Annotated in this window: 70 protein-coding genes (2 of these 70 running past the window's edge); 20 read left to right on the forward strand and 50 right to left on the reverse strand. The window is 56.6% G+C overall.

Going from position 1 to position 53998, the window contains the following annotated elements:
- The 21 genes from rplO to rpsJ form a co-directional block, all read right to left on the reverse strand.
- Positions 1-178, reverse strand: the 5' portion of a protein-coding gene (rplO, locus tag AFK65_RS17875; RefSeq protein WP_004388618.1) for a 50S ribosomal protein L15. 257 nt of this gene lie to the left of the window's left edge; only the first 178 of its 435 coding nucleotides appear in the window; the start codon lies at positions 176-178; its stop codon lies off the left edge, out of view.
- A 3-nt stretch (positions 179-181) separates the two neighbouring features.
- On the reverse strand, positions 182-361 hold the full coding sequence (gene rpmD / locus AFK65_RS17880) for a 50S ribosomal protein L30 (protein ID WP_001140434.1): 180 nt from the start codon (positions 359-361) through the stop codon (positions 182-184).
- Between the two features lie 6 nt (positions 362-367).
- A complete protein-coding gene (gene rpsE, locus AFK65_RS17885; RefSeq protein ID WP_004388617.1) occupies positions 368-868 on the reverse strand; it encodes a 30S ribosomal protein S5 in 501 nt (166 codons plus the stop codon).
- Positions 869-882: 14 nt separating this feature from the next.
- The gene (gene rplR / locus AFK65_RS17890; RefSeq protein WP_000358956.1) at positions 883-1236 is read right to left on the reverse strand and encodes a 50S ribosomal protein L18; all 354 of its coding nucleotides are present in this window, start codon (positions 1234-1236) and stop codon (positions 883-885) included.
- A 9-nt stretch (positions 1237-1245) separates the two neighbouring features.
- The gene (gene rplF, locus AFK65_RS17895) at positions 1246-1779 is read right to left on the reverse strand and encodes a 50S ribosomal protein L6 (protein WP_007702491.1); all 534 of its coding nucleotides are present in this window, start codon (positions 1777-1779) and stop codon (positions 1246-1248) included.
- A 12-nt stretch (positions 1780-1791) separates the two neighbouring features.
- Positions 1792-2184 (reverse strand): 30S ribosomal protein S8, encoded by a 393-nt coding sequence (gene rpsH / locus AFK65_RS17900; RefSeq protein WP_007702493.1) that lies wholly within the window; start codon positions 2182-2184, stop codon positions 1792-1794.
- Between the two features lie 33 nt (positions 2185-2217).
- Positions 2218-2523 carry a 30S ribosomal protein S14 gene (gene rpsN / locus AFK65_RS17905; protein WP_004388614.1) on the reverse strand — a complete coding sequence of 102 codons (306 nt, stop codon included), beginning with the start codon at positions 2521-2523 and terminating at the stop codon, positions 2218-2220.
- 14 nt (positions 2524-2537) lie between these two features.
- The gene (rplE, locus tag AFK65_RS17910) at positions 2538-3077 is read right to left on the reverse strand and encodes a 50S ribosomal protein L5 (RefSeq protein WP_007702494.1); all 540 of its coding nucleotides are present in this window, start codon (positions 3075-3077) and stop codon (positions 2538-2540) included.
- 14 nt (positions 3078-3091) lie between these two features.
- On the reverse strand, positions 3092-3406 hold the full coding sequence (gene rplX / locus AFK65_RS17915) for a 50S ribosomal protein L24 (protein ID WP_007369816.1): 315 nt from the start codon (positions 3404-3406) through the stop codon (positions 3092-3094).
- 10 nt (positions 3407-3416) lie between these two features.
- Positions 3417-3788, reverse strand: coding sequence for a 50S ribosomal protein L14 (rplN, locus tag AFK65_RS17920; protein WP_004388611.1), 372 nt, complete (start codon positions 3786-3788; stop codon positions 3417-3419).
- A gap of 166 nt (positions 3789-3954) precedes the next feature.
- Positions 3955-4209 carry a 30S ribosomal protein S17 gene (gene rpsQ, locus AFK65_RS17925; protein ID WP_000130100.1) on the reverse strand — a complete coding sequence of 85 codons (255 nt, stop codon included), beginning with the start codon at positions 4207-4209 and terminating at the stop codon, positions 3955-3957.
- Entirely contained in the window at positions 4209-4400 is a 192-nt protein-coding gene (gene rpmC, locus AFK65_RS17930) for a 50S ribosomal protein L29 (protein ID WP_004388609.1), read from the reverse strand. The genes rpsQ and rpmC overlap by 1 nt, the downstream gene beginning before the upstream one ends.
- Positions 4400-4810: a 50S ribosomal protein L16 gene (rplP, locus tag AFK65_RS17935; protein ID WP_004388608.1), complete on the reverse strand. Its 411-nt coding sequence runs from the start codon at positions 4808-4810 to the stop codon at positions 4400-4402. The genes rpmC and rplP overlap by 1 nt, the downstream gene beginning before the upstream one ends.
- A gap of 12 nt (positions 4811-4822) precedes the next feature.
- Positions 4823-5524: a 30S ribosomal protein S3 gene (gene rpsC, locus AFK65_RS17940; protein ID WP_004388607.1), complete on the reverse strand. Its 702-nt coding sequence runs from the start codon at positions 5522-5524 to the stop codon at positions 4823-4825.
- Positions 5525-5541: 17 nt separating this feature from the next.
- Entirely contained in the window at positions 5542-5874 is a 333-nt protein-coding gene (rplV, locus tag AFK65_RS17945; protein WP_000447529.1) for a 50S ribosomal protein L22, read from the reverse strand.
- Between the two features lie 13 nt (positions 5875-5887).
- A complete protein-coding gene (rpsS, locus tag AFK65_RS17950; protein ID WP_001138115.1) occupies positions 5888-6166 on the reverse strand; it encodes a 30S ribosomal protein S19 in 279 nt (92 codons plus the stop codon).
- Between the two features lie 16 nt (positions 6167-6182).
- Entirely contained in the window at positions 6183-7004 is an 822-nt protein-coding gene (rplB, locus tag AFK65_RS17955; protein WP_000301864.1) for a 50S ribosomal protein L2, read from the reverse strand.
- Between the two features lie 17 nt (positions 7005-7021).
- Entirely contained in the window at positions 7022-7324 is a 303-nt protein-coding gene (gene rplW, locus AFK65_RS17960) for a 50S ribosomal protein L23 (RefSeq protein WP_004388606.1), read from the reverse strand.
- Positions 7321-7926 (reverse strand): 50S ribosomal protein L4, encoded by a 606-nt coding sequence (rplD, locus tag AFK65_RS17965; protein ID WP_000424395.1) that lies wholly within the window; start codon positions 7924-7926, stop codon positions 7321-7323. Before rplD ends, rplW begins: the two co-directional genes overlap by 4 nt.
- Positions 7927-7936: 10 nt before the next feature.
- Positions 7937-8566 (reverse strand): 50S ribosomal protein L3, encoded by a 630-nt coding sequence (rplC, locus tag AFK65_RS17970; protein WP_007702502.1) that lies wholly within the window; start codon positions 8564-8566, stop codon positions 7937-7939.
- A 32-nt stretch (positions 8567-8598) separates the two neighbouring features.
- The gene (gene rpsJ, locus AFK65_RS17975) at positions 8599-8910 is read right to left on the reverse strand and encodes a 30S ribosomal protein S10 (protein ID WP_001181005.1); all 312 of its coding nucleotides are present in this window, start codon (positions 8908-8910) and stop codon (positions 8599-8601) included.
- A gap of 382 nt (positions 8911-9292) precedes the next feature.
- Here rpsJ and AFK65_RS17980 point away from each other — a divergent pair, with 382 nt between their 5' ends.
- Positions 9293-9760, forward strand: a complete 468-nt coding sequence (locus AFK65_RS17980) for a prepilin peptidase (protein ID WP_007702506.1) — start codon at positions 9293-9295, stop codon at positions 9758-9760.
- A 3-nt stretch (positions 9761-9763) separates the two neighbouring features.
- Here the strand turns inward: AFK65_RS17980 and bfr are convergent, their stop codons facing one another.
- The 11 genes from bfr to fkpA form a co-directional block, all read right to left on the reverse strand.
- The gene (gene bfr, locus AFK65_RS17985) at positions 9764-10240 is read right to left on the reverse strand and encodes a bacterioferritin (protein WP_007702509.1); all 477 of its coding nucleotides are present in this window, start codon (positions 10238-10240) and stop codon (positions 9764-9766) included.
- A 65-nt stretch (positions 10241-10305) separates the two neighbouring features.
- A complete protein-coding gene (gene bfd, locus AFK65_RS17990; protein ID WP_007702510.1) occupies positions 10306-10500 on the reverse strand; it encodes a bacterioferritin-associated ferredoxin in 195 nt (64 codons plus the stop codon).
- A gap of 177 nt (positions 10501-10677) precedes the next feature.
- On the reverse strand, positions 10678-11862 hold the full coding sequence (gene tuf / locus AFK65_RS17995; protein WP_007872666.1) for an elongation factor Tu: 1185 nt from the start codon (positions 11860-11862) through the stop codon (positions 10678-10680).
- A 67-nt stretch (positions 11863-11929) separates the two neighbouring features.
- Complete coding sequence (gene fusA / locus AFK65_RS18000) at positions 11930-14044, reverse strand: elongation factor G (protein WP_015742711.1); 2115 nt, start codon at positions 14042-14044, stop codon at positions 11930-11932.
- Positions 14045-14138: 94 nt separating this feature from the next.
- Positions 14139-14609, reverse strand: a complete 471-nt coding sequence (gene rpsG, locus AFK65_RS18005; RefSeq protein ID WP_001138042.1) for a 30S ribosomal protein S7 — start codon at positions 14607-14609, stop codon at positions 14139-14141.
- A 96-nt stretch (positions 14610-14705) separates the two neighbouring features.
- A complete protein-coding gene (gene rpsL / locus AFK65_RS21380; protein WP_000246815.1) occupies positions 14706-15080 on the reverse strand; it encodes a 30S ribosomal protein S12 in 375 nt (124 codons plus the stop codon).
- Positions 15081-15206: 126 nt separating this feature from the next.
- A complete protein-coding gene (gene tusB / locus AFK65_RS18015; RefSeq protein WP_007702514.1) occupies positions 15207-15494 on the reverse strand; it encodes a sulfurtransferase complex subunit TusB in 288 nt (95 codons plus the stop codon).
- 8 nt (positions 15495-15502) lie between these two features.
- Positions 15503-15862 carry a sulfurtransferase complex subunit TusC gene (gene tusC / locus AFK65_RS18020; RefSeq protein WP_007702520.1) on the reverse strand — a complete coding sequence of 120 codons (360 nt, stop codon included), beginning with the start codon at positions 15860-15862 and terminating at the stop codon, positions 15503-15505.
- Entirely contained in the window at positions 15862-16248 is a 387-nt protein-coding gene (tusD, locus tag AFK65_RS18025) for a sulfurtransferase complex subunit TusD (protein WP_007702523.1), read from the reverse strand. The genes tusC and tusD overlap by 1 nt, the downstream gene beginning before the upstream one ends.
- Positions 16248-16970: a helix-turn-helix transcriptional regulator gene (locus AFK65_RS18030; RefSeq protein WP_004386612.1), complete on the reverse strand. Its 723-nt coding sequence runs from the start codon at positions 16968-16970 to the stop codon at positions 16248-16250. The genes tusD and AFK65_RS18030 overlap by 1 nt, the downstream gene beginning before the upstream one ends.
- A 175-nt stretch (positions 16971-17145) precedes the next feature.
- Positions 17146-17976 carry an FKBP-type peptidyl-prolyl cis-trans isomerase gene (gene fkpA / locus AFK65_RS18035; protein ID WP_007702529.1) on the reverse strand — a complete coding sequence of 277 codons (831 nt, stop codon included), beginning with the start codon at positions 17974-17976 and terminating at the stop codon, positions 17146-17148.
- Between the two features lie 212 nt (positions 17977-18188).
- On the opposite strand from fkpA, the gene AFK65_RS18040 reads away from it, so the two are divergent.
- Positions 18189-18407 carry a SlyX family protein gene (locus tag AFK65_RS18040; RefSeq protein WP_007702532.1) on the forward strand — a complete coding sequence of 73 codons (219 nt, stop codon included), beginning with the start codon at positions 18189-18191 and terminating at the stop codon, positions 18405-18407.
- Positions 18408-18462: 55 nt separating this feature from the next.
- Here the strand turns inward: AFK65_RS18040 and slyD are convergent, their stop codons facing one another.
- The 4 genes from slyD to kefG form a co-directional block, all read right to left on the reverse strand.
- The gene (gene slyD, locus AFK65_RS18045; RefSeq protein WP_007702535.1) at positions 18463-19053 is read right to left on the reverse strand and encodes a peptidylprolyl isomerase; all 591 of its coding nucleotides are present in this window, start codon (positions 19051-19053) and stop codon (positions 18463-18465) included.
- Positions 19054-19147: 94 nt separating this feature from the next.
- Entirely contained in the window at positions 19148-19348 is a 201-nt protein-coding gene (locus AFK65_RS18050) for a YheV family putative zinc ribbon protein (protein ID WP_007702538.1), read from the reverse strand.
- A gap of 11 nt (positions 19349-19359) precedes the next feature.
- On the reverse strand, positions 19360-21165 hold the full coding sequence (gene kefB / locus AFK65_RS18055; RefSeq protein WP_038858771.1) for a glutathione-regulated potassium-efflux system protein KefB: 1806 nt from the start codon (positions 21163-21165) through the stop codon (positions 19360-19362).
- Positions 21165-21719: a glutathione-regulated potassium-efflux system ancillary protein KefG gene (gene kefG / locus AFK65_RS18060; RefSeq protein ID WP_007702547.1), complete on the reverse strand. Its 555-nt coding sequence runs from the start codon at positions 21717-21719 to the stop codon at positions 21165-21167. The genes kefB and kefG overlap by 1 nt, the downstream gene beginning before the upstream one ends.
- Positions 21720-21842: 123 nt before the next feature.
- Here kefG and AFK65_RS18065 point away from each other — a divergent pair, with 123 nt between their 5' ends.
- Entirely contained in the window at positions 21843-23753 is a 1911-nt protein-coding gene (locus AFK65_RS18065; protein WP_007702549.1) for an ABC transporter ATP-binding protein, read from the forward strand.
- 27 nt (positions 23754-23780) lie between these two features.
- On the opposite strand, the gene AFK65_RS18070 is transcribed toward AFK65_RS18065, so the two are convergent.
- Both AFK65_RS18070 and prs read right to left on the reverse strand, forming a co-directional pair.
- The gene (locus tag AFK65_RS18070; RefSeq protein ID WP_038858769.1) at positions 23781-25271 is read right to left on the reverse strand and encodes a nicotinate phosphoribosyltransferase; all 1491 of its coding nucleotides are present in this window, start codon (positions 25269-25271) and stop codon (positions 23781-23783) included.
- An 11-nt stretch (positions 25272-25282) separates the two neighbouring features.
- Positions 25283-26140 (reverse strand): ribose-phosphate diphosphokinase, encoded by an 858-nt coding sequence (gene prs / locus AFK65_RS18075; RefSeq protein ID WP_007702556.1) that lies wholly within the window; start codon positions 26138-26140, stop codon positions 25283-25285.
- A gap of 196 nt (positions 26141-26336) precedes the next feature.
- Between prs and AFK65_RS18080 the strand changes: the two genes are divergently transcribed.
- From AFK65_RS18080 to AFK65_RS18095, 4 genes are all read left to right on the forward strand, one after another.
- Positions 26337-27056, forward strand: coding sequence for an NUDIX hydrolase (locus AFK65_RS18080; protein ID WP_038858767.1), 720 nt, complete (start codon positions 26337-26339; stop codon positions 27054-27056).
- 72 nt (positions 27057-27128) lie between these two features.
- Positions 27129-28145, forward strand: coding sequence for a hydrolase (locus AFK65_RS18085; protein WP_007702559.1), 1017 nt, complete (start codon positions 27129-27131; stop codon positions 28143-28145).
- Positions 28146-28364, forward strand: a complete 219-nt coding sequence (locus AFK65_RS18090; RefSeq protein WP_004386598.1) for a YheU family protein — start codon at positions 28146-28148, stop codon at positions 28362-28364. It begins immediately after the preceding gene.
- A gap of 48 nt (positions 28365-28412) precedes the next feature.
- Positions 28413-29282, forward strand: a complete 870-nt coding sequence (locus AFK65_RS18095) for a phosphoribulokinase (RefSeq protein ID WP_007702561.1) — start codon at positions 28413-28415, stop codon at positions 29280-29282.
- Positions 29283-29329: 47 nt separating this feature from the next.
- Here the strand turns inward: AFK65_RS18095 and AFK65_RS18100 are convergent, their stop codons facing one another.
- Positions 29330-29734 carry an OsmC family protein gene (locus AFK65_RS18100; RefSeq protein ID WP_007702564.1) on the reverse strand — a complete coding sequence of 135 codons (405 nt, stop codon included), beginning with the start codon at positions 29732-29734 and terminating at the stop codon, positions 29330-29332.
- Positions 29735-30044: 310 nt separating this feature from the next.
- Here AFK65_RS18100 and crp point away from each other — a divergent pair, with 310 nt between their 5' ends.
- The gene (gene crp / locus AFK65_RS18105; protein WP_000242758.1) at positions 30045-30677 is read left to right on the forward strand and encodes a cAMP-activated global transcriptional regulator CRP; all 633 of its coding nucleotides are present in this window, start codon (positions 30045-30047) and stop codon (positions 30675-30677) included.
- Between the two features lie 62 nt (positions 30678-30739).
- Positions 30740-32824: a YccS/YhfK family putative transporter gene (locus AFK65_RS18110; RefSeq protein WP_038858764.1), complete on the forward strand. Its 2085-nt coding sequence runs from the start codon at positions 30740-30742 to the stop codon at positions 32822-32824.
- Here the strand turns inward: AFK65_RS18110 and argD are convergent, their stop codons facing one another.
- From argD to ppiA, 5 genes are all read right to left on the reverse strand, one after another.
- The gene (argD, locus tag AFK65_RS18115; protein ID WP_038858761.1) at positions 32825-34045 is read right to left on the reverse strand and encodes a bifunctional acetylornithine/succinyldiaminopimelate transaminase; all 1221 of its coding nucleotides are present in this window, start codon (positions 34043-34045) and stop codon (positions 32825-32827) included.
- Between the two features lie 86 nt (positions 34046-34131).
- Positions 34132-34695: an aminodeoxychorismate synthase component 2 gene (gene pabA / locus AFK65_RS18120; protein ID WP_007702577.1), complete on the reverse strand. Its 564-nt coding sequence runs from the start codon at positions 34693-34695 to the stop codon at positions 34132-34134.
- A gap of 30 nt (positions 34696-34725) precedes the next feature.
- Positions 34726-35328 carry a putative adenosine monophosphate-protein transferase Fic gene (locus AFK65_RS18125; RefSeq protein ID WP_007702579.1) on the reverse strand — a complete coding sequence of 201 codons (603 nt, stop codon included), beginning with the start codon at positions 35326-35328 and terminating at the stop codon, positions 34726-34728.
- On the reverse strand, positions 35318-35488 hold the full coding sequence (locus AFK65_RS21385; protein ID WP_007702581.1) for a YhfG family protein: 171 nt from the start codon (positions 35486-35488) through the stop codon (positions 35318-35320). The genes AFK65_RS18125 and AFK65_RS21385 overlap by 11 nt, the downstream gene beginning before the upstream one ends.
- 107 nt (positions 35489-35595) lie before the next feature.
- Positions 35596-36168 (reverse strand): peptidylprolyl isomerase A, encoded by a 573-nt coding sequence (gene ppiA / locus AFK65_RS18130; RefSeq protein WP_007702586.1) that lies wholly within the window; start codon positions 36166-36168, stop codon positions 35596-35598.
- Between the two features lie 275 nt (positions 36169-36443).
- On the opposite strand from ppiA, the gene tsgA reads away from it, so the two are divergent.
- From tsgA to AFK65_RS21390, 11 genes are all read left to right on the forward strand, one after another.
- Positions 36444-37631, forward strand: a complete 1188-nt coding sequence (gene tsgA / locus AFK65_RS18135) for an MFS transporter TsgA (RefSeq protein ID WP_007702595.1) — start codon at positions 36444-36446, stop codon at positions 37629-37631.
- Positions 37632-37946: 315 nt separating this feature from the next.
- Positions 37947-40493, forward strand: a complete 2547-nt coding sequence (nirB, locus tag AFK65_RS18140; RefSeq protein ID WP_038858759.1) for a nitrite reductase large subunit NirB — start codon at positions 37947-37949, stop codon at positions 40491-40493.
- Positions 40490-40816: a nitrite reductase small subunit NirD gene (gene nirD, locus AFK65_RS18145; RefSeq protein ID WP_007702604.1), complete on the forward strand. Its 327-nt coding sequence runs from the start codon at positions 40490-40492 to the stop codon at positions 40814-40816. Before nirB ends, nirD begins: the two co-directional genes overlap by 4 nt.
- Positions 40817-41106: 290 nt before the next feature.
- The gene (gene nirC / locus AFK65_RS18150; protein WP_038858758.1) at positions 41107-41910 is read left to right on the forward strand and encodes a nitrite transporter NirC; all 804 of its coding nucleotides are present in this window, start codon (positions 41107-41109) and stop codon (positions 41908-41910) included.
- A 21-nt stretch (positions 41911-41931) separates the two neighbouring features.
- Entirely contained in the window at positions 41932-43305 is a 1374-nt protein-coding gene (cysG, locus tag AFK65_RS18155) for a siroheme synthase CysG (protein WP_007702607.1), read from the forward strand.
- A 284-nt stretch (positions 43306-43589) separates the two neighbouring features.
- Positions 43590-44930, forward strand: coding sequence for a fructoselysine/psicoselysine transporter FrlA (gene frlA / locus AFK65_RS18160; protein WP_038858756.1), 1341 nt, complete (start codon positions 43590-43592; stop codon positions 44928-44930).
- 21 nt (positions 44931-44951) lie between these two features.
- The gene (frlB, locus tag AFK65_RS18165; RefSeq protein ID WP_007702631.1) at positions 44952-45974 is read left to right on the forward strand and encodes a fructoselysine 6-phosphate deglycase; all 1023 of its coding nucleotides are present in this window, start codon (positions 44952-44954) and stop codon (positions 45972-45974) included.
- A gap of 51 nt (positions 45975-46025) precedes the next feature.
- Positions 46026-46856 (forward strand): fructoselysine 3-epimerase, encoded by an 831-nt coding sequence (frlC, locus tag AFK65_RS18170; RefSeq protein WP_007702634.1) that lies wholly within the window; start codon positions 46026-46028, stop codon positions 46854-46856.
- A complete protein-coding gene (frlD, locus tag AFK65_RS18175) occupies positions 46853-47638 on the forward strand; it encodes a fructoselysine 6-kinase (RefSeq protein WP_038858753.1) in 786 nt (261 codons plus the stop codon). Before frlC ends, frlD begins: the two co-directional genes overlap by 4 nt.
- 101 nt (positions 47639-47739) lie before the next feature.
- Entirely contained in the window at positions 47740-48471 is a 732-nt protein-coding gene (locus tag AFK65_RS18180; protein ID WP_007702639.1) for a GntR family transcriptional regulator, read from the forward strand.
- Positions 48472-48623: 152 nt separating this feature from the next.
- The gene (locus AFK65_RS21390; RefSeq protein WP_007702641.1) at positions 48624-48794 is read left to right on the forward strand and encodes a YhfL family protein; all 171 of its coding nucleotides are present in this window, start codon (positions 48624-48626) and stop codon (positions 48792-48794) included.
- An 84-nt stretch (positions 48795-48878) separates the two neighbouring features.
- On the opposite strand, the gene trpS is transcribed toward AFK65_RS21390, so the two are convergent.
- From trpS to aroB, 6 genes are all read right to left on the reverse strand, one after another.
- Positions 48879-49883: a tryptophan--tRNA ligase gene (trpS, locus tag AFK65_RS18185; RefSeq protein ID WP_007702643.1), complete on the reverse strand. Its 1005-nt coding sequence runs from the start codon at positions 49881-49883 to the stop codon at positions 48879-48881.
- Positions 49876-50634 (reverse strand): phosphoglycolate phosphatase, encoded by a 759-nt coding sequence (gene gph, locus AFK65_RS18190; RefSeq protein ID WP_007702647.1) that lies wholly within the window; start codon positions 50632-50634, stop codon positions 49876-49878. Before gph ends, trpS begins: the two co-directional genes overlap by 8 nt.
- A complete protein-coding gene (gene rpe / locus AFK65_RS18195; protein WP_038858751.1) occupies positions 50627-51304 on the reverse strand; it encodes a ribulose-phosphate 3-epimerase in 678 nt (225 codons plus the stop codon). The genes gph and rpe overlap by 8 nt, the downstream gene beginning before the upstream one ends.
- Positions 51305-51348: 44 nt before the next feature.
- Positions 51349-52167 carry an adenine-specific DNA-methyltransferase gene (gene dam / locus AFK65_RS18200; RefSeq protein WP_007702648.1) on the reverse strand — a complete coding sequence of 273 codons (819 nt, stop codon included), beginning with the start codon at positions 52165-52167 and terminating at the stop codon, positions 51349-51351.
- A 68-nt stretch (positions 52168-52235) separates the two neighbouring features.
- Positions 52236-53549 (reverse strand): cell division protein DamX, encoded by a 1314-nt coding sequence (gene damX, locus AFK65_RS18205; protein WP_038858749.1) that lies wholly within the window; start codon positions 53547-53549, stop codon positions 52236-52238.
- 89 nt (positions 53550-53638) lie between these two features.
- On the reverse strand, positions 53639-53998 hold the end of the coding sequence (gene aroB, locus AFK65_RS18210; RefSeq protein WP_032804992.1) for a 3-dehydroquinate synthase. 729 nt of this gene lie beyond the right edge of the window; 360 of the gene's 1089 nt are visible here — the last part of the coding sequence; its start codon lies off the right edge, out of view; the stop codon is at positions 53639-53641.

The following is a 53998-nucleotide window of genomic DNA, read 5'->3' on the forward strand; positions in this document are numbered from 1 at the left end:
GACGGTACAGAGGCATCTGACCACCCTCGAAACCGCGACGTACGCCACCGCCAGAACGAGACTTCTGACCTTTGTGACCACGACCACCGGTTTTACCGAGGCCAGAACCGATACCACGACCCAGGCGTTTACCCGCCTTTTTGGAGCCTTCGGCCGGAGACAGAGTATTTAAACGCATCTCTTACTCCTCAACTTTAACCATGAAGGAAACCGCGTTGACCATACCGCGAACAGCAGGAGTATCCTCGCGCTCAACGGTGTGACCAATACGACGCAGACCCAGGCCAAGCAGCGTTGCCTTGTGTTTCGGCAGACGACCGATTGCACTGCGGGTTTGAGTGATTTTAATAGTCTTTGCCATGGTCAATTACCCCAGAATTTCTTCAACGGATTTACCACGCTTGGCAGCGACCATTTCCGGGGATTTCATGTTGGCCAGGCCATCAATAGTCGCACGAACCACGTTGATCGGGTTGGTGGAACCATAGGCTTTAGCCAGAACGTTATGAACCCCAGCGACTTCCAGAACGGCGCGCATTGCACCACCGGCGATGATACCGGTACCTTCGGAAGCCGGCTGCATGAATACACGAGAACCCGTGTGAGCACCTTTAACCGGGTGCTGCAGGGTGCCGTGGTTCAGCGCGACGTTAATCATATTGCGACGAGCTTTTTCCATCGCTTTCTGGATCGCTGCCGGAACTTCGCGTGCTTTACCGTAACCAAAACCAACGCGGCCGTTGCCATCACCAACTACAGTCAGAGCGGTGAAGCTAAAAATACGACCACCTTTTACGGTTTTAGATACGCGGTTTACCGCGATCAGCTTTTCCTGCAGTTCGCCAGCTTGTTTTTCGATGTGAGCCATCTTACACCTCTACCTTAGAACTGAAGGCCAGCTTCACGGGCAGCATCTGCCAGTGCCTGGACACGACCATGATATTGGAAACCAGAGCGGTCAAAGGAAACATCTTTGATGCCTTTTTCCAGAGCGCGCTCAGCAACAGCTTTACCAACTGCAGCAGCGGCGTCTTTGTTTCCAGTGTACTTCAGTTGCTCAGCGATAGCTTTTTCTACAGTAGAAGCAGCTACCAGAACTTCAGAACCGTTCGGGGCGATTACCTGTGCGTAAATATGACGCGGGGTACGATGTACCACCAGGCGGGTCGCACCAAGCTCTTTGAGCTTGCGACGTGCGCGGGTCGCACGACGGATACGAGCAGATTTCTTATCCATAGTGTTACCTTACTTCTTCTTAGCCTCTTTGGTACGCACGACTTCGTCGGCGTAACGAACACCCTTGCCTTTGTAAGGCTCAGGACGACGGTAGGCGCGCAGGTCAGCAGCAACCTGGCCGATCAGCTGTTTATCAGCGCCTTTCAGCACGATTTCAGTCTGAGACGGACATTCTGCAGTGATACCCGCAGGCAGCTGATGATCAACAGGATGAGAGAAACCCAGAGCCAGGTTTACTACGTTCCCTTTGATCGCTGCACGATAACCTACACCAACCAGCTGCAGCTTCTTAGTGAAGCCTTCGGTAACACCGATAACCATTGAATTCAGCAGGGCACGCGCGGTACCAGCCTGAGCCCAACCGTCTGCGTAACCATCACGCGGACCGAAAGTCAGAGCATTATCTGCATGTTTAACTTCAACAGCATCGTTGAGAGTACGAGTCAGCTCGCCGTTTTTACCTTTGATCGTGATAACCTGACCGTTGAGTTTTACATCAACGCCGGCAGGAATAACGACCGGTGCTTTAGCAACACGAGACATTGTTTCCTCCGATTAGGCTACGTAGCAGATAATTTCGCCACCAAGACCAGCCTGGCGCGCTGCACGATCAGTCATAACACCTTTAGAGGTAGAAATAACCGCGATACCCAGGCCAGCCATAACTTTTGGCAGCTCATCTTTTTTCTTATAGATGCGCAGACCTGGGCGGCTGACACGCTGAATGCTTTCTACAACAGCTTTACCCTGGAAGTATTTAAGAGTTACTTCCAGTTCCGGCTTGGTGTCGCCTTCAACTTTAAAATCTTCAATAAAACCTTCTTCCTTCAGCACGTTGGCGATTGCCACTTTCAGCTTGGAGGAAGGCATGGTGACCGCAGCTTTGTTCGCGGCCTGACCGTTACGGATACGGGTCAGCATATCCGCGATCGGATCTTGCATGCTCATCTGTCTTTACTCCCGTGATTCAATTGGTGACAATTACCAGCTAGCCTTTTTCAGACCCGGGATTTCACCGCGCATAGCGGCTTCACGGACCTTGATACGGCTCAACCCGAACTTCCGCAGGAAAGCGTGCGGACGACCAGTTTGACGGCAGCGGTTACGCTGACGAGACGGGCTGGAATCACGCGGCAGAGTCTGCAGCTTCAGAACAGCGTTCCAACGATCTTCGTCGGAAGCGTTCACATCAGAAATGATCGCTTTCAGTTCAGCGCGTTTAGCGAAGTATTTTTCAGCTAAAGCTACGCGCTTTACTTCGCGTGCTTTCATTGATTGCTTAGCCATGAAGTAACCCTACCTTACTTGCGGAACGGGAAGTCAAAGGCAGCCAGCAGAGCACGGCCTTCTTCATCAGATTTCGCAGTAGTGGTAATGGTAATATCCAAACCACGAACGCGATCGACTTTGTCATAGTCGATTTCCGGGAAGATGATCTGCTCACGGACACCCATGCTGTAATTGCCACGACCGTCGAAAGACTTAGCGGACAGGCCGCGGAAGTCACGAATACGCGGTACAGCAATAGTGATCAGACGCTCAAAGAACTCCCACATGCGTTCGCCACGCAGAGTTACTTTACAGCCGATCGGATAGCCCTGACGGATTTTGAAGCCTGCAACAGATTTGCGTGCTTTGGTGATCAGCGGTTTTTGACCGGAGATTGCTGCCAGGTCAGCTGCTGCGTTATCCAGCAGTTTCTTGTCAGCGATCGCTTCACCAACACCCATGTTCAGGGTGATCTTCTCGACCCGAGGGACTTGCATGACAGAATTGTAGTTAAACTCAGTCATGAGTTTGTTAACTACTTCGTCTTTGTAGTAATCATGCAGTTTCGCCATCGTACTACTCCAAATTACTTGATAGTTTCGCTGTTAGACTTGAAGAAACGGACTTTTTTGCCGTCTTCGAATCTAAAGCCTACACGGTCAGCCTTGCCGGTTGCCGCATTGAAGATTGCAACGTTAGAAACCTGAATAGCAGCTTCTTTTTCAACGATGCCACCCGGTTGGTTCAGGGCCGGAACCGGCTTCTGATGTTTCTTAACCAGGTTGATACCTTCAACAATGATCTTGCCGGAAGACAGGACATTCTTAACTTTACCGCGCTTACCTTTATCTTTACCGGTTAACACGATAACTTCGTCATCACGACGGATTTTCGCTGCCATGATTCGCTCCTTAGAGTACTTCTGGTGCCAGAGAGATGATTTTCATAAACTTCTCAGAACGAAGTTCACGAGTTACCGGCCCAAAAATACGCGTACCGATAGGCTGCTCGCTGTTGTTGTTCAGAAGAACACAAGCATTGCCATCGAAGCGAACGACAGAACCGTCAGGGCGACGAACACCCTTCTTGGTGCGCACCACTACCGCCTTCAGCACATCACCTTTCTTAACTTTACCGCGCGGAATTGCTTCCTTGATGGTAATTTTGATGATGTCGCCGACGCCTGCGTAGCGACGGTGCGAGCCACCCAGAACCTTGATACACATTACGCGACGCGCGCCGGAGTTGTCGGCGACGTTCAGCATAGTCTGTTCTTGGATCATTTCAGTGCTCCGCTAATGTCAACTACTACTTCGGGACCTAACTTTCAGGTCGTTAAAAATCCCCATAATCGAGGGCGCGGCATTATAACACCGCTCACAGGATATGGGTAGAAAAAATAAACGGCTCATCGCTGAGCCGTTTATTCTGTTAGAGAGCGCTACTCTATTACAGAACCGCTTTCTCTACAACGCGAACCAGCGTCCAGGACTTAGTCTTGGACAGCGGACGGCATTCGCGGATTTCAACCACGTCACCGATACCGCATTCGTTGTTCTCGTCATGTACGTGCAGTTTGGTCGTACGCTTAATGAATTTACCGTAGATCGGGTGTTTCACAAAACGCTCGATGGCAACAACAATGGATTTCTCCATTTTGTCGCTAACAACGCGACCTTGCAGAGTACGGATTTTATCGGTCATTACGCACCCGCCTTCTCAGTCAGTAAAGTCTTAACGCGTGCGACATCACGACGCACTTGCTTCAACAGGTGAGTCTGTTGCAGCTGGCCACTTGCAGCCTGCATACGCAGGTTGAACTGCTCGCGCAGCAGGTTAAGCAGCTCGGTGTTCAGCTCTTCAACACTCTTCTCACGCAGCTCTTTTGCTTTCATTACATCACCGTCTTAGTTACAAAGGTGGTTTTAATCGGCAGTTTCGCTGCTGCCAGCTTGAATGCTTCACGGGCCAGCTCTTCCGGCACACCGTCCATTTCGTACAGGACTTTACCCGGCTGAATCAAGGCAACCCAATACTCCACGTTACCTTTACCTTTACCCATACGCACTTCCAGCGGCTTTTCGGTGATCGGTTTGTCCGGGAATACACGGATCCAGATCTTACCCTGACGCTTAACTGCACGGGTCATTGCACGACGTGCTGCTTCGATCTGACGGGCAGTCAGACGACCACGGCCAACAGCTTTAAGACCGTAAGTGCCGAAGCTAACATCCGTACCCTGCGCCAGACCACGGTTGCGGCCTTTGTGCACTTTACGGAATTTTGTACGCTTTGGTTGTAACATCAGCGACGCTCCTTATTTACGGCCTTTACGCTGCTGCTTTTTCGGTTGAGCAGCCGGTTTTTCCGGTTGTTCAACAGCAGCCATACCACCAAGGATCTCACCTTTGAAGATCCACACTTTAACGCCGATTACACCGTAAGTGGTGTGCGCTTCGGAGGTGTTGTAGTCGATGTCAGCGCGCAGAGTGTGCAGCGGAACGCGACCTTCACGGTACCATTCGGTACGTGCGATCTCAGCGCCGCCCAGACGGCCGCTAACTTCAACTTTGATACCTTTAGCGCCCAGACGCATGGCGTTCTGTACAGCACGCTTCATAGCACGACGGAACATAACACGACGTTCCAGCTGAGAAGTGATGCTGTCAGCAACCAGTTTTGCGTCCAGTTCAGGTTTACGAACTTCGGCGATATTGATCTGTGCAGGCACGCCAGCGATGTCCGCTACGCCCTTACGCAGTTTTTCAACGTCTTCACCTTTCTTACCGATAACGATACCCGGGCGAGCAGTGTGAATAGTCACACGAATGCTCTTAGCCGGACGCTCGATAACGATACGAGATACAGACGCTTTAGCCAGTTCCTTGTTCAGGTACTGACGAACTTTAAAGTCGCTGTCCAGGTTGTCAGCGAATTCTTTGGTGTTCGCGAACCAGGTAGAGTTCCATGGTTTGACAATACCCAGGCGAATACCATTAGGATGTACTTTCTGACCCATTGCTAGTCTCCAGAGTCTCAGCGATCGGACACAACCACAGTGATGTGGCTGGTGCGCTTCAGAATGCGATCTGCACGACCTTTCGCACGCGGCATAATGCGTTTCATGCTCGGGCCTTCGTCTACGAAAATTTTCGTGACTTTCAGATCGTCAATGTCAGCGCCATCGTTGTGTTCAGCGTTAGCAATGGCAGATTCCAGGACTTTCTTAACCAATACAGCCGCTTTCTTATTGGTGTAGGTCAGAATATCCAGAGCCTGCGACACTTTCTTACCGCGAATCAGGTCAGCCACGAGGCGAACCTTCTGAGCAGAAGAACGAGCATGGCGATGTTTAGCGATAGTTTCCATCTCTTCCTCCTACTTATTTCTTCTTGGCTTTTTTATCAGCCGCGTGACCGCGATAAGTACGGGTCGGTGCGAATTCACCCAGTTTGTGACCGACCATTTCGTCGGAAACAAAGACTGGAACGTGCTGACGACCATTATGGACAGCGATGGTCAAACCGATCATGTTTGGAAAGATCGTTGAACGACGGGACCAAGTGCGCAGGGGCTTCTTGTCACCGCTTTCCACCGCTTTCTCTACCTTCTTCAGCAAGTGCAGGTCAATAAAAGGACCTTTCTTGAGAGAACGTGGCATGGCTTATCCTCTAAAATTATTTGCTACGGCGACGTACGATGAATTTATCAGTACGCTTGTTGCTGCGGGTCTTCTTACCTTTGGTCTGAACGCCCCACGGAGTTACCGGGTGCTTACCAAAGTTACGACCTTCACCACCACCATGTGGGTGATCTACCGGGTTCATCGCCGTACCGCGAACGGTCGGACGAACACCACGCCAGCGTGCAGCACCTGCTTTACCCAGAACGCGCAGCATATGCTCAGCGTTACCAACTTCGCCCAGAGTCGCGCGGCAGTCAGCTTCCACTTTACGCATTTCGCCAGAACGCAGACGCAGGGTGACATAAGCACCGTCACGAGCAACGATCTGAACATAGGTACCAGCTGAACGTGCCAGCTGACCGCCTTTACCTGGTTTCATTTCTACGTTGTGAACAGTAGAACCAACCGGGATGTTGCGCATCGGCAGGGTGTTACCTGGTTTGATTGCAGCATCAACGCCAGACTGAATCTGGTCGCCAGCTTTCAGGCCTTTCGGGGCCAGGATGTAACGGCGTTCGCCGTCTTTGTACAGAACCAGCGCGATGTTCGCGGAGCGGTTCGGATCGTACTCAAGACGTTCAACAACTGCCGGGATACCGTCTTTGTTGCGTTTGAAGTCAACAATACGGTAGGCCTGTTTGTGACCACCACCGATGTGACGAGTGGTGATACGGCCATTGTTGTTACGACCACCGGATTTGCTGTTTTTTTCCAGCAACGGAGCAAAAGGTTTGCCCTTGTGCAGCTCAGGGTTAACCACTTTAACAACGTGGCGACGACCCGGAGATGTCGGTTTACATTTAACAACTGCCATTGTATTACTCCTCCGACTTACTCAGCGCCGCCGATGAAGTCCAGATTCTGGCCTTCTTTCAGGGTGACGTAAGCTTTTTTCCAGTCGCTACGACGACCGATACGCTGTCCGTGACGTTTAACTTTCCCTTTAACAACCAGGGTGTTAACGACTTCGACTTCGACTTCAAACAGTTTCTGCACAGCAGCTTTGATTTCTGCTTTAGTCGCGTCTTTAGCAACTTTGAGAACGATGGTGTTGGTTTTTTCCATCGCAGTAGACGCTTTTTCAGAAACGTGCGGTGCGCGCAGCACCTTCAGCAGACGTTCTTCACGAATCATGCCAGCATCTCCTCAACTTGCTTAACAGCATCAGCAGTCATTACGACTTTGTCGAAGGCGATCAGGCTAACCGGGTCGATACCTGTAGCATCGCGTACGTCAACCTTGTGCAGGTTACGTGCGGCCAGGAACAGGTTTTCGTCCAGCTCACCGGTGATGATCAGCACATCTTCCAGAGCCATGTCTTTCAGTTTCTGTGCCAGCAGCTTGGTTTTCGGCGCTTCTACAGAGAACTTCTCGACAACGATCAGACGATCCTGACGTACCAGTTCGGACAGAATGCTTTTCAGCGCGCCGCGGTACATCTTTTTGTTAACTTTTTGACTGTGGTCCTGCGGACGCGCAGCGAAGGTCACGCCACCAGAGCGCCAGATCGGGCTCTTGATAGAACCAGAACGCGCACGGCCGGTGCCTTTCTGGCGCCACGGTTTTTTACCGGAGCCAGTTACTTCAGCACGGGTCTTCTGAGCACGAGTACCCTGACGAGCACCAGCTGCGTAAGCAACTACAACCTGGTGTACCAGCGCTTCGTTGAAATCACGACCGAAGGTAGTTTCGGAAACAGTCAGCGCGCTCTGCGCGTCTTTCAGTACTAATTCCATTGCTATCTCCTCACGCCTTCACAGCTGGTTTAACGATCAGGTCGCTACCGGTTGCACCCGGGACAGCACCTTTAACCAGCAGCAGGTTGCGCTCAGCGTCAACACGTACTACGTCCAGGCTCTGAACAGTTACACGTTCGTTACCCAGCTGACCTGCCATTTTCTTGCCTTTGAACACTTTGCCCGGAGTCTGGTTCTGACCGATAGAACCCGGAACGCGGTGAGACAAGGAGTTACCGTGGGTAGCGTCCTGGGTACGGAAGTTCCAGCGCTTAACGGTACCGGCGAAACCTTTACCTTTAGAGGTGCCAGTTACGTCGACTTTTTTAACTTCAGCAAACAGCTCAACGCTAATGCTCTGACCTACAGTGAATTCTTCGCCATCAGCGAGACGGAATTCCCACAGACCACGGCCAGCTTCTACGCCAGCTTTAGCGAAGTGACCCGCTTCCGGCTTAGTTACGCGGTTAGCTTTTTTAGCACCGGTGGTAACCTGCACAGCGCGGTAGCCGTCGTTAGCCAGGTCTTTAACCTGAGTAACGCGGTTTGCTTCAACTTCGATTACGGTTACTGGGATAGAAACGCCTTCTTCAGTGAAGATGCGGGTCATACCCACTTTTTTACCGACTAAACCAATCATTGTTTCAACCTCTCAATCGCTCAATGACCTGATTAACCCAGGCTGATCTGCACGTCTACACCGGCAGCCAGATCCAGACGCATCAGAGCATCAACGGTTTTCTCGGTTGGCTCAACGATGTCAACCAGACGCTTGTGAGTGCGGATTTCGTACTGATCGCGCGCGTCTTTGTTAACGTGCGGGGAGATCAGAACAGTAAAGCGCTCTTTGCGGGTCGGCAGCGGGATCGGACCACGGACTTGCGCACCAGTGCGCTTAGCAGTCTCGACGATTTCCGCGGTTGATTGATCGATCAGACGATGATCAAACGCTTTCAGGCGGATACGGATTCTTTGGTTCTGCATGAGACCAGAGCTCCAATTATTTTATAGACGAAAATGATTACTCCTCGTACCCATTACGATTGATGGGAGAGTGTAATCGTTCTTACGTAGCTCCCCGATTGGGAGCATTGTTTGATAGCCAAACGGCAGCTATCAGGGTTCATATCGAACCAGCCGTCATTAACGACAGCCCGCGCATTATACGTAAATCTGACGCCGACGCAAGCGCTGATTAGAAATTAAACATTCTTCCGCGCTGCCTCGCATTCTTATGTAACGCCTGTATGCCCTGAATTGTTTTACTGGAAAACCATACGCATTGATGAAAGAAGACGGTTGTACTGCGTTGTGCAAAGCGTATTTTGCGAGTTCTTAAGTGAGGGTACTACTGCAGGGGAGAAAAATGTTAACGATATGGATATTGGGATATGTGCTGCTTAACGCCGTGCTCATGGTAAGGGATATGCGTGATGGTCTGTTACCTGACAGCCTCACCTGTCCCCTCCTCTGGCTAGGCCTTTCTTATCATCTTATTTTTCACCCGCAACGTCTGGCGGATGCTGTTACTGGTGCGCTGGCCGGATACGTTTCATTATGGTTGTTCTACTGGGCCTACCGCTGGCTGCGCGGGCATGAAGGGCTGGGATATGGCGATCTAAAATTTCTGGGGGCGTTGGGCGCCTGGCACGGGTGGCAAATGCTTGGCCTGCTGCTCGTTATCGCGTCTGTACTTGGGCTTATTGCCGCCGTGCTGCTTCACCATACAAACGGAAAGGTTCTTTTACGTAAAACCCCGCTACCTTTTGGGCCGTTCCTGGCGATAGCGGGATTGGTGTGCGGTGGCGCCATGTTCCAGATAGAGAATCTGTGAACGTTAGCTTTGCTCTTTAATCTGGGACTGAATGTAATTCTGCAGACCAATTTTACCGATAAGATCCAGCTCGGTTTCCAGCCAGTCGATATGGTGCTCTTCATCTTCCAGGATTTTGATCATGATATCCCGGCTGACGTAGTCATGAATCGAGTCTGCATAGGCGATCGCTTCACGCAGATCTTTTGCCCCTTCCATCTCAAGCGTGAGATCGGAGCGCAGCATTTCTTCTACATCTTCGCCTATGTGTAACTTGCCCAGATCCTGCAAGTTGGGGATACCTTCAAGGAATAAGATACGCTCGATATAAATATCGGCGTGCTTCATCTCATCAATGGACTCGTGATACTCAACATCGTTGAGGCGCATCAGGCCCCAGTTTTTGAACATTCTCGCATGGAGAAAGTATTGATTGATTGCGACAAGCTCGTTTCCCAATAATTTATTGAGATAATTTATTATCTTGATATCACCTTTCATTTTGTTTCCCTCCGCTTCCACTACATGAAGCGTAGATGGGCTGGCGAGGAAGTCAAAATCTCAGGTTATGCAATTTCCTGGTATTCCGGTATTTGCATGAGCTCGTCTTGCATAATTTCACGCGCCGCACGGACACATTTACCGCACTGATTCCCGATCGGCATAAATTTACGCAACTGCTGGAAGGACTGAGGATGGTGCTGGCGTACCGCCTGCCGTATTTTTTTATCGCTGATGCCATTACACAAACAAACGTACATGATAACTCCCGTTCAGTTTATGCACAGAGTGTAAATGAGAATGGTTATGATTACAACGAGGCCTGAACGGACTTTTATCTGGTAAGAAGCATTTAATGCGTGGAAAAATAGCAGCCAGGCTACTTTCCCTTATAAAACAAAAAGGGCGCCGAAGCGCCCTTTTCAGCTCTTAAGCAATTAGCCCAGAACTTTAGCAACCACGCCCGCGCCAACGGTACGGCCGCCTTCGCGGATTGCGAAACGCAGACCGTCGTCCATCGCGATCGGGTGGATCAGGGTAACAACCATTTTGATGTTGTCGCCCGGCATTACCATCTCTACGCCTTCCGGCAGTTCGATGGTGCCAGTCACGTCAGTCGTACGGAAGTAGAACTGCGGACGGTAGCCTTTGAAGAACGGAGTGTGACGGCCGCCTTCGTCTTTGGACAGAATGTACACTTCAGATTCGAACTTGGTGTGCGGCTTGATGGAGCCCGGCTTGGCCAGTACCTGACCACGTTCGATTTCTTCACGTTTGATACCACGCAGCAGAACACCTACGTTCTCGCCCGCACGGCCTTCGTCCAGCAGTTTGCGGAACATTTCAACGCCGGTACAGGTGGATTTCGCGGTGTCTTTGATACCCACGATTTCAACTTCTTCACCCACCTTGATGATACCGCGCTCTACACGACCGGTAACAACGGTACCACGACCGGAGATGGAGAATACGTCTTCGATCGGCAGCAGGAACGGCTTGTCAATCGCGCGCTCCGGTTCCGGGATGTAGGAATCCAGGTGACCAGCCAGCTCGATGATTTTCGCTTCCCACTCTGCGTCGCCTTCCAGCGCTTTCAGAGCAGAGCCACGAACGATCGGGGTGTCGTCGCCCGGGAAGTCGTACTGAGACAGCAGCTCACGCACTTCCATCTCAACCAGTTCCAGCAGCTCTTCGTCATCAACCATGTCACATTTGTTCAGGAACACGATGATGTACGGAACGCCTACCTGACGACCCAGCAGGATGTGCTCACGGGTCTGCGGCATCGGGCCGTCAGTCGCAGCAACAACCAGGATAGCGCCGTCCATCTGAGCAGCACCGGTGATCATGTTTTTCACATAGTCGGCGTGGCCCGGGCAGTCAACGTGCGCGTAGTGGCGAGTCGGGGTGTCGTATTCAACGTGAGAGGTGTTGATGGTGATACCACGAGCTTTTTCTTCCGGCGCGTTATCAATCTGGTCGAATGCACGAGCAGAACCACCGTAGGTTTTCGCCAGAACGGTAGTGATGGCAGCAGTCAGGGTAGTTTTACCATGGTCAACGTGGCCGATAGTACCGACGTTGACGTGCGGTTTTGTACGTTCAAATTTTTCTTTAGACACGGCTATATTCCTTACTATAGTGCCCCCTCGCCGAGAGGGCACGGGACTTTGGTTTTAACCCTGCGGCTTATTTGCCACGGGCTTCGATAACGGCCTGAGCAACGTTGTTCGGCGCATCATCATACTTCAGGAATTCCATAGTGTATGATGCACGACCTTTGGTCAGAGAACGCAGCTGAGTTGCATATCCGAACATTTCAGACAGCGGAACTTCAGCGTGGATCTTAACGCCAGTTACTTCGGATTCCTGACCACGCAGCATACCGCGACGACGGCTCAAGTCACCGATAACGTCACCAGTGTTCTCTTCCGGAGTTTCTACTTCAACCTTCATGATCGGCTCAAGCAGAACTGGTTTTGCTTTCTTAAAGCCTTCTTTAAAGGCGATAGAAGCTGCCAGTTTAAACGCCAGTTCAGAGGAGTCAACGTCGTGGTAAGAACCGAAATGCAGACGAACACCCATGTCAACAACCGGGTAACCAGCCAGCGGACCAGACTTCAGCTGCTCCTGGATGCCTTTATCAACGGCCGGGATGTATTCGCCAGGAATTACACCGCCTTTGATGTCGTTGATGAACTCGTAGCCTTTCGGGTTTGAGCCCGGCTCCAGCGGGTACATGTCGATAACAACATGACCGTACTGACCGCGACCACCAGACTGCTTGGCGTGTTTACCTTCAACATCGGTAACTTTCGCGCGAATCGCTTCGCGGTAAGCAACCTGAGGTTTACCGACGTTCGCTTCAACGTTGAATTCACGTTTCATACGGTCAACGATGATGTCGAGGTGCAGTTCACCCATACCCGCGATGATGGTCTGGTTAGATTCTTCGTCAGTCCATACGCGGAATGACGGGTCTTCTTTAGCCAGACGGCCCAGAGCCAGACCCATTTTTTCCTGGTCAGCTTTGGTTTTCGGTTCAACCGCGATAGAGATTACCGGCTCAGGGAACTCCATGCGCTCCAGAATAATCGGGTGATCCGGGTTACACAGCGTGTCACCGGTGGTCACGTCTTTCAGACCGATAGCCGCAGCGATGTCGCCTGCGCGAACTTCTTTGATCTCTTCACGTTTGTTAGCGTGCATCTGTACGATACGGCCGAAACGCTCACGTGCGGATTTCACGGAGTTCAGGATGGTATCGCCAGAGTTAACCACGCCAGAGTACACGCGGAAGAACGTCAGGTTACCAACAAACGGGTCGGTAGCGATTTTGAACGCCAGTGCGGAGAACGGCTCTTCATCGCTAGCGTGACGCTCAGCCGGAGTATCTTTACCGTCGTCCAGGATACCGTTGATCGCAGGTACGTCAACCGGGGATGGCAGGTAATCAATTACCGCATCCAGCATCGCCTGTACGCCTTTGTTTTTGAACGCAGAACCGCAGGTTACCAGGATGATTTCGTTGTTCAGAACGCGCTGACGCAGAGCTTTTTTGATCTCTTCTTCAGTCAGTTCTTCACCGCCCAGGTATTTCTCCATCAGCTCTTCAGAAGCTTCAGCAGCGGATTCGATCAGGTTCTGGTGCCATTCGTCAGCCAGGTCCTGCATGTCAGCCGGGATATCTTCGTATTCGAAGGTTACGCCCTGGTCTGCATCGTTCCAGTTGATGGCTTTCATTTTCACCAGGTCAACAACACCGGTGAAACCTTCTTCAGCGCCAATCGCCAGCTGCAGCGGAACCGGGTTCGCGCCCAGACGGGATTTGATCTGACCAACAACTTTCAGGAAGTTCGCGCCCATGCGGTCCATTTTGTTAACGAACGCAATACGCGGAACTTTGTATTTGTTTGCCTGACGCCATACGGTTTCAGACTGCGGCTGAACACCACCAACTGCGCAGTAAACCATTACCGCACCGTCAAGGACACGCATGGAACGTTCTACTTCGATGGTGAAGTCAACGTGCCCCGGGGTGTCGATGATGTTGATACGGTGCGGTTCATACTGCTTAGCCATACCAGACCAGAATGCGGTAGTCGCAGCGGAGGTAATGGTAATACCACGCTCCTGCTCCTGCTCCATCCAGTCCATAGTTGCGGCGCCGTCATGAACTTCACCGATTTTGTGGTTTACACCGGTGTAGAACAGAATACGTTCGGTAGTAGTGGTTTTACCGGCGTCGATGTGCGCACTGATACCGATGTTACGGTAGCGTGCAATAGGTGTTGTACGAGCCATTTGATTCCTCTATTGCCTTAGGCGTTCAGGATAAGTTACCCAGAGCGGGCGGCTTACCTGAAGCGCCCGTCTGGTGACTAACATGCCGCAGGGATTACCAGCGGTAGTGTGCGAACGCCTTGTTGGCTTCTGCCATACGGTGAACGTCTTCACGTTTCTTAACTGCAGTACCTTTGTTGTCTGCAGCATCAGAAAGTTCGTTCGCCAGGCGCAGAGCCATGGATTTATCACCGCGTTTACGAGCAGCTTCAACGATCCAACGCATTGCCAGAGCATTGCGGCGAACCGGACGGACTTCAACCGGAACCTGGTAGGTAGAACCACCAACGCGGCGAGACTTAACTTCTACAGTCGGGCGCACGTTTTCGAGAGCGACTTCGAAAGCTTCCAGTTCAGATTTACCAGAACGCTGAGCCAGGGTCTCCAGCGCGCTGTATACGATTGATTCTGCAGTAGATTTTTTACCATCTACCATCAGGATATTGACAAATTTAGCCAGCAGTTCTGATCCAAACTTCGGATCCGGCAGAATTTTACGCTGACCAATGACGCGACGACGTGGCATGGAAATACTCCGTTGTTAATTCAGGATTGTCCAAAACTCTACGAGTTTAGTTTGACATTAAAGTTAAAACGTTTGGCCTTACTTAACGGAGAACCATTAAGCCTTAGGACGCTTCACGCCATACTTGGAGCGAGCCTGCTTACGGTCTTTAACGCCGGAGCAGTCAAGCGCGCCACGCACGGTGTGGTAACGAACACCCGGAAGGTCTTTAACACGACCGCCACGGATCAGGATCACGGAGTGCTCCTGCAGGTTGTGACCTTCACCACCAATGTAGGAAGTCACTTCAAAACCGTTAGTCAGACGAACACGGCATACTTTACGCAGTGCGGAGTTCGGTTTTTTCGGAGTGGTGGTATATACACGGGTACATACACCACGTTTTTGCGGGCAAGCTTCCAGCGCCGGCACGTTGCTCTTAGCAACTTTGCGAGCGCGAGGTTTGCGAACCAGCTGGTTAACTGTTGCCATTAAATAGCTCCTGGTTTTATAGCTTTTGCTTCGTAAACACGTAATAAATCGCCCTCATATAATATGAGGACGCGGAATTTTAGGGCTGTGCTTTAAGGGTGTCAAGAAATATACAGCGTTTGCACGTTACCAGGCCATCTGGCTTGCGTGCTTGACGGTAAGTTTGACGAACTCATTATAGCTAATCGTGTCGATGCTGCTCGAAATTTGAGCGGAAAGACCTCTGGCCTCCACATCGTTGTGTAAGGCGGCAACCCGGGCGGGCGACGCCAGCAGCGCGGCGAGATAGCGGCTGTCGTTAAGCGCAGCGACCACGCCGTCCTGCATCAGAAGAAGATCGTCGCCAGGAGATACAAGGCGCAGCAGCGCGTGGATGTCGGACTGCCAGGGCGAGCGAGAAAGCGTATACAGCATGGCGTTCCTTAAAAAGTCAGCACGACGTCGTAATCGTTGAGGCGTTCGCGCAGCGCGCCGGCGTCCAGCGCCTCGACATCAATCACAAACGCGTGTTCTTCGCTAAGCCCGCGCTCCCGCAGCGATTCCCGACAGATATAACAGCGCTCAATATCGTATAACGGCAGCACTTTAAACGTAGCGATATAGTCGCGGCTGAGGATTGCCTGAGGATTCTGGCCTGTCAGAATCTGAAAAACGCCGTCGCTGAGAAAAAAGACGCCAATCTCTTCCGTTAACGCGGACATCGCCAGCAGCGCATCGAGTCCCTCACGGCCCGCCGCGGTGCCATGGGGCGCCTGGGTAAAGACAAAAGCCACCTGTTTCATTAAAACTCTACCATTCTGTCACAGGTCAGCGCGGCTTCGGCCAGCGCGCCCAGACCGCTCAGCTGAAACCCCGGCTGAAGGTTCGCGCCAGGGAGCCCCTGCGTTCGCGCTTCATTTTCATCCGTTACGCCGCGTCGCAGCGCGGCCGCCACACAAATGTGCAGCGCGACGCCGTTTTCATCGTGCAACTGTTTCCAGGCGCGCACCAGATCGAACTCATCGCTCGCGGGCGATGTGAGCTGATTAGCGTTATAGACCCCTTCCCGATAAAAAAAGACGCTCTCAAGGCTATGGCCTTCCGCCAGTAACGCTTTCGCAAATTGTAAGGCGCTGCTCGCCTGTTGCGTGCCATAGGCCGGGCCGGTAACCATCAGGGCAAAGCGCATTAACGTTCATGCCCCTGGAAATCGCCGTTTTTAAACTGGCGGATGTACAGGTACACCGTGTGCTTGGAGATATTCAGCCGGTCAGCCACCTGATTAATCGCGTCTTTAATATCAAAAATGCCTTTCTCGTAGAGGTTGAGGACGATCTGACGGTTCTTGGCGTTATTCGAGACGTTGCGGTCCGCGTTAACCTCTTCAATGGTGAACTCCAGCGTCTGGGTCACCAGGTCTTCAACGGACGACGCAAAGTTTACGGAAGACGGCACTTCCTGCGTTTCCGGCGGCACAAAGGTGCTCATAATCTGGGAGAATGGCACATCGAGGTTCATATTGATGCACAGGAGGCCTATCACGCGGTGCTCCCGGTTACGGATGGCGATAGTCACCGATTTCATCAGCACGCCGCTTTTCGCGCGGGTGAAATAACACTTCGACACGCTACTGTCAGCGCCAGTCATATCGTGCAGCATACGCAGCGCCAGGTCGGTAATCGGCGAGCCGATTTTACGCCCCGTATGTTCGCCGTTGGCGATGCGGATGGCCGAGCATTTCAGATCCTGCAGGGAATGCAGCACAATTTCACAGTGGGAGCCGATGAGCATCGCTAACCCGTCCACGACCGCTTCATAGGAGCGTAAAATATCAAAGTCGGTCTGTTCGAAAGGACGCTGATCCAGCAGATCGAGTTCGCTGGCCTCATTGGTTAATAGCGAATTGGACATGAAAACATACCACCCTTTACAGCGAGCCTGTCGTCTCTCAAGGTCTGGGCAGACTCATCATTCAGTTGTTACGTAACTCGCTAAAGTAATACAGCGGGCGCAACACTAGCCAGCTTTTATTATACGTGGCCTGGATAAAAAAAACCGCCGCCCGGAGGCGGCGGTCTGCGAAGCGTTACTTCGCTTTGGCGGCGTCGTCCGCTTTATCGCCTGCGGCGGCCTTCGGCGCGGCGTCTGCTTTCGCCGCCGGATTGATATCCAGCAGCTCTACGTCAAACACCAGAGTGGAGTTAGCCGGAATACCCGGAACGCCGTTTTTGCCGTAAGCCAGCTCAGGCGGGATGACCAGCTTGATTTTGCCGCCTTTCTTGATGTTTTTCAGGCCTTCGGTCCAGCCCGGGATCACACCGTCAAGACGGAAAGAGAGCGGCTCGCCGCGTTTGTAAGAGTTGTCGAACTCCTGACCGTCGATAAGCGTGCCTTTGTAGTTAACCACAACGGTGTCGCTCTCTTTCGGCGCAGCGCCGGTGCCTTCTTTCTCTACTTTATACAGCAGGCCGGTAGAAGAGGTCTTCACGCCTTTCTCTTTGGCGAACTTGTCACGGAAGGCTTTGCCTTTCGTTTCGTTTTCAGTCGCGTCTTTCTCGACTTTCGCCTGAGCGGCGCCTTTCACGCGAGTTTCGAAAGCCTGCAGAGTCTGCTCGATTTCCTGGTCAGAGAGTTTGCTCTTATCGGCAAACGCGTCCTGGACACCAGCGATCAGCTGGTTTTTATCCAGTTTGATGCCCAGTTTCTCTTGCTCTTTCAGGGAGTTTTCCATGTAACGGCCCAGCGAAGCACCCAGCGCGTAAGCCGATTTCTGATCGTCGTTCTGGAATGCGGCTTTGCTGTCAGCGGCAGCAGTATTATTCTGCTGCTGCGCGGCTGGCGCAGCAAAAGTCAGGGGCGCGTTGAACGCCACAGCCATCGTGGTCGCCAGCAACGTTACTTTAAACAGTGATTTCATCCATTATCTCCAGGGTTGGGGCCTCTCACCCCAGGGTTATCTTAAAAACGAAAGTCGTACTATAAAACGTCACAGCGGAAATCAACATAACCACTTTTCCGTTTCGGGCGTTATTTCAGACTTAATTTGTTTAAATAAGTTTCTTTCTGATGAAGCAACCCGGCAGAATCCGGAAAAGTTGCGTAGAATCGCGACGCAAAGGGGGAAACATCATGCAAAACGAATCGACTGAACACCGCATCGCTGAGCTGGAAAGCCGGCTGGCGTTCCAGGAAACCACCATTGAGGACTTAAACGCCGCCATCACAAAGCATGAGCTGGAGCTGGCGAAGATGCGCGAACAGCTCAAAATTATGGTGGAGAAAATCAAAGCCTCGCAGCCGTCAATGATCGCATCGCAGGCGGAAGAAACGCCGCCGCCGCATTACTGACAGGTAAACCGCGGGCAGTAAAAAGGGGCGCCGGAGCGCCCCTTTTTTATCAGGCTTAGTGGCAACCGCAGCCGCCGTTACCGCAACCGCCTTTACCGTGCTCGTGGTCGTGGCTATGGCCGTGACCGCCGCAGCAACCGTCGTGATCGTGGTCATGATCGTGGTCGTGATGATGACCGTTCGCGCCGTGAACGTGGCCATGGGCCAGTTCTTCTTCGGTCGCTTCGCGGATAGCAACAACTTCTACGTTGAAGTTCAGGTTCTGGCCCGCCAGCATGTGGTTGCCGTCAACCACGACATGGTCGTCGCCCACTTCGGTAATTTCTACCGGTACCGGGCCCTGATCGGTTTCCGCCAGGAAACGCATGCCGACCTGCAGCTCATCAACGCCCATGAAGACGTCTTTCGGTACGCGCTGCACCAGGTTTTCATCGTACTGGCCGTAAGCGTCGTTGGCGCCTACGTTCACGTCGAATTTATCGCCAACATCGTGACCTTCCAGCGCAGATTCCAGGCCGGAAATCAGGGAGCCGTGACCATGCAGGTAGTCCAGCGGCGCACTCACCGGAGACTCATCAACCAATACACCGTCTTCTGTACGTACCTGATAGGCCAGGCTGACCACCAGGTCTTTTGCTACTTTCATGATATCTCCTGAGTGAGGAAAAAAGACTGGCGCCGATTGTAGCCCAATTCGGCGCCTGTGTACCCTTTAGCTTAAAGAAACCTGGGGCATCTCGCTAGTCGGGATAAAAAATCCCTATGACTTGCTCATCTTTGCGAACCTTCTCGCGAACTCCTTTATCCGCCTCGCGCATCTGATGCCCGCACTTTACGCACTCGACGATATCGACCTGATTTTCACGCCACATGGCGAGAGAATCCTGCGCCTGGCATTTCGGGCAGACGGCCCCGGCAATAAAACGTTTACGCACAGCCATAGGTTCACCTTCTATTCAAATTCGTCCCAGCCGTCCAGCTGGCGTCGTTCCTGCTGCATCTCGCGATGGAAAATCTCCTCCAGCTCGCGCCGCGCCTCGCGTACACGGGAGATTTGCGCGTTATCGGTATGCACCGGCATCAGTTCGCGCAGCATGCGCATATCAAGGCGCCGGAAATGAAGCTGCGCGCGCTGCGCCTGATGCGGATGCATCCCAAGCGAAATCAGCGTCTTGCGCCCAAGCTCCAGGGCGCTGGAGAACGTCTCGCGTGAAAACTGCTTTACGCCCGCCTGAAGAAGCTCATGCGCTTCAACGCGCCCGCGCGCCCGCGCCAGGATTTCCAGTTGCGGAAAGTGCTGCTGGCAGAGATGCACGATGCGCATCGTGTCTTCCGGGTCGTTGCAGGTCACGACGATAGACTCTGCGGATTCGGCCCCGGCGGCGCGCAGCAGTTCAAGCTCGGTGGCGTCGCCATAGTAAACCTTGTAGCCATATTTACGCATCAGGTTCACCGCGCTGATATCGCGCTCCAGCACCGTAATTCGCATTTTGTTGGCCATCAGCAGGCGGCCAATCACCTGCCCGAAACGTCCGAAGCCGACAATAATCACCTGCGGCTTATCATCTTCCACATAAGGCGTTTCATCGTGCTCGTCCTGAGCGTTGAAGTGACGCGCCAGCAGCCGGTTGATGCCTTTCATCACCAGCGGCGTGGTCATCATCGAAAGCGTCACCGTCACCAGCAGCAGCGCCATCTGGTCATTATGGAAAAGCTTCTGCGACGAGGCGCTGGAGAAGAGCACAAAGGCGAACTCCCCGCCCTGGCTCAACACGCCCGCGAACGGCAACCGTTCGGTGCGCCGCAGGCCCTGAAAACGCCCGAGGCCATACAGCACCGCCATCTTGACGCTCACCAGCACGACCACGCTCATCACGACCCACAGAATATGGGTATAGAGGACGCCCAGGTTCAGCGCCATGCCGACAGAGATAAAAAAGAGCCCCAGCAGCAGGCCTTTAAAGGGCTCAATAGCGATTTCCAGCTCGTGGCGATATTCGCTTTCAGCCAGCAGAATGCCGGCGATAAACGTGCCGAGCGCCATAGAAAGCCCCAGCAAATCCATAAACAGCGCGGAGCCGAGCACCAGCAGCAGCGCGGCGGCGGTAAACACCTCGCGCACGCCGGAACCGGCAATAAACCTAAACACCGGGCGCAGGAGATAACGCCCACCCACCAGCATCACGGCGAACGCCAGCACCTTCATGCCGATTTTCAGCCAGTCAGGATGCTCATCGCCATTGCCCGCCAGCAGAGGCACCATCGCCAGCGCCGGGATCACCGCGAGATCCTGAAACAGCAGCACAGAGAACCCTAGCTGGCCGCCTTCGGTGCGGTTCATGCCTTTATCGCGCATCAGCTGCAACGCCATCGCGGTCGACGACATCGCAAGGCCGATGCCGCCCACCACGGCCGCCTGCCACGCGAAATCGGTCAGCATCAGGAGGCCCGCCAGCACCACGGCGCTTAACAGCACCTGGGCTGCGCCAATGCCGAAAATAGAACGCCGCAGCTTCCAGAGTTTTGACGGATTCAGCTCAAGCCCTATCAGGAACATCAGAAACACGACGCCCAGCTCTGAAAAGTGCAGGATCTCGTCGACGTCGCTGATAAAGCCAAGCCCCCACGGGCCGATGGCGATCCCCGCCAGCAAATAGCCCAGCACCGCGCCGATGCCCAGGCGCGCCGCGATTGGCACCGCCACTACCGCGGCGAAAAGAAACAGAATGCCTGCCAGCAGCAGGTCCGAACCTTCCATCAAAAGCCTCCCGGCGTTAAAGGGTCCGCCAGCCAGCGCTCATACGCGTGGCCGTGAGACGCCAGTTCGGAAAGCGACTGACGCCGCGCCCAGTAAATAATCAGCGGCGTCATCCAGTACATACGGCACATGGCGGCGGTTAGCTCGAAAGGCCGCAGGATGTCGGTCAGGGCATAGCGGTTAAACCCGTCCGGGCGATAAGCCGTCTCCGGCTCGCCGGTGGTAATAACGCAGCGCCAGTATTTGCCGGCAAGCGCATTGCCGCCCACGCCGCTCGCGAAACCGCGGCTCAACACGCGGTCGAACCACTCTTTCAGCAGCGCCGGACAGCTATAGGTGTAAAGCGGGAACTGAAAAACAATCACATCATGATCGCGCAGCAACGCCTGCTCATGGCTGATATCAATAAAGAAATCGGGATAGTGGGCATAGAGGTCATGCACCGTGACATTTGGTAATTGCAGAGCCGGCTTAAGCAAAACCCGGTTGGCCACCGAGTCCTGAGATTCCGGATGGGCATACAGCAGCAAAACTTTCGCTGTCTGTGACATCATTCCCCTCCAGGGCGTCGTCATTGTTACTATTTTGGGCTACCATGGCGGCCCCACGCGGTGCCCAAAGCATCACGTTACATGAATATAATGACAATTTAACATAGTCTGAATCTACGGCGCCTTATGATTGTTTTCTCCTCGTTACAAATTCGTCGCGGCACTCGCGTGCTGCTGGACAACGCCACCGCCACGATCAATCCGGGTCAGAAAGTGGGCCTGGTGGGCAAAAACGGCTGCGGCAAATCCACGCTCCTGTCGCTTCTGAAAAACGAGATTAGCGCCGACGGCGGGAGTTTCACCTACCCCGGCACCTGGCAGCTCGCCTGGGTGAATCAGGAAACGCCCGCGCTCGCGCAGCCCGCGCTGGAATATGTAATTGACGGCGATCGCGAATACCGCGCCTTTGAGCGCGAACTGAACGACGCCACCGAGCGCAACGACGGTCACGCCATCGCCACGGCGCATGGCAAGCTGGACGCCATCGACGCCTGGACCATTCGCTCACGCGCCGCGAGCCTCCTGCACGGGCTGGGCTTCAGCAACGAACAGCTGACGCGTCCGGTGAGCGATTTCTCCGGCGGCTGGCGTATGCGTCTTAACCTCGCGCAGGCGCTGATTTGCCGCTCCGATCTGCTGCTGCTCGACGAACCGACCAACCACCTCGATCTCGATGCGGTCATCTGGCTGGAGAAATGGCTGAAAAGCTATAACGGCACGCTGATCCTTATCTCGCACGACCGCGATTTCCTGGATCCGGTGGTGGACAAAATCATTCATATCGAACAGCAAAATATGTTCGAGTACACCGGCAACTACAGCTCGTTCGAGCGCCAGCGCGCCACGCGTCTCGCCCAGCAGCAGGCGACATACGAAAGCCAGCAGCAGCGCGTCGCGCACCTGCAAAGCTTTATCGATCGCTTTAAAGCGAAAGCGTCCAAAGCGAAGCAGGCGCAGAGCCGCATCAAAATGCTGGAGCGCATGGAGCTGATTGCGCCTGCCCATGTGGACAACCCGTTCCACTTCAGCTTTCGCGCGCCGGAAAGCCTGCCCAACCCGCTGCTTAAAATGGAAAAAGTCAGCGCCGGTTACGGCGAGCGCATCATTCTGAACTCCATCAAGCTCAACCTGGTGCCCGGCTCGCGCATCGGTCTGCTGGGGCGCAACGGCGCAGGCAAATCAACGCTGATTAAACTGCTGGCGGGCGAACTTGCGCCAGTCAGCGGCGATATCGGGCTCGCCAAAGGCATTAAGCTCGGATACTTCGCCCAGCATCAGCTGGAGTTTTTACGCGCCGACGAATCGCCGTTGCAGCATCTGGCGCGCATCGCCCCGCGTGAAACCGAACAGCAGCTGCGCGACTATCTCGGCGGCTTCGGCTTCCAGGGCGATAAAGTCACCGAAGCCACCGAGCGGTTCTCCGGCGGCGAGAAAGCGCGGCTGGTGCTGGCGCTGATCGTCTGGCAGCGCCCTAACCTGCTGCTGCTCGATGAGCCGACCAACCACCTGGATCTCGACATGCGCCAGGCGCTGACTGACGCGCTGATCGAATTCGAAGGCGCGCTGGTGGTGGTCTCGCACGACCGTCACCTGATCCGCTCCACCACCGACGATCTCTATCTGGTGCACGACGGCAAAGTCGAACCGTTCGACGGCGATCTGGACGATTACCAGCAGTGGCTGAGCGACGTGCAGAAGCAGGAGAGCCAGGGCGACGACGCCAGCCGCGAGAAAGACAACGGCAATAGCGCGCAGGCGCGCAAAGATCAGAAGCGCCGCGAGGCGGAGCTGCGCACCCAAACGCAGCCGCTGCGTAAAGAGATAACCCGTCTGGAAAAAGAGATGGAAAAGCTCAACGCCACGCTTGCGGGCGTCGAAGAGAAGCTCGCCGACAGCGCCATTTACGATCCGGCTCGCAAAGCGGAGATGAATGAGTGTCTGCAAACGCAGGCGAAGACCAAAGCGGCGCTGGAAGAGTGCGAAATGGCGTGGCTGGACGCGCAGGAACAACTGGAAGCGATGCTACAAAGCGAGTAGCCGGGCGCGAACGCCCGGCAGGCGGGATTAACGCTGCGCCGCCAGGCGCTGGCGCAGGGTTTCCAGATGCTCCACGCCGTGAAGTTTGCCATCCAGGAAACGGGTTTTCAGTTCACCCTGCTGCTCCTGCTCCAGGGTCTGTTCGTCAAACAATTGATAATCGCCGTTATCGTCACGCTCGACGCGCAGCAGCCCGCGCGCTGAGCGTTTCAGTCCGCTGTCGGTTTTCGGCTCTTTGAAAATCATGCGCCCCACGCCGTTCACTTCGCCGTACGTCGCTTTCATCGCAAAGCCGAACGTGTCGCGGGTGTTGTACTGATACGTAAACGAACCGACGCCGAACACCACGTTTGAGCTGGCGAAGCCTTTCGCCGCCAGACGGCGCAGGATCTCTTCGGCGCGTTCAAGCGTAATAGAATCGCCGTAAATCAGGCCCACATGCGGGTCGAGCACTTTGAAGCCTTTGTCATTGACGGTGCCGCCGAAAATTTCCCACAGCACCTCAACCGAGCCTTTCTCTTCCGGCGTGCGGTCGGCGCGCGTGTCGTCATCGGCACCGGTGCCGCAGAGGATCTCCACCGGGTCGCCGCTGTCCGGGCGGAACACCACGTGGCCTTCACGCGCCATGATCTGCGTTTTCAGCTCACGGGTATATTCCGTGATGACGCGCCAGTAGTCCCAGGTATCCGAGACAATCGAGACAAAGCCGTTCGGGTAGAGATCGCAAATCAGGCGGCGGAACGTCTCGATTTCGCTCTCTTTCTCGCCCATGCACATCACGCTGTGCTCGGTCGCCGGGATGGACGCGGCAATGAAGCACTCCTGGCCCTGGGTGTAGTAATCCCGCGCGTAGAGCATCGACGGAATATTATCGGTGCCTTTAAAGCTCAGCAGGTGGCCGCAGCCCGCCTGCGCGGTATCCTGAAGGCCAGACATGCCGCGAAACGAGAAATCGTGGCACTGAAAATCGAGGTGGCTTACGTCAGAGCAGGTTTTCTCAGCCCAGCGCTCGCAGATAGTCCGGTAGTGGTGCGCGATAGTGGCGTTGGTGGAGGATTTCCACAGCTCCGCCGAGAGCACCGTTTCCAGGTAGTTCACCAGCCAGAAGAATTCCGGAAGGGTATTGGTAATGGTCAGCACCGGCACTTTCATCGCCACTTTGCTGCCTTCATCCAGCGCTTTGATATGCAGCGGCAGGTAACCAAGCTGATGCAGCGCGCAAATGTGATCCGCGCTGACAGCGCCTTTGCCGATGTAGCTGTCCATCACCGCCTGATATTCGTCTACCACTTCCGCCTCAGGGCGCGCGAAGAACTGCGCGTTAAACAGATCGACCAGGAACCATTGCAGGAACCCCTGCAGGCCGAAGAACACCAGCTTGCCGTCCGCGACAGGAGAGTGGAAATGACGGTCGCTGCGCGGCGTAAAGTTGGAATAGACTTTAGTGGTGCCTGCCGGGTACTGCTCGCGGTGCGACACTTTGTAGCCATCAATAGCCAGAATCGGATTCATGTTCATCGCCCTTCTCCTTACGCGTTATAAATTGTATTGATATCAATCATTTCTACCCGTTCCTGCGCCAGTTCAGCGGGCGCGAAGGAGGTGGTTGTATAAAGCTTATCAATGCCGTTATTCAGCAGGTTTTCGACGCCTTTGGAAAACACGCCGTGGGTCACGTAGAGGCTCACGCTGCTTGCCCCGGCGTCACGCAGTACCTGGGCTGAGCCGATAAACGTGCCGCCCGCGTCGCAGAGATCGTCCACAATCAGCACCGCTTTGCCTTTCACGTCGCCGTCCACCAGGCGAAAACCGGTCAGCTCGCCGGTCGCGACGTTGCGCTGTTTGGTCAGAATGGCGAACTCATGAACGCCCGCGGCCTGCGCGACGGCATGGATTTTTTTAAGCGCCCCGGCATCCGGCGCCACCAGCATTAACTCGCCGGCCTTCAGGGCGCGCTCCAGCGTCTTGCTTTGTAGCAGGCAACGCTCCTGCGGGATAGCCACCAGATTTTCAATCGCGGCGGCGGCGGCTTCGCTGTGCGGGTCGAGTACGATCACTTTGTCGAAACCGAGGGTGTTCAGCTGGCGGGCGAAGACCTTCAGCGCGAAGCTGTCGCCCGGCTGCATGTGCCTGTCCTGGCGGGCATACGGCAGCCACGGCAGTTCCAGATGGCTGAAGCGCACATCACAGTGCTGGCGCACCGCGTCGGTCAGTTGCGCCAGCAGCATGAAATCGTCCATCGTTTTCATGGCGGCGGCGCGAATACGCATCAGCGAGGCGACGCGCGGCAGTTCGCCGGTCACTTTCGCCCACACGGCGCCGTCAGGAAAACGCCCGGTCTGTGTTGCAATCTCTTGTCCGTCTACCATCAGTTGCGGCTGCATCATTTTCGCCCCCGGTTAATCAGTTTATGTCCTTGCGACACATTTAATATTGTCCAAGAGACACTAATAAGCAAGCGAAATTTTCGCCGCGCTGGCTAAAAAATAGCATGTCGCTGAAAATTAAAACATTACAGGTTTGCTTTGTTCCGGTGCTCCGGGCTGGTAAACTTGTCTCTGAGACAATTAAACGGAGCGGCGCATGACCACTGAAGCGGAATATCTGGAAAACTACGACCCTGCGCGATTCCCTTCTCCGCTGGTGACCGTCGACAGCGTGCTGTTCACCCTGCATGACCAGGCGCTTTGCGTGCTGCTGGTACAGCGCGCCCGCCAGCCGCAGCAGGGGCGCTGGGCGCTGCCGGGCGGGTTTATCGATATGCAGAAAGATGATTCCACCCACGCGACGGCGCTGCGTAAGCTGACCGAAAAAACCGGCGTGCGCCCGTCATGGCTGGAGCAACTGGAGACGTTTTCCGGCCCGGATCGCGATCCGCGCGGCTGGAGCCTCACCACGGCCTGGTTTGCGCTGATCGCCTGGGTCGACTGCCAGCCGCATATCGCCTCCGTCAGCGATGCGCAGTGGGTGCCGGTGGCGGAGCTTGGCGCTATCGAGCTGGCGTTCGATCACCAGACGATTATCGAGGCCGCCCTGCGCCGCCTGCGCCAGAAGACGATGTATTCGCTCCTGCCGGTCTACTGCCTGCCGGAGTGCTTTACGCTAAGCCAGCTTCAGGAGGCGACGGAAATTATTCTCGGCCAGCCCATCCAGCGTAAGAGCCTCATCCGCCGCTTTGAAGCGTCCGGCATGTTTGAAGAAACCGGCGAGAGCGTCGCCACCGGCGCGCGTAAAGCCAGGCTCTGGCGACGCAAGCCGGATGCCGATATTCACCTTTTCTCGCGCAATTTACTGGCCGAGTGATCCGCACCAAAGCATCAACAAAACGGATAACAACCGGTATAGTAGTTAGCGAACTAATAAAAGACATCAGCCATGGCCGACATTACTCCCGCAGAACTTCCTGCACTGAACACCGATTCTTCACACTTTCAGCCAATGCCGGGAGTCAGCAATCCACACCTGCAAACCATGCTGCCGCGCGTGCTGCGCCGCCGGGTGCAGTTTGAGCCGCACTGGCAGCGTCTGGATCTGCCGGATGGCGATTTTGTCGACCTGGCGTTTAGCGAAAACCCCGATCAGGCGCGTCATAAGCCGCGTCTGGTGGTTTTTCACGGGCTCGAAGGCAGCCTGCACAGCCCTTACGTCCACGGGCTTATCCATGCGGCGAAAGCGCGCGGCTGGCTCGGCGTGGTGATGCATTTTCGCGGCTGTAGCGGCGTGCCGAACAAACTGGGGCGCATTTATCATTCGGGCGAAACCGAAGACGGCACCTTTTTCCTGCGCTGGCTGGATGAACGCTACGGCACCGTGCCGACGGCGGCGGTCGGCTATTCGCTCGGCGGCAATATGCTCGGCTGCCTGATGGCGGAGATCGACGGCCGCTTCCCGCTGACGGCAGGCGTGATTGTGTCCGCGCCGTTTATGCTCGAACACTGCTGCAACCATATGGAAAAAGGCTTTTCGCGCTTTTATCAGTTCTATCTGTTAAACCTGCTGAAAGCCAACGCCACCCGCAAGCTGAAAGCCTGGCCCGGCACGCTGCCGATTGAGCTCGCCCAGCTTAAACGCCTGCGCCGCATCCGCGATTTCGATGATTTGATTACGTCGAAAATCCACGGCTTCAGCGATGCCGTCGATTATTATCGCCAGTGCAGCGCGATGCCGCGTCTCGCCAGCATCACCCGTCCGACGCTGATTATTCACGCTAAAGACGACCCGTTTATGGATCATCACGTCATCCCCGATACCGCCACGTTGCCTGCTAATATTGAATATCAGCTGACAGAGCATGGCGGTCATGTGGGCTTTGTCGGCGGCACGCTGCGCCAGCCTAAAATGTGGCTGGAACAGCGCATTCCTGACTGGTTAACCCCTTATCTGGACCGATAAATGATCATTCCCTGGCAAGAGATCGCGCCCGACACCCTGGAGCGCCTGATTGAAGCCTTCGTCTTGCGCGAAGGCACCGATTATGGTGAACATGAACGCTCGCTTGAGCAAAAGGTCGCCGACGTGCGGCGTCAGTTGCAAAGCGGCGAAGCCGTTCTGGTGTGGTCTGAACTGCACGAAACGGTCAATATCATGCCGCGTTCGCAGTTTCGCGGTTAATGTCGCCAGGCGGAGCCCTGCCCCGCCGCTTCAGGGAGTTGTCTCGCTATGTCTGCCAAACATCCGGTTATCGCCGTCACAGGCTCCAGCGGCGCGGGAACCACCACCACCAGCCTCGCGTTTCGTAAAATTTTCGCCCAGCTGAATCTTCGTGCCGCCGAAGTGGAAGGCGACAGCTTCCACCGCTACACGCGCCCGGAAATGGACATGGCCATCCGCAAAGCGCGCGATCTTGGCCGCCATATCAGTTACTTCGGCCCGGAGGCGAACGATTTCGGCCTGCTGGAGCAAACCTTTGTGGAGTATGGCCTGACCGGCAAAGGGCAGTCGCGCAAATATCTGCACACCTATGACGAAGCGGTGCCGTGGAACCAGGTGCCCGGCACTTTCACGCCGTGGCAGCCGCTGCCGGAGCCGACGGACGTGCTGTTTTACGAAGGGCTGCACGGCGGCGTGGTGACGCCGCAAAACGACGTGGCGAAACATGTCGATCTGCTGGTGGGCGTGGTGCCTATCGTCAACCTGGAGTGGATACAGAAGCTTATCCGCGATACCAGCGAGCGCGGCCATTCACGCGAGGCGGTGATGGATTCCGTGGTGCGCTCAATGGAAGATTACATCAACTACATCACGCCGCAGTTCTCACGCACCCATATTAACTTCCAGCGCGTGCCGACGGTGGACACCTCCAACCCGTTCGCCGCGAAAAGCATTCCGTCGCTTGATGAGAGTTTCGTGGTCATTCACTTCCGCAATCTGGACAATATCGATTACCCGTGGCTGCTGGCGATGCTACAGGGCTCGTTTATTTCACATATCAATACGCTGGTGGTGCCGGGCGGCAAGATGGGGCTGGCGATGGAGCTTATCATGCTGCCGCTGGTGCAGCGGCTGATGGAAGGCAAGCAGATAGCGTGACAGAGTGGCCTGGCGGCGCTTCGCCTGCCGGGCCGCCCGTCGTCAGATTACGCCTCAATCACTTCATACGAATGGGTGATGTTGACCCCTTTGCCGAGCATCAGCGCCACCGAACAGTACTTCTCCGCCGACAGATCCACCGCGCGCGACACTGCCGCGTCCTTAAGGTCTTTACCCGTCACCACAAAGTGCAGATTGATATGCGTGAACAGACGCGGGGCCTCTTCGCGGCGCTCTGACGTCAGTTTCACTTCGCAGTCGATCACGTCGTGACGGCCTTTTTGCAGGATAGAGACCACATCAATCGCGCTACAGCCGCCTGCGGCTATCAGGACCATTTCCATCGGGCTCGGCGCTTTGTCGCCGGAGTTGCCGTCCATCAGGATCTGATGCCCCGAAGCGGACTCGCCAAGGAAGGTTAACCCTTCTACCCATTTCACTCGTGCATGCATGTTAATCGCTCCAGGCTATTCATTTTTCTGACAGATTACGCGCGCGCGTTCCCGGAGGCAATGGAAGCGCGACCTGCGTCAAGCTGAAACGAGACAACAGGAGACACCTGAGAAAAGCTATGCTAAAACAGTCTGGATGCAGCGGCGATACATTGATGTTACGCATGGGTGCAGAGGAGAAGACAATTTATCGGCTGCGATGTCCACGGACAGCCAACTTCCCTGGAAGCGGGAAGATGATGATTGCAAAGCCAGACAGGGGTTACGCGCCCTGTCTTTGGAGCCAGTTTAAAACAGAGGATAACCGCGCATGGTGCTTGGCAAACCGCAAACAGACCCGACTCTTGAATGGTTCTTGTCACATTGCCACATTCATAAGTATCCATCTAAGAGCACGCTGATTCACCAGGGTGAAAAAGCGGAGACGCTGTATTACATCGTTAAAGGCTCAGTGGCAGTGCTGATCAAAGATGAAGAGGGTAAGGAGATGATCCTCTCGTACCTGAATCAGGGAGACTTCATCGGCGAACTGGGTTTGTTCGAGGAAGGTCAGGAACGCAGCGCCTGGGTTCGCGCTAAAACTGCCTGTGAAGTGGCTGAAATCTCTTACAAAAAATTCCGTCAGCTGATCCAGGTTAACCCGGATATTCTGATGCGTCTCTCCTCGCAGATGGCTCGCCGCCTGCAAGTCACCTCCGAGAAAGTGGGTAACCTCGCCTTCCTCGACGTGACCGGCCGTATCGCGCAGACCCTGCTGAACCTGGCCAAACAGCCGGACGCGATGACCCATCCTGACGGGATGCAGATCAAAATCACGCGTCAGGAAATCGGCCAGATCGTCGGCTGTTCTCGCGAAACCGTTGGCCGCATTCTGAAAATGCTCGAAGATCAGAACCTGATCTCCGCCCACGGTAAAACCATCGTGGTTTACGGTACCCGCTAAAAAATCAAAAAACGGCGTGTCGCTTCGGTAACACGCCGTTTTTGTATCTATACTTCTCCCCTATGTGGCGTCGTCTTATCTATCATCCTGAAATCAATTACGCTTTACGGCAAACGCTGATCTTAAGCCTGCCGGTGGCGGTCGGGTTGATGCTGGGCCATCTTCAACAAGGGTTGCTGTTTTCACTCGTCCCCGCCTGCTGCAACATTGCCGGTCTTGATACCCCGCACAAACGCTTTTTTAAACGACTGATCATCGGCGCCTCGCTGTTCGCGCTGAGCAGCCTGGCGGTGCAGCTTCTGCTGTTACAGTCTGTGCCGCTGCCGCTCATTCTGCTGATGCTGGCGCTGCTGCTCGGCGTAACGGCGGAGATCAGCCCGCTGCATGCGCGTCTCCTGCCCGCGTCGCTTATCGCGGCCATCTTCACGCTAAGCCTCGCCGGAAATATGCCCATCTGGGAGCCCATGCTGCTCTATGTCCTCGGCACGCTCTGGTATGGCGCGTTTAACGGGTTCTGGTTCTGGCTGTGGCGCGAGCAGCCGCTGCGTGAATCGTTAAGCCTGATTTATAAAAGTCTCGCCGACTACTGCGAAGCGAAATACAGCCTGCTGACGCGCCACACCGAGCCGGAACAGGCGCTGCCGCCGCTGCTCGTGCATCAGCAAAAAGTGGTGGATCAGATAAGCCAGTGCTATCAGCAGCTACAGATGCTGTCGGCGACCAAACAGAACGGCTACAAGCGCCTGCTGCGCACGTTTCAGGTGGCGCTGGATCTCCAGGAGCACATTTCAGTCTCCCTGCATCAGCCCGCCGAAGTGCAAAAACTGGTGGAGCGCAGCCACGCCGAAGAAGTGCTGCGCTGGACGGCGCAAACCGTCGCCACGCGGCTGCGCACGCTTTCTGACGATATTCTCTATCACCGTTATTCACGCCGCTTCTCAATGGATAAGCAGATTGAGGCGCTGGCGAAAATCGCCCGCCAGCACCCGGACAACCCGGTCGGCCAGTTCTGCGAATACCATTTCAGCCGCATCGCGCGCGTACTGCGCACCCAGCGACCGCTCTACGCCCGTGACCTGATGGAGAGCGGCCAGCGTCGCCTGCCGCTGCTGCCGGCGCTGAAAAGCTATCTGTCGCTGAAATCCGCGGCGCTGCGTACCGCCGCGCGTCTGGGCGTAATGCTGGCGGCGGCGGGCCTGTTAGGCAGCGCGTTCCAGTTGCCGAAGCCGTACTGGATCCTGATGACGGTGCTGTTCGTCACGCAAAACGGCTATGGCGCGACGCGGGTGCGCATCCTGCACCGTGCCGGCGGCACGCTGGCCGGGCTGATTATCGCGGGCATTACGCTGCACCTGAATGTGCCGCAGGGCTATACCCTGCTCGGCATGCTGCTGGTGACGTTAATCAGTTATCTGATAATCCGGCGGCACTACGGCTGGGCGATGATTGGCTTTACCGTCACGGCGGTCTATTCGCTGCAAATCCTGACGCTCAACGGCGAGCAGTACATCGTGGCGCGCCTGATAGACACGCTGTCCGGCTGCCTTATCGCATTCGGCGGCATGGTCTGGCTCTGGCCCCAGTGGCAGAGCGGTCTCCTGCGCCAGAACGCGCATGACGCGCTGGAAGCAGACCAGGAGGCGCTGCGCCTGATCCTGAGCGACGATCCGCAACCCGGCCCGCTGGCGTGGCAGCGGATGCAGGTCAACCAGGCGCACAACGCGCTCTATAACTCGCTCAACCAGGCCATGCAGGAGCCAGGCTTTAACAGCCGTTATCTGGAGGATATGCGCCTGTGGGTGACGCACAGCCAGTTTATCGTCGAGCACATTAACGCGATAACGACGATGGCGCGCGAGCAAACCACGCTGCCGCCGGAGACGGCGGCGCGCTACTTACAGGCCTGTGAGATTGCGCTGCAGCGCTGCCAGCAGCGGCTGGAGCATGACGCGCCGGGCGATACGCAAAACGAGGCGGTACTGGAGGGCGAAGAGGTCTTGCCGGAAGGGGCGCCGGGCGTAATGGAGCATCATCTGCTGCGCATTCTCGATCATCTGCGCACCATGCATACCATCTCTTCCGTGGCGTGGCGTCAGCGCCCGCATCACGGTATCTGGCTCAGACGACGCCTGAGCCAGCCACGCTGATTAACCGTTGACCACGCGCGCGACGGCGCGCGCGAAGCGGGCCATACCTTCGTCGATATCCGCGCGCTCCACCAGCAACGACGGCGCGAGACGCAGCACGTCCGGCCCGGCGTTCAGCACCATCACCCCTTCCGCCGCGGCGGCGTACAGGAGATCGCGCGCGCGTCCGTGGAAGGCGGGCGTCAGCTCGGCACCGATCAACAGGCCCATACCGCGTATATCGCTGAATAAGCCGTATTGCTCGCCAATCTGCGCCAGATGCTGTACGAACTGCTCGCGTTTATGCGCTACGCCGCCCAGCACCTCCGGGGTGTTGATAATATCAAACGCTTCGCCCGCCACCGCGCAGGCGAGCGGGTTGCCGCCGTATGTGGAGCCGTGCGAGCCGACGTGAAACGCCGAGGCGATATCATGGGTGGTGAGCATCGCGCTGACCGGGAAGCCGCCGCCGAGCGCTTTGGCGCTGGTCAGGATGTCCGGCGTCACGCCATAGTGCATATAGGCGAACAGCTTGCCGCTGCGGCCCATGCCGCACTGTACTTCGTCGAACACCAGCAGCGCCTGATGCTCATCGCACAGCTCGCGCAGGCCGCGCAGGAATGCCGGCGTCGCGGCGGTCACACCGCCCTCGCCCTGTACCGGCTCGACCACCACCGCGCAGGTGTGGTCATCCATCACCGCTTTGACCGCATCAAGATCGTTAAACGGCACATGAATGATATCAGCCGGTTTCGGGCCGAAACCGTCGGAGTATTTCGCCTGGCCGCCCACGGAGACGGTAAACAGCGAACGTCCGTGAAAGGCGTTATAAAACGCGATGATTTTAGTTTTATACGGGCTGTGGCGGGTGATGGCGTAGTGGCGGGCGAGCTTAAACGCGGTTTCGTTAGCTTCGGTGCCGGAGTTCATGAACACCACGCGTTCGGCGAAGGTGGCGTCCACCAGCTTCTGGCCCAGGCGCAGCGCAGGCTCGTTGGTGAAGACGTTGCTGGTGTGCCAGAGCGTTTCGCCCTGCGCTTTCAGCGCCTCCACCAGCCGCGGGTGGCAGTGGCCGAGCGCCGTTACCGCGATACCGCCCGCGAAATCGACATACTCTTTGCCCTGCTGATCCCACACACGGCTACCCTTGCCTTTCACCGGAATAAATTCAGCCGGTGCATAAATCGGCAGGATCACGTCATCGAAGGTGGCGCGCGTAATTGCTGTTTTTTCAGTTGCCATTTCATGCCCATCCAGTAAATGTGCCATCGCACATGAAAAGATAAGCACAAAATATGAATAAAAAATCACTAAAAGGCAATAAAAATTCAGCGCGAAAGGAAGTTCGCCAGCAACTGATGGCCCTGTTCGCTGAGAATGCTTTCCGGGTGAAACTGCACGCCTTCCAGCGCAAGGCGGCGATGGCGGATGCCCATGATCTCGCCCGCGTCCGTCCAGGCGGTGATGTCAAACTCCGCCGGCAATGTGGCGCGGTCGATAATCAACGAGTGATAGCGGGTCACGGTCAGCGGGTTATTAAGCCCGGAAAAAACACCCTGATTGTTATGTGAAATGACCGAGGTTTTGCCGTGCATGACCTTTTCAGCCCGCACGACAGACGCGCCGAAGGCCTGCCCAATGGCCTGGTGCCCGAGGCAAACGCCGAGGATCGGCAGGCGACCGGCAAAACGCCGGATCGCCGCCAGTGAAATGCCGGCTTCATTCGGCGTGCAGGGGCCGGGAGAGATCACGAGGCGCGCCGGGGCGAGCGCCTCGATATCGTCGCACGTCAGTTCATCGTTGCGCCTGACCACCACCTCCGCGCCCAGCTCGCTGAAATACTGAAACAGGTTCCAGGTGAAAGAATCGTAGTTGTCGATAAGCAGTAACATGGCGGCTCCGGAAAAAAGAACCGCGACAGTTTACTCGTTTTCCCGCGCGTCGCTCACTACGCTTGCGAAGATTTTCTCAAGCGGCGACAGATCGCCCATCGCGCCCGCCTGGTTGGCGGCGCGCCACGCCTCAACATCCACACCGCGCCAGTCGAGGCTGTACCCCGCATGCAGCGCCAGCTGTTCGAAGAAGACGCGCTGCGCGCGGCCCGTGCCGATACGGAACGGATGCAGCACATTGATTTCGCAGTAGTAGTGCGAGAGGCGCGCGACAAACGCCTCGGGCTCCAGACCGATGAGATAGTCCTCATCTTCCAGCGCCTGCATCAGCGCGTTGCCCTCTTTCTCCAGATATTCGAAATGCGCGAAGCGGGTTTCGCCCTGATAGATATCCACCTCACGCAGTTCGCCCGCCCAGTCGTAGAGATCCTGGAAAAGCTGGCGGTGAATGGCGCACAGGTGCGGCAGCCCGCGCTGTACCGGGCCGAGTTCCAGCGTCGCCGCGCGCAGCGAGGTGAGTTCGCGCTCGGCATGTTGCAGATCCTGCGCGGCATGAATGTTCAGCCGGTTGCGCAGCACATCGCTGCCGGACCAGAAGTAAGGGTCGCGCCCGTCGCCGAATTTATCGCTCATAGTGCCCCCTCAGCTCTTCAATGCGCGCCAGCGCTTCTTCGCGGGATAAGGTCACCAGAGGCACCTCAATGCCTTCCAGCCGGTTGCTGGCCTGGAAGTTTTGATTCTTCTGCGCGTCCCACAGCCGGGACTTTTGTTTATCGGTGAGTTTTCTGGACATTTTGCCTCCCTGAACGTAACCCCGTGTGCCACAAGTATAAGCAGCAATGGGCCGGTTTGCCGGGAGGAGACGCGACGCGGGCCATACAGCCCGCGTGCGCAAGAAGATTACGGCAGGACTTTCGCGGAGAGGATCACAACCGGTTTGGACGGCACATTCTGGTACGGGCCGACGTCGTGGGTCTGCACTTGGGCGATTTTATCCGCCACGTCCATGCCTTTAACCACTTTACCGAAAACGGCGTAGCCGAAGTCGCGCTGGCCGTGGTTCAGGAAGGCGTTATCCGCCACGTTGATAAAGAACTGGCTGGTGGCGCTGTCTTTATCGGCGGTGCGCGCCATCGCAATGGTGCCGCGCGCGTTAGGCAGGCCGTTATCCGCCTCGTTTTTCACCGGCGCGTTGGTCGGTTTCTGCTGCATATCCGCCGTGAAGCCGCCGCCCTGCACCATAAAGCCCGGGATCACGCGGTGGAAAATCGTGTTGTTGTAAAAACCGCTGTTGACGTAATCAACGAAGTTTTTCACCGATGCCGGCGCTTTCTGGCTGTTCAGCTCCAGCTCAATATTTCCCGCAGAGGTCGTCAGCAGAACATGCGGGTCGCCTTTTGCCGCCAGCGCGGCAGGAGAAAGGGCAGAAAGAGCAAATACAGCCGCAACAGCCGCCAGAGTGGATTTGAGCATGAAGAATTCCTTACGAAGCAGAAAAAAGCGAGTGGGTCGATTCTAAATAGCGATCGCAAGACGTGCCAGAGATTTACCTGGTTTTACGTACCAGCGCGCAGCGAAAAGGCGCTCATCGGATCTGATGTGGAAAATTATGTGAGCCCCGTCATATAAACCATGTCGTTTTACACAGCATGTGATCAATGAATGTTTTATTGGATCACAATACCACCTAGAATGCCTGGGTTCCCGGCGCCGTCAACGCGCTTTACACTTCTATTCACAGGCCAGTCATGACTAACAGCAATCGTATTAAGCTCACATGGATCAGCTTTTTTTCCTACGCCCTTACCGGCGCGTTGGTGATCGTCACCGGGATGGTGATGGGTAATATCGCAGAGTATTTCAAACTGCCCGTATCCAGCATGAGCAACACCTTCACATTCCTGAACGCCGGGATTTTGATCTCTATCTTTTTAAACGCCTGGCTGATGGAAATCGTGCCGCTGAAAACCCAGCTGCGCTTTGGTTTTGTGTTGATGGTGCTCGCCGTGGTGGCGCTGATGTTCAGCCAGAGCCTGACGCTCTTCTCCGCCGCGATGTTTGTGCTTGGCCTGGTGAGCGGGATCACGATGTCGATCGGGACATTCCTCATTACCCATATGTATGAAGGCCGTCAGCGCGGCTCGCGCCTGCTGTTTACCGACTCCTTCTTCAGCATGGCCGGGATGATCTTCCCGATGGTCGCCGCCTTCCTGCTGGCGCGCAGCATTGAGTGGTACTGGGTCTACGCCTGCATCGGTCTGGTCTATGTCGCGATTTTCATCCTGACGTTCGGCTGCGATTTCCCGGTGCTCGGCAAACATGCCCCGCAGGAGAACCAGCCGGTCGCGAAAGAGAAATGGGGCGTGGGCGTGCTGTTTCTCTCCATCGCCGCGCTTTGCTACATTCTGGGCCAGCTCGGCTTTATCGGCTGGGTGCCGGAATACGCCACCAAAGGCCTCGGCATGAACCTGAACGACGCCGGTACGCTGGTGAGCAACTTCTGGATGTCTTACATGGTCGGCATGTGGGTCTTCAGCTTCGTGCTGCGCTTCTTTGATTTGCAGCGCATCCTGACCGTGCTGGCAGGTCTCGCGACGGTGCTGATGTACTTCTTCATCACCAGCAAGCCGGAACATATGGCGTGGTTCATTCTGGCGCTGGGCTTCTTCTCCAGCGCGATTTACACCACCATTATTACGCTCGGCTCGCAGCAGACCAAAGTCTCCTCGCCGAAACTGGTTAACTTCATCCTGACCTGCGGCACCGTCGGCACCATGCTGACCTTTATCGTGACCGGCCCGATTGTGGCGAATCACGGCCCGCAGGCGGCGCTGTTTACCGCCAACGGCCTCTACGCCGTCGTATTCGTGATGTGCTTCGCGCTGGGCTTTGTCAGCCGTCATCGCCAGCACGCGAAAGCCGCGGCAGCGCACTAAGTTTTGCCTGTCCCTTCCCGGCCGGGAAGGGACATTTTCTCTTATCTTTTCCCCGCCGTTTTCCCCTCATAATTGCCCTTTATTGCCGCGCGTTACCGCGTTCACACCGTAAACGGTTCTGGTGAAGATTCACTCCACCGTGGTTCAAAAAACAGACGCCTGCGAAACCCTAATCAATTCCTGCACTTAGAAAATCCTACAAAAATCAAGGAAATACCCATTAAGGGGTATATAAAGATGTAATTGATTTACATCAATAAGCGGGGGTGCTGAATCGTTAAGGTAGGCGGTAATAGAAAAGAAATCGAGGCAAAAATGAGCAAAGTCAGACTCGCAATTATCGGTAACGGCATGGTTGGTCACCGCTTTATCGAAGACCTTCTCGATAAAGCCGATCCAGGCCAGTTCGACATCACCGTTTTCTGTGAGGAGCCGCGCATCGCCTATGACCGCGTGCACCTCTCCTCTTACTTCTCCCACCACACGGCTGAAGAGCTGTCGCTGGTCCGCGAAGGCTACTACGACAAGCACGGCGTGAAAGTGCTGGTGGGCGAGCGTGCGATCACCATTAACCGCCAGGAGAAAGTGATTCACTCCAGCGCCGGGCGCACGGTCTTCTATGACAAACTGATCATGGCGACGGGCTCCTACCCGTGGATCCCGCCGATTAAAGGCTCCGAAACCCAGGACTGCTTCGTTTACCGCACCATCGAAGATCTGAACGCGATTGAAGCCTGCGCGCGTCGCAGCAAACGCGGCGCGGTCGTCGGCGGCGGTCTGCTCGGTCTGGAAGCCGCGGGCGCGCTGAAAAACTTAGGCGTCGAAACCCACGTCATCGAATTCGCGCCGATGCTGATGGCGGAACAGCTCGACCAGATGGGCGGCGAGCAGCTGCGCCGTAAAATTGAAAGCATGGGCGTGCGAGTTCACACCAGCAAAAACACCCAGGAGATTGTCCAGCTGGGCACTGAAGCGCGTAAAACCATGCGCTTTGCCGACGGCAGCGAGCTGGAAGTCGACTTCATCGTCTTCTCCACCGGTATCCGCCCGCGCGACAAACTGGCGAAACAGTGCGATCTCGAGATTGCGCCGCGCGGCGGCATCATGATTAACGACCAGTGCCAGACCTCCGACCCGGATATCTACGCCATCGGCGAATGCGCCAGCTGGAACAGCCGCGTCTATGGCCTCGTCGCGCCTGGCTACAAAATGGCGCAGGTGGCGGTTGACCACATTCTCGGCAACGCGGGCAACCAGTTTGAAGGCGCGGATCTCAGCGCCAAGCTGAAACTGCTGGGCGTTGACGTCGGCGGCATCGGCGACGCGCATGGCCGCACGCCGAAATCACGCAGCTATGTGTTCCTCGACGAAAGCAAAGAGATCTACAAACGCCTTATCGTCAGCGAAGACAACAAAACGCTGCTCGGCGCGGTACTGGTGGGCGACACCAGCGATTACGGCAACCTGCTGCAACTGGTGCTGAACGGTATTGAGCTGCCGGAAAACCCGGATTCGCTGATCCTCCCGGCGCACGCAGGCCAGGGCAAACCGTCTATCGGCGTCGATAAACTGCCGGACAGCGCGCAGATTTGCTCCTGCTTCGACGTGACCAAAGGGGCGCTGATCGCCGCCATCAACAAAGGTTGTCATACCGTCGCGGCGCTGAAAGCTGAAACCAAAGCCGGTACCGGCTGCGGCGGCTGTATCCCGCTGGTCACTCAGGTGCTGAACGCCGAACTGGCGAAACAGGGTATCGAAGTGAACAACAACCTGTGCGAGCACTTCGCGTTCTCCCGCCAGGAGCTGTATCACCTCATTCGTGTCGAAGGCATTAAATCGTTCGAGGAACTGCTGGCGAAATATGGCAAAGGCTACGGCTGCGAAGTCTGTAAGCCGACCGTCGGCTCGCTGCTGGCGTCCTGCTGGAATGAGTACATTCTCAAACCGCAGCACACGCCGCTGCAGGATACCAACGACAACTTCCTGGCGAACATCCAGAAAGACGGCACCTACTCCGTGATCCCGCGCTCCGCCGGCGGCGAGATCACGCCGGAAGGGCTGATGGAAGTGGGCCGTATCGCCCGCGAATTTAACCTCTACACCAAAATCACCGGCTCTCAGCGCATTGGTCTTTTCGGCGCGCAGAAAGACGATCTGCCGGAAATCTGGCGTCAGCTGATTGCCGCGGGCTTCGAAACCGGCCACGCCTACGCTAAAGCGCTGCGCATGGCGAAAACCTGCGTCGGCAGCACCTGGTGCCGTTACGGCGTCGGCGACAGCGTGGGCTTCGGCGTCGAGCTGGAAAACCGCTATAAAGGCATCCGCACGCCGCACAAAATGAAATTCGGCGTCTCCGGCTGTACGCGTGAATGCGCCGAAGCGCAGGGTAAAGACGTCGGTATTATCGCCACCGAAAAAGGCTGGAACCTCTATGTCTGCGGCAACGGCGGCATGAAACCGCGTCATGCGGACTTGCTGGCGGCGGATCTCGATAAAGAGACCCTGGTGCGCTATCTCGACCGCTTCATGATGTTCTACATCCGCACCGCCGACAAACTGACCCGTACCGCGCCGTGGCTGGACAACATGGAAGGCGGCATCGACTACCTGAAACGCGTCATCATCGACGACAAGCTGGGCCTGAACAGCCAGCTGGAAGCCGAAATGACCCGTCTGCGCGAGGCGGTGATTTGCGAGTGGACCGAAACGGTCAACGATCCGCAGGCGCAGGGCCGCTTTAAACACTTCGTGAACAGCGATCGCCGCGACCCGAACGTGCAGGTGGTGCCGGAGCGCCAGCAACACCGTCCGGCCACGCCGTATGAGCGCATCCCTGTCACCTTCGTGGAGGAAACCGTATGAGCCAGTGGAACACGATTTGTTCGCTCGATGAGATTATCCCGGCGACCGGCGTCTGCGCGCTGATCGGCGAAAACCAGGTGGCGATTTTCCGCCCGCGCGCGAACGACGAGGTTTACGCTATCAGCAATATCGACCCGTTCTTTGAGGCAAGCGTATTGTCGCGCGGCATTATCGCCGAACATCAGGGCGAGTTATGGGTGGCGAGCCCGCTGAAAAAACAGCGCTTCCGCCTGCGAGATGGGCTGTGTATGGAAGATGAAAGCCGTTCTGTGGCGCACTTTGAGGCGCGCGTGAAGGACGGTCAGGTACAGGTGAAGGCGTAAACCCCCTCGCCCGCCCCTCTTCCTTCGGGGAGAGGGTGAAAAACCACAGGGTGGATAAGCGCAGCGCATCCACCCCGGTTTTCAAATAGCAACAACCGCCCTTCGCAAAGGGCGTTGTAAAGCAGAGAGGCTAAAGCCTCCGCGCATGAAAAGCGCCACCGGCGTTCGCATTACGGGAACGCCCGTTACGGACAACGACAATTACGCGCGCAACAAACAGCGCGCCATTCTGAATCACCTTTTTAAGTTTCTTAACTTTTTAATTTCACTCACTTTTCAGGATAACCACTATGTTTACCGACACGATCAACAAGTGCGCGGCCAATGCGGCCCGCATCGCTCGCCTCTCGGCAAATAATCCTCTGGGCTTCTGGGTCAGCTCCGCGATGGCGGGCGCCTACGTCGGGCTCGGCATTATTTTGATTTTCACCCTCGGCAATCTGCTTGACCCTTCGGTTCGCCCGCTGGTGATGGGCGCCACGTTCGGCATCGCGCTGACGCTGGTTATTATCGCCGGTTCCGAGCTTTTCACCGGGCACACGATGTTTCTGACGCTCGGCGTCAAAGCGGGCGCCATCAGCCACGGCCAGATGTGGGCAATCCTGCCGCAGACCTGGCTTGGCAATCTGGTCGGCTCGGTGTTTGTCGCGCTGCTTTACAGCTGGGGCGGCGGCAGCCTGCTGCCGGTCGACACCAGCCTCGTACATACCGTTGCACTCGCAAAAACCAGCGCGCCGGCGATGGCGCTGTTCTTTAAAGGCGCGCTGTGCAACTGGCTGGTGTGTCTCGCTATATGGATGGCGATCCGCACCGAAGGGGCGGCGAAATTTATCGCCATCTGGTGGTGTCTGCTGGCCTTTATCGCTTCGGGCTATGAGCACTCCGTCGCCAACATGACGCTGTTCGCGCTCTCCTGGTTTGGTCATCACAACGAGGCCTTCACACTCAGTGGTATTGGTCATAACCTCTTGTGGGTAACCCTCGGCAATACGCTCTCTGGCGCCGTGTTCATGGGTTTGGGTTACTGGTATGCTACCCCGAAAGCGGAGCGCCCGCAGCCCGCCGCCCACACCGCACCAGAAACCGCCCGTTAAGCCCGATAAGAAGGATACGCCGTGGATCACCTGCCGATATTTTGTCAGTTACGTCATCGCGCCTGCCTGCTGGTCGGCGGCGGCGATGTCGCAGAACGTAAGGCGCGTCTGCTGCTGGAGGCAGGCGCTGCGCTTACGGTCAACGCGCTTGCCTTCGCGCCGCAGTTTGAAGCCTGGGCTGAGCAGGGCATGCTGCGCCTGGCGCAGGGCGAGTTTGACGCCACGCTTCTGGATGAGTGCTGGCTGGTGATCGCCGCCACGGATGACGACGCGGTGAATAATCAGGTCAGCGAGGCTGCCGAAGCGCGGCGTATTTTCTGCAACGTGGTGGATGCGCCGAAACAGGCGAGCTTCATCATGCCGTCGATTATCGACCGCTCGCCGCTGATGGTGGCCGTCTCTTCCGGCGGCACGTCGCCCGTGCTGGCGCGTCTGCTGCGCGAAAAGCTCGAAGCGCTGCTGCCTCAACACCTCGGGAAAGTCGCAGGCTATGCCGGGCAGCTCCGTCGCCGCGTGAAGCAAACCTTCGCCTCGATGAGCGAGCGCCGCCGCTTCTGGGAAAAATTCTTCGTGAACGACCGCCTCGCGCAGTCGCTGGCCAATGACGATGAACAGGCCGTCGCCCGTATTACCGAAACGCTGCTTGGCGAACCGCTTGATGACCGCGGCGAAGTCGTGCTGGTGGGCGCAGGCCCCGGCGATCCGGGTTTGCTGACGCTCAAGGGGCTTCAGCAGATCCAGCAGGCGGATATCGTGGTCTACGACCGTCTGGTCTCCGATGAGATTATGAATCTGGTGCGCCGCGACGCCGATCGCGTGTTCGTCGGCAAACGCGCGGGCTATCACTGCGTGCCGCAGGAGGAGATCAACCAGATCCTGCTGCGTGAAGCCCAGCGCGGCAAACGCGTCGTGCGCCTGAAAGGCGGCGATCCGTTTATCTTCGGGCGCGGCGGCGAGGAGCTGGAAACGCTCTGCGACGCGGGCATTCCTTTCTCCGTGGTACCCGGCATCACCGCGGCGTCAGGCTGTTCAGCCTACGCCGGGCTGCCGCTGACCCACCGCGACTACGCGCAGAGCGTGCGCCTCGTCACCGGGCATCTGAAAAACGGCGGTAAGTTTGACTGGCGTAACCTCGCCGCGGAAAAACAGACGCTGGTGTTTTACATGGGGTTGAACCAGGCGGCGGCTATTCAGGAAAAACTCATCGAACACGGTATGGATCCGCAGATGCCGGTGGCGCTGGTTGAAAACGGGACCAGCGTAAAACAACGCGTCGTTACCGGCGTTCTGGCCGAACTTGGCGCGCTGGCGCAGCGCGTGGAAAGCCCAAGCCTGATTATCGTCGGCCGCGTCGTGGCGCTGCGCGATAAACTCAACTGGTTCTCGTCTAAATAACCCCTCTCGGGCCAGCGCCGCTGGCCTGAAAATTTCTTTCGTTATATTTCAAACAGATAACCGGAAAATATATTACATATCGCTAACATGCGGCGATTTTGTGATCTACCTCGCCCACGCCATTCATCATGTGTTGTTATATTCGTTATGCGTCATCTCATCATGAAAACAGCCTGACGGCATTCCGCGACCCCACCTGACGGGTCGTGCGGCCTCCTGCTGCCTTCATCCGGGCGACGCGCTCTGAATCCTACAACCCTGTTCAATACTAAAAAGGTAACGATATGGAAGGCCAGGAACTCCAACGCAAGCTCGGCTTCTGGGCCGTGCTGGCCATTTCCGTCGGAACGACCGTCGGTTCCGGTATTTTCGTTTCGGTTGGTGAAGTGGCGAAAGCGGCAGGCACGCCGTGGCTCACGGTGCTCGCTTTTGTGATTGGCGGTTTGATTGTGATCCCGCAGATGTGCGTTTACGCGGAGCTCTCTACCGCTTACCCCGAGAACGGCGCTGATTATGTTTATCTCAAAAACGCCGGCAGCCGCCCGCTGGCGTTTCTCTCCGGCTGGGCCAGCTTCTGGGCCAACGACGCGCCGTCGCTCTCCATTATGGCGCTCGCCATCGTCAGCAATTTCGGCTTTCTGGTGCCGCTCGATCCGCTCACCGGCAAGCTTGTCGCCACCGGGCTGATCCTCGCGTTTATGCTGCTGCACCTGCGCTCGGTGGAGGGCGGGGCCACATTCCAGACGCTGATTACCATCGCCAAAATCATTCCCTTCGCGATTGTGATTGGCATCGGCGTTTTCTGGCTGAAGGGTGATAACTTCACGGCGCCTGCCACCAGCGCCACCACCAGCGCGGCGGCGGGTATCATGGCGCTGCTGGCGGGGATCTCGGCCACCAGCTGGTCCTACACCGGTATGGCGTCCATCTGCTACATGACCGGCGAAATCAAAAACCCCGGCAAAACCATGCCGCGGGCGCTGATTGGCTCCTGCCTGCTGGTGCTGGTGCTCTACTCGCTGCTGGCGCTGGTTATCTCCGGGCTGATGCCGTTCGACAAGCTCGCCGCCTCCGAAACGCCGATTTCCGACGCGCTGACTTACATTCCGGCGCTTGGCAGCGTGGCGGGCGTATTTGTCGCCATTACCGCCATGATCGTTATTTTAGGTTCGCTCTCCAGCTGCGTGATGTACCAGCCGCGTCTCGAATACGCGATGGCGAAAGACAACCTGTTTTTCAAATGCTTCGGCCATGTGCATCCGAAATACAACACGCCGGATGTCTCCATCATTTTGCAGTGCGCGCTGGGCATCTTCTTCATCTTCGTGTCAGACCTCACCAGCCTGCTCGGCTATTTCACCCTGGTGATGTGCTTTAAAAACACGCTCACCTTCGGCTCCATCATCTGGTGTCGCAAGCGTGAGGATTACAAACCGCTGTGGCGCACCCCGGCCTTCGGCCTCATGACCTTCGCCGCCATCGCCTCAAGCCTGATTCTGGTCGCGTCCACCTTTGCGTGGGCGCCGGTTCCCGGCCTTATCTGCGCCCTGATTGTTATCGCCACCGGCCTGCCCGCTTACGCCTTCTGGGAAAAGCGCAACCGCCGTCTGGCTCATGTTTCTTAACCCTGTCTGGAGAGTTGTTTCATGCTGAATATCGATAAAAGCACCGTGGATTTCCTGGTCACCGAAAACATGGTTCAGGAAGTGGAGAAGATTCTTGCGAAGGATGTGCCGCGCGTGCACGCCATCGTGGACGAGATGATCAACCGCGGCATCGACCGCATCTATTTCGTCGCCTGCGGCTCGCCGCTTAACGCGGCGCAGACGGCGAAGCACCTGGCGGACCGTTACTCAAGCCTTCAGGTTTACGCGCTTTCCGGCTGGGAGTTCTGCGACAACACGCCGCACCGCCTGGATGCGAAGTGCGCGGTGATTGGCGTCTCCGACTACGGCAAAACCGAAGAAGTGATCAGGGCGCTGGAGCTGGGGGGGGCCTGCGGCGCGCTGACCGCCGCGTTCACCAAACGCCCGGACAGCCCGATCGTGCAGGCCGCCGAACATGTGGTGGCGTATGAAGCCGACTGCATCTGGGAAATCCACCTGCTGCTCTGCTACAGCGTGGTGCTGGAGATGATCACCCGCCAGGCGCCGCACGCCGAGATCGGCAAAATCAAAAACGATCTGCGCAAGCTGCCGCAGGCGCTGGGCCACCTGGTGCGCACCTGGGAAGACAAAGGCCGCCAGCTCGGCGAGCAGGCGTCGCAGTGGCCGATGATCTACACCGTTTCCGCGGGCCCGCTGCGTCCGCTTGGTTACAAAGAAGGGATCGTGACGCTGATGGAGTTCACCTGGACGCACGGTTCGGTGATTGAGAGCGGCGAATTCCGCCACGGGCCGCTCGAGATCGTCGAGCCGGGCGTGCCGTTCCTGTTCCTGCTTGGCAACGACGAAAGCCGCCACACGACCGAGCGCGCGATCCGCTTTGTGCGCGAGCGTACCGATAACGTCATCGTTATCGACTACGCGGAGATTTCCCAGGGGCTGCACCCGTGGCTCGCGCCGTTCCTGATGTTCGTGCCGATGGAGTGGCTCTGCTACTACCTCTCCATCTACAAAGACCACAACCCGGACGACCGTCGCTACTACGGCGGCATTGTTGAATATTAATCCCCCGCCCGGCCCTTGCGGGGGTCGGGCATGGCTGCAAGGAGAAGGGTTATGAAAACGGGTATGTTTACCTGCGGGCATCAGCGGCTGCCGCTGGAGCACGCCTTTCGCGACGCGCACGAACTCGGCTATGACGGGCTGGAGCTGTGGGGCGGCAGGCCGCACGCGTTTGCGCCGGATCTCAACGCAGGCGGCATTCGCCAGGTAAAAGAGCTTTCCCGCGTTTATCAGATGCCGATCATCGGCTACACGCCGGAAACTAACGGCTATCCCTATAACATGATGCTGGGCGACGAGCGGATGCGCCGCGAAAGCCTCGACATGATCAAGCTCGCGATGGAGATGGCCAAAGAGATGGACGCGGGCTTTACGCTGATCTCCGCCGCCCACGCGGGCTACCTCACCGGGCCTGACGCCATCTGGCAACGCCTTGCCGATAACCTGCGCGAGCTGTGCGAATCCGCCGAAGAGATCGGCATCGATCTGCTGCTGGAGCCGCTGACGCCTTATGAATCCAACGTCGTGTGCAACGCGAACGACGTGCTGCGGGCGCTCTCGCTGGTACCGTCGCCGCGCCTCTACAGCATGGTCGATATCTGCGCGCCGTTTGTGCAGGGCGAGCCGGTGATGAGTTACTTCGACAAACTGGGCGATAAGCTGCGCCATCTGCATATCGTCGACAGCGATGGCGCGAGCGACAGCCATTACATCCCCGGCGAAGGCAAAATGCCGCTGCGCGAGCTGATGCGCGACATTATTGAGCGCGGCTACGACGGCTATTGCACTATCGAGCTGGTCACCATGTATATGAATGAACCGCGGCTTTACGCCCGCCAGGCGCTGGCGCGCTTTCGCGATCTGCTGCCACAGGAGGCGCTATGAAAACACTGGCGACGGTCGGCGATAACTGCGTGGATATCTACCCGCAGCTTGGCAAAGCGTTTTCCGGCGGCAACGCGGTTAACGTGGCGGTGTACAGCACCCGCTACGGAATGCGGCCCGCCTGCGTCAGCTGGGTCGGCGATGACGACTATGGCGACATGCTGAAGCAGGATCTGACGTGCCACGGCGTCGATATCTCGCATCTGCATACCAGACCAGGCGTGACGGCGCAGACTCAGGTGGAGCTTCGCAACAATGACCGCATTCTTGGCGACTATACCGAAGGCGTAATGGCGGACTTTATGGTCAGCGACGAGGATCTGCGCTGGCTGACAGGGTTCGATATCATTCACTCCGCCATCTGGGGCCATGCCGACGCCGCCTTCCCGGCGCTTCACGCCGCCGGGAAGACGCTGTCGTTTGATTTTGCCGACAAATGGGAAAGCCCGCTGTGGCGCACGCTGCCGGAACATCTGGATTATGCGTTTGCCTCCGCGCGCGACGAGACGCCCTGGCTGCGCGACCGCCTGCAAACGGTGGTGGAGTGCGGCGCGGGCGTCGCCATCGCCACGCTCGGCGAGAACGGCAGCCTGGCGTGGGATGGCGCGCGGTTCTGGCGCATGCCGCCGGAGCAGGTCGAGGTGGTGGATACGATGGGCGCCGGAGATTCTTACATCGCCGGTTTCCTCTGCGCTGTCGCCGCCGGGCTGCCGCTCGTCGACGCCATGAAGCAGGGTACGCAGTGCGCGGCGCGAACGCTTGGCTATCACGGCGCCTGGTAAGGTCTGCGTTGGCGTGACGCAACTCACGCCAACGCCCTGTCACTCCTCAATAAACGCTCTTATAATCATCCCCACGTTTTCTACAACTTCAGGGTCGATACATGCCAGCTACGGAGCGCTACTCTCATCAACTCCTTTATGCCACCGTCCGCCAGCGTCTGCTTGATGACATCGGGCAAGGCGTTTACCAGGCCGGGCAGCAGATCCCTACGGAAAGCGAGTTGTGTACGCTCTACAACGTCAGCCGCATCACCATTCGCAAGGCGATTAGCGATCTGGTGAAGGATGGCGTCCTGATCCGCTGGCAGGGCAAAGGCACGTTTGTGCAGAGCAAGAAAGTCGAAAACGCCCTGCTGACCGTGAGCGGCTTTACCGATTTCGGCGTATCGCAGGGCAAGCCCACCAAAGAAGAAGTGATTGAGCAGGCGCGCGTCAGCGCCGATCCGTTCTGCGAACGGCTGAATATTCCGGGCGGCGGCGAGATGTTCCTGCTGCGCCGGGTGATGTATCTCGATGGCGAACCGCTGTTTATCGACGCCTCGTGGATCCCGCTCTCCCGCTACCCGCAGTTTGACGAGATCTACAGCGCGGGCGCGTCAACCTATCAGCTGTTTCAGGAGCGCTTCGGTACGCAGGTGGTGAGCGATAAAAAGACCATCGACATTTTCACCGCCACCAAAGCCGAGGCGCAGTGGCTGAAATGCGAACTGGGCGAGCCGCTGTTTCGCATCAGTAAAATCGCCTACGACCAGCATCAGAAACCCGTGCACTATTCCGAGTTGTTCTGCCGCGCTAACCGCGTCACGCTGACCATCGACAACCAGCGGCGCTGAACACCCGCGCCCGCGAGGTTTTTCCTGCTGTGCAAGTCCTGTTACTGACGTTGACTTCCCCTGCCTGAAACCGCATAAAGTCGTCCCGTTATGGATGGTCGAAAAAGACATTCATATCAATTACTCAGGACACTTTATTAAAGGGATGCACAATGAAACACGTTATAAAACTCGCGATGCTGGCCGCCGTACTCACCTCACTGACCGCCTGCACCGGCCATATCGAAAACAAAAATAAAACCTGTAGCTACGACTATCTGCTTCACCCCGCGATATCGATTTCGAAAATGATCGGCGGCTGCGGCCCGGCGGCGGAGCAGTAATGCGCCTGCGCTAAGCAATAAAAAACCACCTCCTGAGAGGTGGTTTCACGGTGACGGATAAAACCGGGCTGACCCGGTTTTTTATTACGGCTGCGCCACAAACCCGATGGCTTCGTACACGTTCTTCAGCGTTTCGCCAGCGTGCGCGCGGGCTTTCTCGGCCCCTTCTTTCATCACGCTTTGCAGGAAGGCTTCGTCGTTGCGGTAGCGGTGATAGCGTTCCTGAAGCTCGGTGAGCATGCCGGAAACGGCATCCGCCACTTCGCCTTTCAGGTGACCATACATTTTGCCTTCGAAATGCTGCTCCAGTTCCGGGATGCTCTGGCCGGTCACGGCGGAGAGGATATCCAGCAGGTTAGAGACGCCCGCTTTGTTCGCCACGTCGTAGCGCACTACCGGCGGCTCGTCGGAATCGGTCACCGCGCGTTTGATTTTCTTCACAACGGATTTCGGATCTTCCAGCAGGCCGATGACGTTATTGCGGTTGTCATCCGACTTGGACATCTTTTTGGTCGGCTCCAGCAGCGACATCACGCGCGCGCCCGATTTCGGGATGAACGGCTCCGGCACGCGGAAAATGTCGCCGTAGATGGCGTTGAAGCGCTGCGCGATATCGCGGCTCAGCTCCAGGTGCTGCTTCTGATCTTCGCCCACCGGCACCAGATTGGTCTGGTACAGCAGGATATCCGCCGCCATCAGCACCGGGTAATCAAACAGACCGGCGTTGATGTTTTCCGCGTAGCGCGCGGATTTGTCTTTGAACTGCGTCATGCGGCTCAGTTCGCCGAAATAGGTGTAGCAGTTCAGCGCCCAGCCCAGCTGCGCGTGCTCCGGCACATGAGACTGCACGAAGATGGTGCTCTTTTTCGGATCGATGCCGCAGGCGAGATAGAGCGCCAGCGTATCCAGCGTGGCTTTGCGCAGCGCGGCTGGGTCCTGACGCACAGTGATGGCATGCTGATCCACGATGCAGTAGATGCAGTGGTAATCATCCTGCATGTTAACCCACTGACGCAGCGCACCCATGTAGTTACCGATGGTCAGTTCTCCGGATGGCTGTGCGCCACTAAAAACGATGGGCTTACTCATTTTTCAATTCCTGATTGTCACTGTGGGGGAGCCCGAACGCGGGCAGTAAGTCGCGGAAATGGTCAAAGACGAAATCCGGGTGGCTTAACGTTATCGCTTCGCCGTAGTTATAGCCATAGCTCAGACCGACGCTTGCGCAGCCAGCGGCCTGCGCCGCCTGAATATCATTGCGTGAATCGCCGACAAAGAGCAACTCCTGCGCCGTGACCCGCAACGCGTCCATGACTTTGTGCAGCGGTTCCGGGTGCGGTTTTTTATTCTGCACATCATCGCCGCCGATAATAATGCTGAAATAGTCTGCGATACCGAGCGATTCCAGCATCGGGGCCACAAACGGCGTCGGCTTATTGGTGACCAGCCCGAGCGCAAGGCCATGACGGCGCAGCGCGTCAAGCGTCCCGGCCACATCCGGGAACAGCGCGCTGCCCCCCTCGACGGCCTCGCCATAATAGCGGTCAAACAGACGGCGCATCATGCGGCGCTGTTCTTCTTCCGGGATAGCGTCAGTTTCCGCCGGCTTGCCCGCGGCGGCGCGAAGCGTAGCTTTCTCCTGACGCGCCCAGTTCAGCGCGCGCTCAACCAGCACATCGGCGCCGTTGCCAATCCAGGTGATAACGCGCGCGTCGCCCGCGGTCGGCAGCTCCAGCGCATAGAGCGCGTTATCCACGGCCCAGGTCAGACCCGGCGCGCTGTCTACCAGCGTACCGTCGAGATCGAAGGCGACAGCGCGGATTTTTTGCAGCTTATCCATGAGAAACCTTCGCCAGCTCGCTACGCATATCGTTAATGACTTTCTGATAATCCGGCTCGTTGAAAATGGCCGAGCCCGCGACAAACATATCGGCACCCGCCGCGGCGATAGCGCCGATATTGCTGACCTTCACGCCGCCGTCCACTTCCAGACGAATGTCGCGCCCGGACGCGTCGATGCGCTGGCGCACTTCTTTAAGCTTCTCAAGCGTCTGCGGGATAAACGACTGACCGCCGAAGCCGGGGTTGACCGACATCAGCAGAATGACGTCCAGTTTATCCATCACGTAATCGAGATAGCTCAGCGGCGTCGCCGGATTAAAGACCAGGCCCGCTTTGCAGCCGTGTTCTTTGATCAGTTGCAGCGAACGATCGATATGCTCGGAGGCTTCCGGGTGGAACGTAATGATGCTGGCGCCCGCCCCGGCGAAATCGGGGATCAGGCGATCCACGGGTTTCACCATCAGATGCACGTCGATGGGCGCGGTAATGCCGTAATCGCGCAGCGCCTTCAGGACCATCGGCCCGATGGTGAGGTTGGGCACATAATGGTTATCCATAACATCGAAATGGACGACGTCGGCACCGGCGGCCAGCACCCGTGCGGTGTCTTCACCCAGCCGGGCAAAGTCGGCCGACAGAATCGAGGGGGCAATCAAAAACTGTTTCATCCGCTTCTCCATTAAGTCTTGTGTGTATGGCGGACGGAACCGGCTCAGGCTTCGTAGAGCGCCAGCAGTTCGTCCACCTTTCTGCGCGTGCCGCCATTGCTGCTGATGCTGCGTCGTACCCGCACCTTATGCAGCTTCGCCTGCTGATACCACTGGCGGGTCAGCTCGGTATCGTGGTTGGAAATGAGCACCGGAATGCGCTGGCTTTGCAGCCCTTCCGCAAGCTGCGCCAGATGCCGCTGCTGTTCCAGATTAAAGCTGTTCGTATGATAAGCCGTAAAGTTCGCGGTGGCGGAAAGCGGCGCGTAAGGCGGATCGCAATAGACTACCGCGCTGTTTTCCTGGTGCGCCCGCGCCATGCTGGCGTCGTAGGATTCGCAGATAAACAGCGCGTTCTGGGCGCGCTCCGCAAAATGGTACAGCTCCGTCTCCGGGAAATAGGGCTTTTTATAGCGACCAAACGGCACGTTGAACTCGCCGCGCAGATTGTAGCGGCACAGCCCGTTGTAACCGTGGCGATTGAGATACAAAAAGAGCAATGCGCGGCGGAATTCGTCCCGGCTCTGGTTAAACTCTTCGCGCAGCTGATAGTACACCTCAGCCTGATTATGCTCGGCGGTAAACAGCAGGCGCGCTTCACTGACGTAATCGTCAGTTTTATCTTTCACCGTGGTGTAGAGGCTTATCAGATCGCTGTTGATGTCTGACAACACATAGCGCGAATAGTCGGTGTTGAGAAAAACCGACCCCGCGCCGACGAAGGGCTCGATAAGACACTCCCTTTCAGGGAGATGACGTTTGATATCGTCGAGCAGGGGGTATTTCCCCCCTGCCCATTTAAGAAAAGCGCGATGTTTTTTCATGCTGCCTGATTAATTCATACCTTCCCACGCTGTGGAGAAGGCTCCGACAGCATACTGCGCTTTACTCATTACTTCAGATCGGCCTGAACCTGGTGGATCGGCTTCGCCCACGGATTTTTCGCCTGCACGTCGGCTGGCAGCGAAGAAACAGCGCGTTTCGCTTCCTCTTTCGAGCCATACACGCCGCTTACCAGCACATACCACGGCTGACCGTTACGGGTCGTCTGGTACACCACGAAGTTTTTCAGATTCTCTTTCTTCGCCCACGCGTTCAGGTTGTTGTAGTTCGACGAACTGCTCAACTGAAGCGTGTAGTGGCTGCCAGGCGCGGATTTGAGCGCGCCGACGTTGCCGGCGCTCGCGCCGCCCGCAGGGGCGGAAGGCTGGCTCGCCGCAGGCGCGCTTTTCGGCGCTTGCGTGGCGGCAGTCGCAGGCGCTTTCACCGGCGCAGAAGCGGTGCCGGTCGCAGGCTCGCTGCGTTTCGGCGTGCTGGCCGGTTTCTGTTCCGCGGTGGCGGTTTTCGCCGGCGCCTGCTGCGGTTTGCTCTGGGTGGTCTGAGTTTTACGCGGCTCAGACTCAATCACCATCTGCTTACGCTCAGGGCGCGTGGTGGTCGCAGCGTTATGGCGCGCAGGCTTCTCGCTTTGCGCGGTGTCGCGCGACGGCTGGGAGGCCGCGGCGTTGCCGTTGACCGGCGCGACGGTCGCGGGCTCGGTCGGGAGCGTAGAACCTGCCACGGCGTTATCAATCTGGCCCTGCTGCTGCGTCAGCGCATTGTTCAGATCGCCCGGGACTTCGACACGCTGCTGGCCTTCCGGCGCAGACGGCGCCTCAGCCTGAGTCGGGGTCGAAGAAACCGGCGGCAGAGAGATATCCTGCGGCGCGTTGCCGCTGTTCTGGTTCGCGGCAGAGGTATTGCCCGGCTGCGGCTGCGCGCCGTTGGCCTGGTCTGACGGGTTGCCGCCGTTACCGGAAAGATCGATATTCTTCTCGGCGTTTTGCGCCTGCGCGTCGTCGGTTTTCGTAGCGTCCGGGCCCTTCAGCGCCGAACCGATGCCGATAATCAGCAGCACCAGCACAAAAATACCGAGCGCCATCATCAGATGCTGGCGGGAAATGGGCCCTTTCGGAGGCGCTTTTTTACGCTTGCGCGGACGACGTTCCTGTACTTCTTCATCATCCGCCAGCGATTCATCCGCTTCGTAAGTCTCTTGCGTCTGCTCGCGACGCGCGCGCGCCGGACGACGATCGTCTGCATCCAGATCAACGTCATCAATGTTGATTTGCGGTTCGTTATCGAACTCAGCAGATTTACGAGAACGACCAGGACGACGATCGCTGGGATCGGGTTTCAGCTCGTCTTCTGGTTTGAATTCATCCATTTAACACCCCACTCGAAGGCTCATTGCGGCCTGGGCCACGCTATTGCCCGATAGTAAAAACGCCATTACTGGCGAACAGTACTTTTCATTCACGCCTGCTGACAATCAGCAATCGCGCTTAAAACCAGATCGTGCGGCACTCCGCCGCGCACTTCACTCTTCCCGATAGCCAGCGGCAGCACTAAGCGCAGCTCGCCAGCCAGAACTTTTTTATCGCGCATCATATGCGGCAGATACGCGTGCGGCGCCATAGACGCAGGACCGTTAACCGGCAGGCCTGCGCGCTTAAGCAGCGCGATAATGCGCTCGACATCCTGCGTCTCAAACTGCCCAAGACGCTCCGCGGCGCGAGCCGCCATGACCATGCCCGCGGCGACCGCTTCGCCATGCAGCCAGTTGCCGTAACCCATTTCCGCTTCGATCGCGTGACCAAAAGTATGGCCCAGGTT

It is taken from the genome of Cronobacter universalis NCTC 9529 (assembly GCF_001277175.1).
Taxonomy (GTDB): Bacteria; Pseudomonadota; Gammaproteobacteria; order Enterobacterales; family Enterobacteriaceae; genus Cronobacter; species Cronobacter universalis.

Coding starts and splice junctions, on each gene's coding strand:
- rpmD (WP_001140434.1), bottom strand. CDS start 361: ATGGCAAAGACTATTAAAATCACTCAAACCCGCAGTGCAATCGGTCGT.
- rpsE (WP_004388617.1), bottom strand. CDS start 868: ATGGCTCACATCGAAAAACAAGCTGGCGAACTGCAGGAAAAGCTGATC.
- rplR (WP_000358956.1), bottom strand. CDS start 1,236: ATGGATAAGAAATCTGCTCGTATCCGTCGTGCGACCCGCGCACGTCGC.
- rplF (WP_007702491.1), bottom strand. CDS start 1,779: ATGTCTCGTGTTGCTAAAGCACCGGTCGTTATTCCTGCCGGCGTTGAT.
- rpsH (WP_007702493.1), bottom strand. CDS start 2,184: ATGAGCATGCAAGATCCGATCGCGGATATGCTGACCCGTATCCGTAAC.
- rpsN (WP_004388614.1), bottom strand. CDS start 2,523: ATGGCTAAGCAATCAATGAAAGCACGCGAAGTAAAGCGCGTAGCTTTA.
- rplE (WP_007702494.1), bottom strand. CDS start 3,077: ATGGCGAAACTGCATGATTACTACAAAGACGAAGTAGTTAACAAACTC.
- rplX (WP_007369816.1), bottom strand. CDS start 3,406: ATGGCAGCGAAAATCCGTCGTGATGACGAAGTTATCGTGTTAACCGGT.
- rplN (WP_004388611.1), bottom strand. CDS start 3,788: ATGATCCAAGAACAGACTATGCTGAACGTCGCCGACAACTCCGGCGCG.
- rpsQ (WP_000130100.1), bottom strand. CDS start 4,209: ATGACCGATAAAATCCGTACTCTGCAAGGTCGCGTTGTTAGCGACAAA.
- rpmC (WP_004388609.1), bottom strand. CDS start 4,400: ATGAAAGCAAAAGAGCTGCGTGAGAAGAGTGTTGAAGAGCTGAACACC.
- rplP (WP_004388608.1), bottom strand. CDS start 4,810: ATGTTACAACCAAAGCGTACAAAATTCCGTAAAGTGCACAAAGGCCGC.
- rpsC (WP_004388607.1), bottom strand. CDS start 5,524: ATGGGTCAGAAAGTACATCCTAATGGTATTCGCCTGGGTATTGTCAAA.
- rplV (WP_000447529.1), bottom strand. CDS start 5,874: ATGGAAACTATCGCTAAACATCGCCATGCTCGTTCTTCTGCTCAGAAG.
- rpsS (WP_001138115.1), bottom strand. CDS start 6,166: ATGCCACGTTCTCTCAAGAAAGGTCCTTTTATTGACCTGCACTTGCTG.
- rplB (WP_000301864.1), bottom strand. CDS start 7,004: ATGGCAGTTGTTAAATGTAAACCGACATCTCCGGGTCGTCGCCACGTT.
- rplW (WP_004388606.1), bottom strand. CDS start 7,324: ATGATTCGTGAAGAACGTCTGCTGAAGGTGCTGCGCGCACCGCACGTT.
- rplD (WP_000424395.1), bottom strand. CDS start 7,926: ATGGAATTAGTACTGAAAGACGCGCAGAGCGCGCTGACTGTTTCCGAA.
- rplC (WP_007702502.1), bottom strand. CDS start 8,566: ATGATTGGTTTAGTCGGTAAAAAAGTGGGTATGACCCGCATCTTCACT.
- rpsJ (WP_001181005.1), bottom strand. CDS start 8,910: ATGCAGAACCAAAGAATCCGTATCCGCCTGAAAGCGTTTGATCATCGT.
- AFK65_RS17980 (WP_007702506.1), top strand. CDS start 9,293: ATGTTAACGATATGGATATTGGGATATGTGCTGCTTAACGCCGTGCTC.
- bfr (WP_007702509.1), bottom strand. CDS start 10,240: ATGAAAGGTGATATCAAGATAATAAATTATCTCAATAAATTATTGGGA.
- bfd (WP_007702510.1), bottom strand. CDS start 10,500: ATGTACGTTTGTTTGTGTAATGGCATCAGCGATAAAAAAATACGGCAG.
- fusA (WP_015742711.1), bottom strand. CDS start 14,044: ATGGCTCGTACAACACCTATTGCACGCTACCGTAACATCGGTATCAGT.
- rpsG (WP_001138042.1), bottom strand. CDS start 14,609: ATGCCACGTCGTCGCGTCATTGGTCAGCGTAAAATTCTGCCGGATCCG.
- rpsL (WP_000246815.1), bottom strand. CDS start 15,080: ATGGCAACAGTTAACCAGCTGGTTCGCAAACCTCGCGCTCGCAAAGTT.
- tusB (WP_007702514.1), bottom strand. CDS start 15,494: ATGCTGTATACGCTTTCTCGCTCGCCCTGGCAGTCCGACATCCACGCG.
- tusC (WP_007702520.1), bottom strand. CDS start 15,862: ATGAAACAGGTGGCTTTTGTCTTTACCCAGGCGCCCCATGGCACCGCG.
- tusD (WP_007702523.1), bottom strand. CDS start 16,248: ATGCGCTTTGCCCTGATGGTTACCGGCCCGGCCTATGGCACGCAACAG.
- AFK65_RS18030 (WP_004386612.1), bottom strand. CDS start 16,970: ATGTCCAATTCGCTATTAACCAATGAGGCCAGCGAACTCGATCTGCTG.
- fkpA (WP_007702529.1), bottom strand. CDS start 17,976: ATGAAATCACTGTTTAAAGTAACGTTGCTGGCGACCACGATGGCTGTG.
- AFK65_RS18040 (WP_007702532.1), top strand. CDS start 18,189: ATGCAAAACGAATCGACTGAACACCGCATCGCTGAGCTGGAAAGCCGG.
- slyD (WP_007702535.1), bottom strand. CDS start 19,053: ATGAAAGTAGCAAAAGACCTGGTGGTCAGCCTGGCCTATCAGGTACGT.
- AFK65_RS18050 (WP_007702538.1), bottom strand. CDS start 19,348: ATGGCTGTGCGTAAACGTTTTATTGCCGGGGCCGTCTGCCCGAAATGC.
- kefB (WP_038858771.1), bottom strand. CDS start 21,165: ATGGAAGGTTCGGACCTGCTGCTGGCAGGCATTCTGTTTCTTTTCGCC.
- kefG (WP_007702547.1), bottom strand. CDS start 21,719: ATGATGTCACAGACAGCGAAAGTTTTGCTGCTGTATGCCCATCCGGAA.
- AFK65_RS18065 (WP_007702549.1), top strand. CDS start 21,843: ATGATTGTTTTCTCCTCGTTACAAATTCGTCGCGGCACTCGCGTGCTG.
- AFK65_RS18070 (WP_038858769.1), bottom strand. CDS start 25,271: ATGAACATGAATCCGATTCTGGCTATTGATGGCTACAAAGTGTCGCAC.
- prs (WP_007702556.1), bottom strand. CDS start 26,140: ATGATGCAGCCGCAACTGATGGTAGACGGACAAGAGATTGCAACACAG.
- AFK65_RS18080 (WP_038858767.1), top strand. CDS start 26,337: ATGACCACTGAAGCGGAATATCTGGAAAACTACGACCCTGCGCGATTC.
- AFK65_RS18085 (WP_007702559.1), top strand. CDS start 27,129: ATGGCCGACATTACTCCCGCAGAACTTCCTGCACTGAACACCGATTCT.
- AFK65_RS18090 (WP_004386598.1), top strand. CDS start 28,146: ATGATCATTCCCTGGCAAGAGATCGCGCCCGACACCCTGGAGCGCCTG.
- AFK65_RS18095 (WP_007702561.1), top strand. CDS start 28,413: ATGTCTGCCAAACATCCGGTTATCGCCGTCACAGGCTCCAGCGGCGCG.
- AFK65_RS18100 (WP_007702564.1), bottom strand. CDS start 29,734: ATGCATGCACGAGTGAAATGGGTAGAAGGGTTAACCTTCCTTGGCGAG.
- crp (WP_000242758.1), top strand. CDS start 30,045: ATGGTGCTTGGCAAACCGCAAACAGACCCGACTCTTGAATGGTTCTTG.
- AFK65_RS18110 (WP_038858764.1), top strand. CDS start 30,740: ATGTGGCGTCGTCTTATCTATCATCCTGAAATCAATTACGCTTTACGG.
- argD (WP_038858761.1), bottom strand. CDS start 34,045: ATGGCAACTGAAAAAACAGCAATTACGCGCGCCACCTTCGATGACGTG.
- pabA (WP_007702577.1), bottom strand. CDS start 34,695: ATGTTACTGCTTATCGACAACTACGATTCTTTCACCTGGAACCTGTTT.
- AFK65_RS18125 (WP_007702579.1), bottom strand. CDS start 35,328: ATGAGCGATAAATTCGGCGACGGGCGCGACCCTTACTTCTGGTCCGGC.
- AFK65_RS21385 (WP_007702581.1), bottom strand. CDS start 35,488: ATGTCCAGAAAACTCACCGATAAACAAAAGTCCCGGCTGTGGGACGCG.
- ppiA (WP_007702586.1), bottom strand. CDS start 36,168: ATGCTCAAATCCACTCTGGCGGCTGTTGCGGCTGTATTTGCTCTTTCT.
- tsgA (WP_007702595.1), top strand. CDS start 36,444: ATGACTAACAGCAATCGTATTAAGCTCACATGGATCAGCTTTTTTTCC.
- nirB (WP_038858759.1), top strand. CDS start 37,947: ATGAGCAAAGTCAGACTCGCAATTATCGGTAACGGCATGGTTGGTCAC.
- nirD (WP_007702604.1), top strand. CDS start 40,490: ATGAGCCAGTGGAACACGATTTGTTCGCTCGATGAGATTATCCCGGCG.
- nirC (WP_038858758.1), top strand. CDS start 41,107: ATGTTTACCGACACGATCAACAAGTGCGCGGCCAATGCGGCCCGCATC.
- frlA (WP_038858756.1), top strand. CDS start 43,590: ATGGAAGGCCAGGAACTCCAACGCAAGCTCGGCTTCTGGGCCGTGCTG.
- frlB (WP_007702631.1), top strand. CDS start 44,952: ATGCTGAATATCGATAAAAGCACCGTGGATTTCCTGGTCACCGAAAAC.
- frlC (WP_007702634.1), top strand. CDS start 46,026: ATGAAAACGGGTATGTTTACCTGCGGGCATCAGCGGCTGCCGCTGGAG.
- frlD (WP_038858753.1), top strand. CDS start 46,853: ATGAAAACACTGGCGACGGTCGGCGATAACTGCGTGGATATCTACCCG.
- AFK65_RS18180 (WP_007702639.1), top strand. CDS start 47,740: ATGCCAGCTACGGAGCGCTACTCTCATCAACTCCTTTATGCCACCGTC.
- AFK65_RS21390 (WP_007702641.1), top strand. CDS start 48,624: ATGAAACACGTTATAAAACTCGCGATGCTGGCCGCCGTACTCACCTCA.
- trpS (WP_007702643.1), bottom strand. CDS start 49,883: ATGAGTAAGCCCATCGTTTTTAGTGGCGCACAGCCATCCGGAGAACTG.
- gph (WP_007702647.1), bottom strand. CDS start 50,634: ATGGATAAGCTGCAAAAAATCCGCGCTGTCGCCTTCGATCTCGACGGT.
- rpe (WP_038858751.1), bottom strand. CDS start 51,304: ATGAAACAGTTTTTGATTGCCCCCTCGATTCTGTCGGCCGACTTTGCC.
- dam (WP_007702648.1), bottom strand. CDS start 52,167: ATGAAAAAACATCGCGCTTTTCTTAAATGGGCAGGGGGGAAATACCCC.
- damX (WP_038858749.1), bottom strand. CDS start 53,549: ATGGATGAATTCAAACCAGAAGACGAGCTGAAACCCGATCCCAGCGAT.